Genomic DNA, 57671 nt, shown 5'->3' on the forward strand with positions numbered 1-57671 from the left:
TCAGCCTTTTCAACCATTGGTCGGGTTAAGTGTGGAGAGAAAAATTCAATAAAGTCATACATATAGTTGCGCAAGAAAGTGCTGTGTTTAAAGGCAATTTGCGTCATACTCGCACGGAATAAATGCCCAGCATCAATTGCCACTAAATCCTTATCTGCTGGTGTATGTGCCATAGAGGCCATAATGCCCACCCCCAATCCTAAACGCACATAAGTTTTAATCACGTCAGCATCCGTTGCGGTAAACACAATATTCGGCAGAATCCCCGCGCGATTAAATGCATAATCCAAATCAGATACACCGGTAAAACCAAAGGTATAAGTGACTAACGGATATTTGCCTAACTCCTCAACTGTAAGGTTTTTTACTTTTGCTAAAGGATGGTCAGGTTTAACAATCACCGAACGATTCCACAAATAACAAGGCAGTTGAATCAAATCATCAAAAAGATACGGTGCTTCTGTTGTGATCGCTAAATCCACTTCACCCGAAATCAATGCATCATGGATTTGCGTCGGTGAACCTTGATGAATATGTAAGCTCACATCTGGATATTGTTTAGAGAAACGTTCCACTACAGCCGGCAACATATAACGCGCTTGCGTATTGGTTGTCGCAATGCGTAACACGCCATGATTCGGACAGGTATATTCATTAGCAACCGATTTAATGCTTTGCGCTTTCACTAGAAGCTCACGAGCAATAGCGACGATCTTTTTACCCGCAGGCGTAATGGATTTAATGTGTTTACCATTACGCTCAAAAATCTCTAAACCTAATTCATCTTCTAACAAGCGAACCTGTTTACTGATACCAGGTTGAGAGGTATAAAGCGCATTCGCGGCTTCAGTCACATTTAAATTTTGGTTTACAATCTCAACAATGTAGCGGAGTTGCTGCATTTTCATCGCGAATACCACCTATTTTTTATAGCGTTTACTTAACTCAGTATAACGTTTTACTGCTTTACGAATTTGACCTGATTTTGGTCGGCGACGAGGTTTCGTCACGTCTAATTTGGTTTCGGTTTCTGGTGGCAAGCCCACTAGCTCACGTAGATAATTGACATTTTCCAGATCCATTTCTTCCCAGCCACCACGCGGTAAGCCTTTCATCAGCTTAATATTCCCGTAACGAATACGAATTAAGCGGCTCACTTGAATACCTTGTGATTCCCACAGACGACGTACTTCACGGTTACGACCTTCCATTAAAGTCACATCATACCATTGGTTAATCCCAACACCACCGGCAAATTTGATTTCTTTGAAATTGGCAGGACCATCTTCCAACTGCACGCCTTTACGTAAACGCGCTAGCATGGCATCGTCCACTTGACCAAATACACGCACGGAATATTCACGTTCAACTTCACGGCTTGGGTGCATTAAACGGTTAGCTAATTCACCATCTGTTGTGAAAAGTAATAAGCCCGAAGTATTAATATCTAAACGACCGACTGCAATCCATCTTGCGCCATTTAATCGTGGTAAACGATCGAATACAGTTGGACGACCTTCGGGATCACTACGCGTACAAAGTTCACCTTCTGGTTTGTAATACATTAATACACGGCATACTTCTTTTTGTGCTTGTTGAAGATTAATGATACGACCATCAATACGCACTTTTATACCGGAATGTACATCGATACGATCGCCAAGGGTTGCCATTTTGCCATCGACACTTACACGATTTTCAGCAATCATCGCTTCAATTTCGCGACGAGAACCTTGCCCTGCACGCGCAAGCACTTTCTGTAATTTTTCACCTTCTACAGTAGATTGGCGAGATGGCTTAGCTACCTTAGCTTTAGGGGTTGATTTGATGTCAGAATTGACCGCACTTTTACGATCTTTACGCTCAAAGTGCGGTTGTTTTCCCGCTTGTTTTTCACGTTCTTGTCTGACTGGTTTTTGAATAGGTTTCATCTGTTTTCCTTTGTCGCTTTCCCAAGCGTCTAAAATAAGTTAAATGAAAGGATCGGTACTACCACTTCCTTCACGTAAAATGACTGGCGATTCTTCCGTTAAATCTACCACTGTTGTTGGCTCTTGACCTAAATAGCCACCATGAATAATTAAATCCACTTGACGTTCTAAGCATTCGCGAATCTCTTCGGGATCGGAATAAGTCATATGTTCATTATCTGGCAACATCAGTGAGCAAGATAAAATCGGTTCACCTAATGCCTTCAATAAATCTAAGGCGATTTGATTATCCGGTACACGCAAGCCAATGGTTTTGCGTTTTGACGTCATTAATCGACGAGGAAGCTCTTTCGTCGCCGTCAAAATAAAGGTATAACGCCCCGGTGTATTGTTTTTAATTAAGCGATAAGCTACATTACTAACCGTTGCATAGGTTGAAAGCTCGGATAAATCGCTACATACTAACGTAAAATTATGCCCGTCTGGCAATTTACGAATCGCTACGATACGATCCATCGCATGTTTATCGCCGATCATACAACCCAAGGCATAGCCCGAATCTGTCGGATACACAATGACGCCACCTTGACGCAAAATTTCTACCGCTTGATTAATCAAACGCGCTTGCGGATTTTCAGGGTGGATATAGAAAAATTGGCTCATAATTTTGTCCTTAAAAAACTGATGAGATTATACACCGATTTAGAGGCAGGTTATAAGAATTTGTTATAAAAAACGACCGCACTTTGAAAACGAATCCAAAGTGCGGTCAATTTTTTAAGTTTTTATTTCAACAATTCACGGAGGGCTGAACCGATTTCAGCGAGACTTCTCACTGTCTTCACACCCGCCGCTTCAAGTGCAGCAATTTTATCTGCAGCTGTTCCTTTTCCACCGCTGATAATCGCTCCTGCATGTCCCATACGCTTGCCTTTTGGTGCCGTTACACCTGCGATATAAGCCACCACAGGTTTTGTCACATGAGATTTAATGAACGCTGCTGCCTCTTCTTCTGCAGAGCCACCGATTTCACCAATCATCACGATGGCTTCAGTTTCAGCATCTTCTTGGAATCGTTTAAGAATATCAATGAAGTTAGATCCTGGAATAGGATCGCCGCCGATCCCTACGCAAGTGGATTGACCGAAATCTTCATCTGTTGTTTGTTTTACAGCTTCATAAGTCAAAGTGCCTGAACGAGAAACAATGCCTACTCTGCCTTTTTTATGTATATTGCCCGGCATAATACCAATCTTACATTCATCCGGTGTAATCACGCCTGGACAATTTGGGCCGATCATCACGATACCCGTTTCATTTAATTTTTGTTTTACCAACAACATATCCAATGTTGGAATGCCTTCTGTAATACAGACTACCAACTGAATACCTGCATCAATAGCTTCTAAAATGGCATCTTTGCAAAATGGTGCTGGCACATAGATCATCGTTGCCGTAGCCCCTGTAGCTTGCACCGCTTCACGCACTGTATTAAATACCGGCAAACCTAAGTGAGTTGTTCCGCCTTTATTCGGTGAAACGCCACCCACTAACTTTGTGCCATAAGCCAATGCCTGTTCGCTGTGAAATGTCCCTTGCGCACCAGTGAAACCTTGGCAAATTACTTTTGTCTCTTTATTAATTAAAATCGCCATGATTATTCTCCTTTTGCCGCTTTCACTGCCGCTTGTGCTGCTGCTTGTAAACTATGTGCTGCAATTAAATTCACACCACTTTCGGCTAAAATTTCTCTACCTTGTGGGGCATTGGTTCCTTCTAATCGAACCACAACAGGCACTTTTACACCGACTTCTTGAATCGCCGCCACGACACCTTCAGCAATAAGATCACAGCGTACAATTCCACCAAAAATATTCACTAATACAGATTTCACATTTTTATCTGTAAGAATAATCTTAAAGGCTTCAGCCACACGTTCTTTCGTTGCACCGCCACCAACATCAAGGAAGTTTGCAGGGGTACCGCCATATAATTTCACAATATCCATTGTGCCCATAGCAAGTCCTGCGCCATTGACCATACAGCCAATATCACCTTCCAAAGCAACATAGTTAAGTTGATATTTTTCTGCTTCGGCTTCACGTGCATCACTTTGACTTAAATCGCGTAAGGCTAATAAATCAGGATGTCGATAAAGTGAGTTATCATCAATGCCTACTTTCGCATCTACGCAAATTAAATTGCCTTCTTTTGTCACCACAAGCGGATTCACTTCAACTAGAGAAAAATCTTTTTCGATAAAAAGTTGAGCGAGTTTTACAAAAATCTCGGCAAATTGTTTATTTTGTTCGCCGCTTAAACCAAGTTTAAAGGCTAATTCACGGCCTTGATATGGCATTCCCCCCACGAGAGGATCAATGGTCACTTTATGAATTAATTCAGGCGTTTCTCTTGCTACATCCTCTATGCTCATCCCCCCTGCTGAAGAAGCCATAAAAATCACTTTCTGCGAAGCACGATCAATCACTGCACCAAGGTAAAGTTCTTTCTCAATCTGGCAGGTTTCTTCAATATAAATGCTATTAACGGGTTGGCCTTTTTTATCAGTTTGGAAGGTGACTAAATGCTGGCCAAGCCATTTATCTGCAAAAGCACGCGCTTCCTCTGCATTATGCACGAGCTTCACACCACCAGCTTTTCCACGTCCACCTGCGTGAACTTGACATTTCGCTATCCAAACATCACCATTCAGCTGAAAGAGTGCCATTTCAGCTTCATCTGCCGTTTGGCACACGACACCTTCACTCACAGGCAGAGCATATTGCTTAAAAAGCTGCTTAGCTTGGTACTCATGTAAATTCATATTTCCTTCCTATTTTTGATGTTGTTTAGCGAAACAAACAAAAATTTGACCGCACTTTGTTTTATTTTAAATTCTGGGCTTGCCCTTTCTATATTGAGTTATATACTGGGACAGAATAACCACAATCCATGTTAAGGATAACAACATGCAAACAAAAAAATCAAGCAATCTTGCGATTGCGCTCATTTGGTTTACTGCTGCTATTTCAATGGCAGAAATTCTCACAGGTACTTGGTTTGCTCCACTAGGGTGGCAACAAGGTTTAATTGCCATCGTCGTTGGACACTTTATTGGTGGTTCGATGTTTTTCTGTGCAGGTTACATCGGTGCAAAAACCCAAAAAAGTGCCATGCAAACGGTACAAATATCATTTGGTGAAAAAGGTTCTGCGCTTTTCTCTTTACTCAATGCCATGCAACTGATGGGATGGACTGCTGTCATGATTTATATGGGGGCTGAAGTCATTTCTATCTTAAATCAAACAGCTGATGCTTCCATCTTTCCATTCCTTACACTTGGCTTAGGCATACTCATCATACTTTGGCTACTACTCGGCTTCACTAAATTAGGTATCTTCAAAAGCCTCTCACTTGTCACCATGTTTTTACTGATGCTGTGGCTAAGTATTCAAGTAGCCAATAAGCCATTTATTGCCATGGACGCTGCACAAAATATTAAATTTGGTACTGCTGTAGAAATTGCTGCCGTCATGCCACTTTCTTGGTTACCAGTAGTATCTGACCACACGAAGAACAGCGAAACACCATTTAAAACGACCGCACTTTCAACGCTGACTTATACCGCGACTAGCTGCTGGATGTATGCTCTTGGCTTAGGTGCAGCATTAGTGACCGGTAAATCTGAAATCTCACAAATTCTTTCGCTTGCTGGTGTCAGTGTTATTGGCGTATTAATTGTCATCGCCTCTACCATGATTAACACGGCTCTTCCCGCCTATTCCACCGGCATGAGTTTAAACAATATTTTCCCTCAATTAAAAGTTACGCCAATCTCGGTTCTTACCGTGATTGTGGGCATCATATTAGCCTCAACCTTACCTGTAACAGAATACGAACATTTCTTGTTCTTTATTGGCTCTGTATTCGCGCCAATGATCGCTGTGCTTATCGCTGATTTCTTTGTGCTCAAACAGCATGATGTTAAAAAATCAGTTGATAGTGTTGGACTCGGCGTTTGGTTTGTCGGCTTCGTACTCTATCGTTTCCTTATGGCAAAAGGTTGGGAAACCGATTTAGGTCTGACTTTTCCTGTTATCATCATTACCTTTATCTTAGCAATCTTAGTACGCAAAATAGCTAAATAAAGATTGGATTTTAACTATAGAAAGGCGGGCATTGTTCCCGCCCTTTTATTCACATCAATGTAAAAAAGGCTTTTCCCCTCAAAAGAGAAAAGCCTGTGTGCTTAAATTTCTAATAATAAACGAGTTGGATCTTCTAATAAGTCTTTAATCGCCACTAAGAAACCAACTGATTCACGACCATCAATTAAGCGATGGTCATAAGATAAGGCCAAATACATCATCGGACGAATCACTACTTGGCCATCTACCGCAACCGGGCGCTCTTTGATGGCGTGCATGCCTAAAATCGCACTTTGCGGAGGATTGATAATTGGTGTGGACATTAAAGAACCAAATACACCGCCATTAGTAATGGTGAAGTTACCGCCTGTTAAATCTTCAACGGTTAATTTACCATCACGGCCTTTTTCTGCTAGTGCCTTAATTTGTTTCTCAATATCCGCCATGCTCAGTTTATCGCAGTTGCGTAGTACAGGTGTTACCAAACCACGCGGCGTAGAAACGGCAATGCTAATATCAAAATAGTTGTGATACACAATGTCATCACCGTCAATTGAAGCATTCACCTCAGGATAACGTTTTAACGCTTCAACCACGGCTTTAATGTAGAAAGACATAAAGCCTAAACGTACACCATGTTGTTTTTCAAATTTTTCGCCGTATGTTTTGCGTAATTTCATAATCGGCTGCATATCCACTTCATTGAATGTGGTGAGCATTGCGGTGGTATTTTTCGCTTCCAATAAACGTTCCGCAATACGTTTACGTAAACGGGTCATTGGTACACGTTTTTCTGAACGAGAGCTATATGCCACGGTACTAATGGTATTCTGCTCTGTCGCCACATCTTGTTTCGCTTTTTGTGCATCACGTTTTGCCACTTCACGCGCAATATCTTCACGGGTAATACGGCCTCCCACACCAGAGCCTTGAATTTTTTCTGCATCTAAATCGTGTTCAGCTAATAAACGACGAATAGCTGGACCTTGATCAGCTGAATTATTGTGACTATTTTCAATGGCTGCTCTTTGACGATCAGCCGGTGTTGGCTCATTGTCTTTCACTGTTTCAGATGAAATATCGCCAGCCTGTTGAGTAGAAAGTTTACCTAAAAGCTGTTTACTTACTACGGTTGCACCTTCTTCTTGAAGAATTTCAGTCACTACGCCATCGCTTAAGGCTGGTACTTCAAGTACCACTTTATCTGTTTCAATTTCTACTAATACTTCGTCACGTTTTACCGTCTCACCAACTTTTTTATGCCATGTTGCAACAGTTGCATCCGCAACGGATTCCGGTAAATCTGGAACAAGAATTTCAATTGCCATTTTATTTTCCTTTAAATTATTCTTTCTTTAAAAATTACTGAAATTTCGACCGCACTTTTACAGTGTCAGCGCGTCTTCTACCAATTGTTTTTGCTGTTTGGTGTGTAAAGACATGTAACCTACCGCAGGTGAAGCTGAGGCAGGACGACCTGCATATTTTAACTTCACATGCTCAGGAAGCGAGCTGTCAAAATTATGCTTACTACAATACCAAGCGCCTTGGTTCAATGGCTCTTCTTGACACCATACATAATCCGTCACATGAGCATAAGGCTCTAATGCTTTCTTCACATCTTCATGTGGATATGGGTAAAGCTGCTCAATACGAATAATCGCCACATCGGTTTGGTTATTCGCACGACGTTGTTCCAAAAGATCGTAATACACTTTACCTGAACATAGGACGACTCGTTTAACTTGTTTTGGATCGATGTTATCAATTTCACCAATGACTGTTTGGAATGTGCCATTTACTAATTCATCTAAACTTGACACGGCAAGTGGATGACGTAATAAGGATTTTGGTGAAATACCAATTAATGGACGACGCATTTTACGGATCGATTGACGACGTAGCATGTGGTAAACCTGTGCTGGTGTAGATGGAATACACACTTGCATATTCTGTTCTGCACAAAGTTGTAAATAACGTTCTAAACGAGCTGATGAGTGCTCTGGACCTTGGCCTTCATAACCATGTGGTAATAACATCACCAAGCCACACATTCTGCCCCATTTTTGTTCGCCTGAACTGATAAATTGGTCAATCACGATTTGTGCACCGTTTGCAAAGTCACCAAATTGCGCTTCCCAAATGGTTAATGTTTTTGGATCTGTTGTCGCATAACCATATTCAAAAGCTAATACGGCTTCTTCGGATAATACAGAATCCCACACCTCAAAACGACCTTGGTTGGCATGTAAATGTGTTAATGGCACATAACCTGTCCCGTCATTTTGGTTATGCACAACCGCATGACGATGGAAGAACGTACCACGTCCCGCATCTTCACCCGATAAACGAACATTAGCACCTTCATCTAATAAGGTTGCGTATGCCATAGTTTCCGCCATACCCCAATCGAACAATTTCTCGCCTTTTGCCATTTCACGGCGATCAGCATAAATCTTTTCTACACGAGGATGAGCACGCAAGGTTTCTGGATATTCACTGACACGCTCCGCTAAAGTTTGGAAACGTTCTTGTGGGAATTTACTTTCGTAAGGGGATGTCCAGTCATAGTTGAGATATTGCAACCAGTCCATTTGGGCGATATCCATTTCTCGCCATTCTTTCACTACGCGATCACCGTTATCTAAGGCATCACGATAGAGATTCATCATTTCAATGGCTTCTTCTTCGGTAATCACCCCTTCAGCAATTAAACGATCTGCATAGACTTTACGTGGCGTTGGATGTTTTTTAATGATGCTATACATCATTGGTTGAGTGGCTAATGGTTCATCTGCTTCATTATGACCATGACGACGATAAGAAATGAGATCAATGAAAATATCGCGTTTGAATAAATTACGATATTCCACCGCCATTCTCGCCGCAAAAGCCACTGCTTCAGGATCATCACCATTCACATGAATAATCGGTGCCTGAATCATTTTCGCAATGTCTGTACAATATTCTGTTGAACGGGTGTCATTTGGGTTAGAGGTGGTAAAACCAATTTGGTTATTGATCACAATACGGATTGTTCCACCAACGGTATAACCACGTGCATTAGACATATTCAAGGTTTCTTGTACAACACCTTGTCCCGCTACCGCTGAATCCCCATGAACAGTAACCGCTAATACTTGATTACGCTCTGTATCGTTCTTTTTCGTTTGACGAGAACGTACCGCACCAATAACCACTGGACTAACAATTTCTAAGTGCGACGGGTTAAATGCAAGGGTTAAATGTACGCGACGCTCACCGACTGCGAAGTCAGAAGAGAAACCTTGGTGGTATTTCACATCACCTGTACGCTCGCCTGAATGTTTACCCGCAAACTCGTCAAAAAGATCTTCGGGTTTCTTACCGAGCACGTTTACTAACATATTTAAACGACCACGGTGTGCCATACCAAACATCACATCTTGTACACCTTGTTTGCTCGCATGACGAATAATTTCTTTCATCAATGGAATAAAGGCATCACTTCCCTCTAAAGAGAAACGTTTTGCCCCCGGGAATTTTGCACCGAGATAGCGTTCTAAGCCATCTGCAGCGGTCAATTCACTTAATAAATTAATTTTTTCTTCTTTGGTAAAGAGCGGTTTATTTAATTGGCTTTCTAATTTGCTTTGTAGCCAACTTTTTTGCTCCATATCTTGAACATGCATAAACTCAAGACCAATTGAGCCGCAATAGGTCTCTTTCAGCATTTCAGCTAAATCACCTAACTTGATGTTATCGCGATGATAGACGTAGTGATTAATATTGAAGGTTTCATTGAGATCCTGTTCGGTAAAACCGTGATAACGGTAATCCAATTCAGGTACGGTGGATACTTTCCAGCGATAATAATTGATTGGGTCAAGTTTCGCTTCTAAATGACCGCGGAAGCGATAAGCATTGATAAATTGGAGGACTTTAACTAATTTGGCACTGGCTTCTGGATCGATAACCGTCACAGCTTCTGTTGTATTTTCTCTCGCTAAGCGACGGAAATAATCACGGACTGGTGAATGTGGTTGCTCTACTGCGGTTGTTTTCGGCAATGCATCAAACGTAGCACGCCAGCTTTCATCGACTGAAGATGGATCTTCTAAATAACGTTCGTATAATTCCTCAATATACGATTGATTAGAACCACCCAAAGCGGTTGAAGCCAACCATTCATCAAAGGCACTGTAATGCTGCATATCTACCCCTTGTATTACATGATGTTGTCCACCCATTATACATAGGATAAAAAAAGAAATAATCCTCAAATCACACTTTGTTACAATTTTGTGATCTACTTCAACAAAAAACCGCACATAAAGTGCGGTCTGTTTTATCTGAGTTTTCTTAGAAACTTAAGAATGGCGTAATTTTTTCAATTGTAGCTTCACCGATACCATCAATATTAGAAAGCTCGGCAGCACTTTTGATTTTGCCCACTTTGTTACGGTAATCAATAATCGCTTGTGCTTTTTTCTCACCGATACCAGAAAGTTTTTGTAATGTTTCTGCATCCGCTTTATTGATGTTTACTTTTGTAGAAGAAGCCACTTTCTCTTTTGCTGACTCTTTTGTTGAAGTCGCTTTTTCTTTCACTTCTTTTACTTTATCTGCGGCTTTTGTTTTTGCTTCAGATGCTTTTTCTTTCGCATTATCTTTAACTGAATTGAATTTTTCAGTGGCTTTGTCTTTCATGGACGGTTGATTATTCTCTGTCGCTTTTTCTTTTAAAGCAGATGCTTTCTCTTTTACCGCATCTTTTGCAGAAGTTGCTTTATCTTTCACTGCATCTTTCGTGGAAGTCGCTTTTTCTTTAGCGGCATTAACTTTATCTAATGCGCTTGATTTCGTTGAGCTCGCACTATCAGTCATTGATTTAAGCTTATCATTTGCTACATTTTTTACATCAGCTTTTGTACTTTCAACCATTGATGTTGAATTAGTTACGACTGATTCTTTTGTTGGTAATACAGATGTATTCGTTGCCAATGCAGAACCAGATACGGCTAATGCAAGTGATGTTAATGTTAAAAGTGATTTTAAAGATTTCATAAAAACTCCTATTTAGTTATTAATAGGCACGACAAGCGAACCTGTATGCTAAGACTTATCTTAAGAAAATTAGTTCAAAACAAAAAAACGCCCCTAATCAGGAGCGTCTTTAAATTTAATACTGACTAATCATCACTTGAGAAGATAGAAAGTAATCTTAATAAGCTAATGAATAAGTTGTAAATTGACACATAAATACTCACTGTTGCACGAATATAGTTTGTTTCGCCACCGTGAATAATATTGCTAGTTTCATAGAGGATTGTCATTGTTGAGAACACCACAAACAATGCGCTGATCCCTACCGCTAATGCTGGAATTTGGAAGAAGAAACTTGCCACGATTCCTAACAATAACACGATAAATAATGAGAAAATCGCGGTAGAAAGGAAAGACATATCTTTCTTCGTTGTAAGCACATAAGCTGAACAAGCAAAGAAGACGATTGCTGTACCTGCGAATGCAAGCATAATTAAATCTTCCATTCCTCTCGCCACATACATGTTTAAAATTGGCCCGATGGTATAACCCATAAACCCAGTGAACGCGAATGCAGCCAAGATTCCCCATGCACTATTTGCTAAACGGTTTGTGACAAAAAGTAAACCGTAAAAACCTACAAGTAACACGATAAGATTTGGATAAGGCAAGTTTAAGCTCATAGAAATATAAGCAACAACTGCCGAAAATGCCATCGTTAATCCCAATAAGAAATAGGTATTACGTAGCACTTTATGTGTGCTAAGTAGTGATTCTTCCTGTGAATTAACCACAATGCGAGATTGCATAAAAGCTCCTTATTTTACAAAGAATAAATTTGATGAAACATCACTTCGTAAAGTAAGGGCTACAGGTAAAAAAGTCAATGGTAAATCAAGAATTTGTTTTAATTTTTAAATTTAAGAAGGTAAAAGTGCGGTCAACTTTTAAAGTTATTTTTTATATGCGTTATAGTGAATAAATTAACTTACTCAATAAGTTGAATTACATTATAATAAGCACTCTTTTATTCCACATCATGGACATTATATGAACAGTAAAAAATCTTATCTCGCTATTTTTGGCATTATCCTTGCCGTCGGATTGATGGCTTCAGCGTTTATCCTAGGTAGTCAATTTAAAAATTTACGCCAAACCGGCTCTATTTCAGTAAAAGGATTGGCTGAAAGCCACTATACCTCAACACAAGGTACATGGGTTATCCGCGTAACAGGTTGGGGCGCGACTTATAATGACGCAATGGCAGCGAATCAGAAAAACTTAAATGAAGCCGTTCGTTTCCTTAAAGCACAAGGTTTCACTGATGAAAATCGAGAAATCACCGAATTAGATGTATCTACTCATACTGACTATTATGAGAATGAAAAAGGTGAAACCAAAAGTAGAGAGAATGGCTTTGATGCATCAAGATCAATCCGAATTTCAACTAAAGAATTGACTAAGTTACAAAAAGCCCTCACCAATATTCACCAATTAGTAGCTAACAACCAAGATATTAGTTTTGGTGATCCAAATTACTACTTAGAAAATCTTGAACAAATTAAACGTGAGCTAATTTCAAAAGCCACCCAAGATGCGCATGTTCGTGCTGAAGAGTTTGCGAAAACCAGTAACGTAAAAGTTGGCGTATTAAAATCCGCTTCACAAGGGCCATTCTACATTCAAGCACCAAATCCCGATGCGGATGACTCTAGCGATTACACTGGTAGCTACGACACAAGCACTATTGAGAAAAAAGCGCGCTTAGTCGTCACTATTGAATATGCCATTGAATAATTTTTAATATTTACTCAACATTCATAAGAACAAAGTGCGGTCAATTTTGTCATAAAATTCGACCGCACTTTCTTTTAACAATGAATACGCTATGCAACTCCCTACCCTACAAGCCGCGAAATTAATTCGTCGCTATAAACGCTTTTTGACTGATATTGAATTACCAAATGGCGAAGTGATCACCATTCATTGTGCAAACACCGGTGCAATGACTGGCTGTGGTGAAAAAGGTGATACCGTTTGGTACTCTCATTCTGATAGCCAAACGCGCAAATATCCACATAGTTGGGAATTAACACAATTAGCAAACGACCAACTTGTTTGTATTAACACGCACAGATCCAACCAGTTAGTCTTTGAAGCCTTGCAAAACAAACAAATCAAAGAACTGGCTATGTATGATGAAATTTATCCTGAAGTGAAATATGGTGAAGAAAATAGCCGTATCGACTTCTTACTTAAAGGTGAAGGCTTGCCCGATTGTTATGTTGAAGTGAAATCCATCACCTTTGTAAAAGGTACATTAGGCATGTTTCCCGATGCGGTGACTACTCGTGGACAAAAACATGTTCGTGAGCTTTTAGCCATGAAAAAACAAGGACATCGCGCCGTTGTTCTCTTTGCTGGATTACATGATGGCTTCGATCGTTTTAAAATCGCTGAGTTTGTGGATCCTGAATATGATCGTCTTTTAAAGGACGCAAAATCACAAGGCGTAGAAGCTTATGCTTATGCAGGAAAATTTGACATTTCAGATGGCATTCCGACCGCACTTTCTCTCACAGAAAGTGTACCTTACATCGATTAAAAAAAATAATTGAGAATTATTTGCATTTTGTTGTTGACAAGGTATTTGAGAATGGTTATCATCTAAATATTCCAAAAACAAACAGATAATCACTCCAACTTCACGCCTATTTCCCCACAAATAGGCGTTTTTTTTCATCTCAATCTTTTCATTTCAGCCATATTCTCTATAATGTAGCCTTTAATATTGAAATAACATTAGGAAATAGAATGACTGATATTAATACCGTTCTCGCTGAACTAAAACGCGGTACTGATGAGATTCTTTCTGAAGCAGATTTAATCGAGAAACTGAAAGAAAATCGCCCACTTAAAATTAAACTTGGTGCAGACCCTACTGCTCCAGATATTCACTTAGGGCATACCGTGGTATTAAACAAACTTCGTCAATTCCAACAATTAGGCCACGAAGTCTATTTCTTAATCGGTGATTTCACGGGTATGGTCGGTGACCCATCTGGTAAAAACACCACTCGCCCACCGCTTAGCCGTGAAGACGTGCTTCGCAATGCGGAAACCTATAAAGAACAGATTTACAAAATTCTAGACCCTCAAAAAACAAAAATCGTATTCAACTCTGAATGGTTGGGTAAATTGGGTACTGAAGGGATGATCCGTTTAGCAAGCAACTATACTGTAGCGCGTATGCTAGAACGTGATGACTTCAAAAAACGTTTTGGTAACAACCAACCTATCGCAATTCACGAATTTATTTATCCTTTATTACAAGGTTATGACTCTGTTGCATTAGAAGCAGACGTAGAACTTGGTGGTACTGACCAAAAATTCAACTTACTTGTTGGTCGTGAATTACAAAAATCAGCTGGTCAAAAACCACAAGTAGCGATTACGCTTCCATTACTTGTTGGTTTAGACGGTGAGAAGAAAATGTCTAAATCATTAGGTAATTACATCGGCGTGACAGATGAACCAAGCGATATGTTCGGTAAAATTATGTCAATCTCGGATGAATTAATGTGGGATTGGTACAACTTGCTTTCTTTCCGTCCACTCACTGAAATTGCGGAATTAAAAGCTGAAGTGGCAAATGGTAAAAACCCACGTGACGTGAAAATTTTATTAGCCAAAGAAATCATCGCTCGTTTCCATAATGAAGCGGCGGCAGATGCAGCTGAACAAGAATTTATTAACCGTTTCCAAAAAGGTGCAATGCCGGATGAAATGCCTGAATTCACTTTTGAAGGCGAAATTGGTTTAGCTACCTTATTAAAAGAAGCAGGACTGGTTCCTTCTACTTCTGAAGCAATTCGCTCAGCGAAACAAGGTGGAGTGAAAATTAACGGTGAAAAAGTCGAAGACATGAAAGCCAACGCACCGAAAGGCACGAATGTTTACCAAGTCGGTAAGCGTAAATTCGCACGCGTAACCATCGCATAAAACACATATGGAAATGACCGCTCTTTTTAAGTGCGGTTATTTTTTAACTCATATCCACAATAGAAGGAAAATTAAATGAGCCAAAAAATCTGGGTAACAGGCGATGCAGTGGTCGATCTTATTCCTGACGGTGAAAATCATTATTTACGCTGTGCCGGTGGTGCCCCTGCAAATGTGGCAGTTGGTGTCGCACGTTTAGGCAGTCCGAGTGCCTTTATTGGTCGCGTAGGTAACGATCCCCTTGGCCAATTTATGCAAGATACCTTAAATGCGGAAAATGTGAATACACAACATATGATTTTAGATCCGCAACATCGCACCTCTACGGTTGTGGTTGGCCTAGATAATGGTGAACGCAGCTTTACCTTTATGGTAAACCCAAGTGCGGACCAGTTCTTACAAGCCAGCGATTTACCGCCTTTCCAACAAGGTGAATGGCTACATTGCTGCTCTATTGCGCTGATTAATAATCCATCTCGCGAAGCAACTTTCGAAGCCATTCGTCGTATTAAAGCCGCTGGCGGTTTCTTCTCTTTCGATCCAAATCTACGTGAGTCACTTTGGTCAAGCTTAGAAGAAATGAAAACCGTGGTCATGGAAGCGGTTGCATTAGCTGACGTATTGAAATTCTCTGAAGAAGAATTAACGCTTTTGACTAATACTGACAGCCTTGAAAAAGCCTTTGAAAAAGTGACCGCACTTTATCCTGAAAAATTGATTATCGTTACTTTAGGTAAAGATGGTGCACTCTATCACTTAGAAGGTAAGAAAGATGTGATTTCTGGAAAAGCCTTACAACCTGTTGATACAACGGGTGCTGGCGATGCTTTCGTTGGTGGCCTACTTGCTGGACTTTCACAGCATCCAAACTGGAAAGAAAATGATGTATTAGTGCAAATCATCCGTCAGGCTAATGCCTGCGGCGCTCTTGCAACAACGGCAAAAGGGGCGATGTCTGCATTACCAAACCAAACACAATTAGCGGCATTTTTAGCGAATTAGCATGCAAAGGTGCAAATAGCTGCACCTTTTATTTATGAAAATAATTTAGGAAGTATGTATGAAACTTTGGTATTCGAACTCTAGCCCTTATGCTAGAAAAGCCCGTGCTGTAGTGCAATATCATCAATTGCAAGATCATGTTGAATTACTCCTCGCAAGCAGTGGTTTAGATAAGAACTCGCCACATAACTTAGACAATCCTCTTGGTCGTTTACCGGCATTACAACGAGAAAATGGTGAATGGCTTTATAACAGTTCACTCATTGCAGAATATCTCGATCACATTGGTACGCAACCTTCACTTTATGGGAACAAAGAGACACGTTGGGAAATTCTCCGTTTACATTATTTAGCAGATGGTATTTTAGAGAATGAAATATCCGTAGCACCTGAAAAATGCCTTCGTCCACAAGAGCAATGGTGGCTTGAACGTCATCAGCAAATTTTTGACCGCACTGAGCAAAGCTTAATTGAACTAAAAAAAGCCATTGATAGTTTTGGTGAAGAATTAAATATCGGTACATTGAATGCCGTGTGTGCAATTGATTTTCTATTATTTCGCGATGCTTGGACTCATGCTTCACAACATGCAACCATCAAATCATTAAAAACATGGGCTGACGCAATGAATCAACGCTATGATTGCTTAAAAAACACCTTACCCAAATAAGATTAAATTATGATTATTTTCAATAATGGCAAATACAAAAGTATTCTAGCCGCAGAAAAAGGCGAACTTGCGGAAATTGCTCAAACTGTGCAAAAAGACAAGTATTTCCGACCGCACTTTCATATTGCCCCACCAACTGGCTTAATGAATGATCCGAATGGTTTGATCTTCGATGGAGAGAAATATCATCTGTTCTATCAATGGTTTCCATTCGATGCAATTCACGGGATGAAACATTGGAAGCATTTAATCACGAAAGACTTCCAACATTACCAATCAGCGGATGATCTGATTCCTTGTGAGCTTTTTGAATCTCACGGCTGTTATTCAGGTGGTGCTTTAAAAGTCGGTGATAAATTAGCCATGTTCTACACTGGCAATACTCGTCGTCCAAGTGATAATCAACGCGTGCCTTATCAAAATTTAGCGATTTTCGATCTTAACGGGAAGTTGCTTAGCAAACGTCCGTTAATTGAAAATGCGCCAGAAGGTTATACAGAGCATGTTCGCGATCCTAAACCGTATTTAACTAAAGACGGCAAAATCCGTTTTATCTGTGGTGCACAGCGAGAAAACCTCACGGGAACAGCCATTATTTTTGAAATGGATAATCTTGAAGGTACGCCTCGCTTATTAGGTGAGCTTTCCTTACCTGCTTTTGACAATACAAACGTGTTTATGTGGGAATGCCCTGACCTATTGAAGCTGGGTGATAAAGATGTCTTTATTTGGTCGCCACAAGGTAAAGTTCGGGAAAAACATCAATTCCAAAACAATTATCATGCGACTTATGCTGTGGGTAAATTAACGGATTTAACCTTTGAAGCAGAATATATTAGTGAGTTAGATCAAGGCTTTGATTTCTATGCCCCACAAACATTTGCAGGCTTAGATAACCAAACTCATGCCGTGCTTTTCGGTTGGATTGGTTTGCCAGATTTAACTTATCCAACAGACAAATTTAAATGGCACTCAGCTTTAACCTTACCAAGAGAATTGCGTTTAGAAGGTTCGAAAATTTATCAATGCCCGATTGATAAAATATACAAAAATCTGACCGCACTTTCTGCGCTTCATCTCAATGAAAAAGCTGATATTGCTAATTTAGATCGTGCGTATATTAAATTTGAGGCAAATAACCAAGCCTTTGACTTAACCTTCTTCCAAAATGAAAAAGGACAATCATTACGACTTTCTTATGAAAATGGCTTGGTTTGCTTAGATCGCAGTCAAAGCGAACAAACCGATTTAATGGAAAAATTCGATACCAAACGCTTCTGCGAAGTTGAAAATCTGCAAACTGTTGAAATTTTCTTTGATCGTTCAATTATTGAAATTTTCTTTAATCAGGGTGAAAAAGCGATGACATCAAGATTTTTCATTGAGAACAGAGAAAATACAATAAGCTGTAGCCGTCCATTGGATTTAATGATTGGTTATTTACCAGCAATTCAATATGACAAATAATCAACTCAAGTGCGGTTAAAATTAACCGCACTTTTATTTCCAACCATGTTCTCTTATTAAGTAATGACTATGTTTGTTCAACAACAAAACGCAACACCATCTAATCTTGTGGCGTTCAATTTTCTATTGATTGCCTTTTTAACGGGAATTGCCTCTGCGTTTCAAACACCGACTTTGAGTTTGTATCTCTCTCAAGAGATTCAAGTTTCGCCTTTTTTTGTGGGCTTATTCTATTCAGTTAATGCCATTATTGGCATTATCTTAAGCCAAATTCTGGCGAAATATTCTGATAAGCAAGATGACCGTCGCAAAGTGATGATTGTTTGCTGTTTGATTGCTGTGCTTGGCTGTCTGATTTTTGCTTATAGCCGAAATTATTATGTGTTGATTATTATCGGTACAACCCTATTAGGATTGGGCTCATCCGCTAATCCACAATCTTTTGCTTTAGCACGAGAATATGCAGAAAGCAGTCATCGTGAAGCGGTGATGTTCACCACGATTATGCGAACTCAAATCTCATTGGCTTGGATTGTTGGGCCACCGCTTTCTTTTTTCATTGCGTTAAACTGGGGCTTTGATTACATGTATTTGGTGGCGGGTTCTGCCTTTTTACTTTGTGCAGGCGTCAGCAAATTATTGCCGAAAATTCCTCGCCAAAGTGCGGTTAAAAATCAAGAGATTTTAGACAATACGCCACCAAGAAAAAGTGTGATTTACTTGTTCATCGCTAACCTATTGCTTTGGACCTGTAACAGCATGTATCTCATTAATATGCCATTATTTGTGATTAATGAATTACATTTAAACAAAGAACTGGCAGGGACATTGATGGGGACGGCTGCTGGATTGGAAATTCCTGTGATGATTTTTGCGGGCTATCTCACCAAATATTTCAGTAAAAAGCGCTTGATGATGATTGCTTTAGTTTCAGGCCTTGCTTTTTATTCAAGTTTATTATTTGCGGAGCAAACTTGGCAGCTTATCGGATTACAAATGCTTAATGCGATTTTTATTGGTATTACTGCTACCATTGGCATGGTGTATTTCCAAGATTTAATGCCGACTAAAATGGGCACAGCCACTACGCTATTCAGTAATGCAGCCAAAAGTAGTTGGATTATTGGTGGACCGATTGCGGGTATTATTGCGGAAATTTGGTACTACAACTCTGTTTTTTATGTCGCTGTGGCACTAATTTTTATCAGCGTAGGCTGTATGTGGAAAGTCAAATCAGTTTAATGAAAATAAAAAAGTGCGGTCAATTTTGACCGCACTTTTACTTTATATTATCTTAGCGCCATGCTTTGAATTGGTTAATCAATCCATTGGTTGAGCTATCATGGCTTGAGACTTTCTCTTTATCTGCCAATTCAGGAAGAATTCGATTCGCTAATTGTTTACCTAATTCCACGCCCCATTGGTCAAAACTGAAGATATTAAAAATCACACCTTGTGTAAAAATTTTGTGTTCATACATGGCAATTAATGCACCAAGAACAAATGGTGTAATTTTTTGCACTAAAATAGAGTTGGTCGGTTTGTTACCGGTAAAGATTTTAAATGGCACAATGTCTTTTACCTCAGCTAAAGATTTACCCGCTTTCACAAATTCTGCTTCGACTTCTTCTTTGGTTTTACCAAATGCAAGCGCTTCAGTTTGTGCAAAGAAGTTTGATAACAATTTGCTGTGGTGATCACCTAATGGATTATGGCTTTGTGCCGGCGCGATAAAGTCACAAGGAATTAACATCGTACCTTGGTGAATCAATTGATAGAACGCATGCTGACCATTTGTACCTGGTTCACCCCAAATAATTGGGCCGGTTTGATAATCACGGATAACATCGCCATTACGATCAACATATTTACCGTTTGATTCCATGTTGCCTTGTTGGAAATAAGCCGCAAAACGATGTAAATATTGGTCATAAGGTAAAATTGCCTCAGTTTGTGCACCAAGGAAGTTAGTATTCCATAAACCAACCAATGCTAATGTTGCAGGGATATTTTTTTCTAATGGCGCAGTACGGAAATGTTTATCTATTTCATGTGCACCACTTAAGAGTGCTTCAAAATTATCAAAGCCGATTGAAAGTGCAATTGAAAGACCGATTGCAGACCATAAAGAATAACGGCCACCAACCCAATCCCAGAACTCAAACATATTATTGGTATCAATTCCAAATTCCGCTACGGCTTTACCATTGGTCGAAAGCGCTGCGAAGTGTTTTGCCACCGCACTGTTATCTTTCGCTGCAGCTAATAGCCAATCACGTGCAGAGTTCGCATTGGTCATAGTTTCTTGCGTGGTAAAGGTTTTAGACGCCACTAAGAAAAGTGTGGTTTCAGGATTTACTTTTTTCAACGTTTCAGCAATATGTGTGCCATCCACGTTTGAAACAAAGTGCATATTCAAGTGATTTTTATAAGGACGAAGTGCTTCAGTGACCATGTAAGGACCTAAGTCTGAGCCACCAATACCAATATTCACTACATCAGTAATTGCTTTTCCTGTATAACCTTTCCACTCACCTGAAATTACACGATCACAGAATGCGCTCATTTTCGCTAATACCGCATTCACTTCTGGCATCACATCTTTGCCATCTACATATACAGGTGTATTTGAACGGTTACGAAGTGCGGTATGTAATACAGCACGATTTTCTGTGCGATTAATCTTTTCGCCCGTAAACATGGCATTAATCGCTTCATCTAATGCGGATTCTTTGGCTAATTGATGAAGTAATTTGAGGGTTTCTTGATTAATTTTATTTTTTGAAAAATCCACTAAGATTTGATTTTCAAAAGTTAAAGAATAATCATTAAAACGATTTTGTTCCTGTTTGAACAAATCAGCAATGGTTGTATTAGCCAGTTGAGATTGGTGAGCTTCAAGTGCTTTCCAAGCTTGTGTATTGGTTGGGTTGATGTTTTTCATGAATATTTCCTTTTAAAAATTGAATTCTTTACATTTTTGCTTTCTTACAAAAACAATTAATCGACATATTCTGTTATAACACGAGGGGTTAATTTTGTAATCAATTCATAGCTTAAAATACCACTGTATTTAGCTACCGTTTCAATTGGTAATTCCTTACCCCATAAAATCACTTCATCACCAACTTTATCTTGGCTATCTGGACCTAAATCCACCGTCAGCATATCCATTGAGACACGACCAACAATAGGAACAATACGACCATTTAGATAAACTGGTGTACCTTCTGGCACATCACGCGGATATCCATCACCATAACCAATGGCAACCACGCCAATTTTAGTATCTTTCGGACTCGTCCAAATACCGCCATAGCCAACAGGCTCCCCTTTTTTATGATCACGTACAGAAAGCAAAGATGACGTTAAATTCATCACGGGAGTTAAACCAAATTCAGCACCTACAGTATCTGTTGGTGAAATGCCGTACATAATAATCCCTGGGCGAATACAATCTAAATGCGCTTCTGGCCAGAATAGAATCCCACCTGATGCGGCAATGGTTCGTTCTCCTGCTTTATCTTTTGTCGCTTGAAGGAAACGATCGAGCTGAACTTGAGTGTAATCGGAATCTAACTCATCAGCACGGCTAAAATGGCTCACAAAACCTAAGTGCGGTTGAATTTGAGGAAGTTTTTTCAGCTCTTGATAAAAATAATCCACTTCATCAAGTGACACACCTAAACGGTGCATACCAGTATCAATTTTTAACCAGACTTTAATTGGACTTGGTACTACAGCTCGTTGTAATGCTTCAAGCTGTTCACGGTTATGAACCACGGTTTCAATGTTATTTACCGCAATAATCGGTAAGTCTTTTTCATCAAAAAAGCCTTCCAGCAATAAGATCGGTTTGATAATGCCGTTAGAGCGTAAAGATAATGCTTCTTCTAAACGAGCCACGGCAAAGCAGTCCACCATACTTTCTAAAGCGGATGAAACGAATACTACACCGTGACCATATGCATTTGCTTTTACCACGGCAATAATTTTACTGTGGGGCGCTTTTTCTTTAATAACTTGTAAATTATGTTTTAAGGCAAGCGAACTGATTTTCGCTGTTGCCGGTTTTACGTTCATTTTTCTAATCCGTTATCTCTTGCCTAATAATCATCTCTGTATTCACGCTGCTCGGCAAGATTATCAAAGCGTGAGAACTGACCGTTAAATGCTAAACGTACACGACCAATCGGACCGTTACGTTGTTTACCAATAATGATTTCAGCAACCCCTTTATCTTCAGAATTATCGTTATACACTTCGTCACGATAAATGAACATAATCAAGTCTGCATCCTGCTCAATAGAGCCTGATTCACGTAAATCTGAGTTTACCGGACGTTTATCTGCACGTTGTTCCAATGTACGGTTAAGCTGGGAAAGTGCAATGACTGGAACTTCTAATTCTTTTGCTAATGCTTTTAATGAACGGGAAATCTCAGCGATCTCTAAGGTACGGTTATCTGAAAATCCGGGCACGCGCATTAATTGAAGGTAATCCACCATAATCATACTCAAGCCCCCATTTTCGCGATACACACGACGCGCACGAGAACGTAATTCTGTTGGGGTTAAACCAGATGAATCATCGATATAAAGATTATTTTTTTGCTTAAACATCCCAAACACGCTAGCAATTTTGCTCCATTCCGTTTCATCCAAGTTTTGGCCTGTACGAATTTTGGTTTGATCCACGCGAGCAAGAGAGGCAATCATACGCATCATGATTTGTTCAGCTGGCATCTCTAAACTAAATACCAACACTGGCTTATCACTTGCCATGGCGGCATTTTCACAAAGGTTCATCGCAAAGGTGGTTTTACCCATGGAAGGACGTGCTGCAACAATGATGAGATCGGAAGGTTGTAAACCTGCGGTTTTCTTATCTAAGTCAACGAAACCTGTTGTGACCCCTGTCACACCGCTATGATTTTCAAGCTTACTTAAGGTATCAATACGAGCAATAGTGCTTTCCAACACACTGATCACATTTTGTGGCCCTTCAGTTGAAGAACTGCGTTTTTCAGCAATAGCAAACACCTCTCTTTCAGCTTCATCCAACACCATTTTGATGTCTTTGCCTTTAGGCGAATAACTGTTTTCTGCAATACGATTCCCCACGGCAATAAGCTCACGCAAAATCGCTTTTTCACGTACAATTTCAGCATAAGCTAAAATATTAATGGCATTTGGGGTGTTATTGGAAAGATCAGCGAGATAAGCAAAACCGCCTACGGAATCACTAATGCCTTTGGCTTTAAGGGCTTGATCAAGGGTGATTAAATCAATCGGCGTTTGATTGCGCATTAGCTCTTCCATCGTTTGGAAGATCGCTTTATGCGCAAAAGTATAAAAATCCTCAGCAATGACTCTTTCAGCAATACCATCCCAATGTTGATTACTCAACATAATGCCGCCAAGTACGGCTTGTTCAGCTTCAGTGGAATGAGGCGGGATGCTAACTTGTTCAGTTTTCTGATCAGGTGATTGGATTTGTCTTTGTGAGGCCATAAGGATTTCAATTTAAACTAAAAAACTGTGCCTATGATACCGCAAATACGAGGTGGTTTTAAGAAAAAAGTTCGGTCAATATTTTCAATATTTTAGATATAAAAAAACGGTGGAAAAATCCACCGCTCTTTTTTATTCATGAATGTTGATTATTCAACAGTTAAAGTACGACAAACGTTAGTTGTACCTTCTGACTCATCACCTTGTGTTAATAAAACAACATCACCTGAAACTAAATAACCTTTTTCTTTTAATAGGTTAATCGCTGCTTTTGCACCTGCAGAGCTACGAGATTCACCATCAAAATGAACTGGTGTGACACCGCGGTATAATGCACAACGGTTTAATGTTTCTTGAACACGAGAAAGTGCAAAGATTGGTAAGCCAGAGCTAATACGTGACATTAATAATGGTGTACGGCCAGAGTGGCTTAATGTAATGATTGCAGCGATACCGCTTAAGTGGTTTGCTGCGTACATTGCAGACATTGCTACTGATTCTTCAATATCTCTGAACTCACGATCTAAACGGTGATGAGAAATATTGATGCTAGGCATTTTTTCTGCACCTAAACATACGCGTGCCATTGTTGCAACTGTTTCTGCTGGATATTGACCTGCTGCAGTTTCAGCTGAAAGCATTACTGCATCAGTACCATCTAATACCGCATTTGCCACGTCCATTACTTCTGCACGAGTTGGCATTGGGTTGCTGATCATTGACTCCATCATTTGAGTTGCAGTGATTACCGCACGGTTTAATTGACGTGAACGACGAATTAATTTTTTCTGTACGCCAACTAATTCAGGATCACCGATTTCAACACCTAAGTCACCACGTGCAACCATGATTACATCTGAAGCAAGGATAATATCATCCATCGCTGCTTCATCCACTACGGTTTCAGCACGTTCAACTTTAGCAACGATTTTCGCTTCTAAACCAGCTTGTTTTGCTAATTCACGTGCATAGTTTAAATCTGCACTTGAACGTGGGAAAGATACCGCTAAGTAATCTACACCGATACGTGCAGCAGTGATGATGTCAGCTTTATCTTTTTCAGTTAATGCATCTGCAGATAAGCCACCGCCTAATTTGTTGATCCCTTTATTGTTCGATAATGGACCGCCAACTGTCACTTCAGTAAATACTTTTGCACCATCAGTAGAAAGCACTTTTAATTGAACACGGCCGTCATCTAATAAAAGAATATCGCCTGGCACAACATCTTGTGGAAGTGTTTTATAGTCTAAACCAACGGCTTCTTGATTACCTTCACCTTTTGGTAATTCCGCATCAAGAATAAATTTATCGCCAACATTTAAGAAAATTTTGCCATCTTTAAAAGTAGAAACACGAATTTTAGGGCCTTGTAAATCACCTAAAATTGCCACGGTTTTACCTAATTTTTTGGCGATTGAACGAACACGCTCAGCACGGCCGATATGATCGTCTGGTGTGCCGTGAGAAAAGTTCATACGCACAACATTAGCGCCTGCTGCGATAATTTTTTCAAGATTGTTATCGCGGTCTGTTGCAGGACCCATTGTACATACAATCTTCGTTCTTCTTAATTTTTTAGACATTATCTAAACTCCACAAATAGTTACAATTTAAAAAAGCTTTTTTAATTTCGGCTCATCCGAGATAAAAACCGTCGCGCATTATACGCTTAAACCACTGCAAAATCAAAACAAGCACTGAGAGTTTTTGCAACAAATTTTGGTTATTTTTTTAGCAGCTAAATTTAACTTAAAACAAATCCCCTTGTTTTCATCATTAAAACTGTTTATCATCTGCCACATCTTTTACGCGACTATAGCTCAGTTGGTTAGAGCACCACCTTGACATGGTGGGGGTCACTGGTTCGAGTCCAGCTAGTCGCACCATTTACCCTAAACACAGCCCCGCGAAACTACTCGCGGGGTTTTGTTTTTCCTAGTGTTTTCAAGGCTTTTCAGCCCTTTTACTTATCGCCACTAATCAGACTTAATTGTCTTTAACCGCATTTTTTAGTAACAAGTTTAGTAACAAGGTGATAAACTTCGAAAAATCTTGTTACTAAAACTAAGGAAAAATGATGCCTCGTGTTACTAAACCGCTCACAAATACCGAAGTAGATAAAGCGAAAACAAAGGATAAAGAATACAATCTAAGTGATGGTAACGGTCTTTTTTTACGCATTAAGCCTACCGGTGCTAAGGCTTGGATTTTCAATTATTATCACCCAGTAACAAATAAACGCACTTCTTTTACTATTGGAACTTATCCAGCTATAACACTTGCGCAAGCTCGCCAAAAACGCGAAGAATATCGCGCCCTACTCGCTCAAAGTATCGATCCGCAAGAATACACAAAAGAACAAGAACTAATTAAAAACGGACAGAACGAAAATACTTTCTATAAAGTCGCTTTACTTTGGAAAGAAAAAAGAAGTAAAGAAATTGAGCCTATGACAATGGAAAAGAATTGGGCAAGATTAGAAAACTATCTATTCCCTACTCTTGGAAATTACCCTATCGATCAGATTACTTCCCCTTTATTGATTAAAACTGTTCGACCATTAAATGAAAAAGGTTTCAATGATACGCTGCACCGTTTATTAAACCTCGCTAATCAGATTTTAAATTATGCGGTAACAATAGGATTGATTTCGTTTAATTCTTGCTTGAAAGCATCTGATGCTTACCATAAAGAGCCTCAAAAACATCACCCAGCAATCAAACCGGAAGAACTACCGAAACTATTACAAGACTTCAAAAATTCAAACAGGGATTATCTAACAAAGGTTTTGTTCCGCTGGCAATTACTTTCTATGGTTCGTCCGGCTGAGGCGGTTTCTGTTGAATGGTCTGAAATTGATTTCGATAAGAAACTATGGACTATTCCAGCAATCAAAATGAAAAAAACAAGACAAGGGCAATTTCCTCACATTGTTCCGCTTTCATCTTTAATGATGGATATTCTGAAAGAATTGAAACCTATAACAGGTGATGACAAATTCGTATTTTCTCACTATCACAAGCCTAACCAATCAGCTAGTAAAGAACTAATAGCTAACGCATTGAGAAAAATAGGTTACAAAGGGATTCAAGATGCTCACGGATTGAGATCGATAGCTAGAACGTTTTTAGAAGATCAGCAAATTGATTTCCGTATTGCTGAAAGTTGTCTTGCTCATAGCATTGGGAATAAAACAAGTCAGGCGTATAACCGTTACGATTATGTAGAACTCCGCCGCCCTGTGATGCAATTATGGAGTAATTTTGTGGAGCAATGCGAAAAAGATTAAAAATTTTTTTATTTTTTGATTTTTTGCCTTCACTATCCACTTTTTCACATTTTATCTTTTAAAATCATATAGTTAAATAAGTGAACACTTAAAAATCAGGTGTCATCACCTCTCCACCTCTCCACTATATTCTTATGTAATAATCAAAAAAAGAGGGCTTTCGCCCTATATTTTGTTATTTTTGTAAATATTCATTAAAAAACTCATCATAATTTTTGAAGTGAATATTTGTTTTGAATACTCCACCTGTTGTCCTTTTACTCTTAAACCCAATAGGGTTTCTATTTTGAATCAGCCCTTGTCTGATTGCGCTCGTAAAGTTGTTATAACTTATCGGGTATTCATGGTTTATAGCATCTACAAATTCTAAATAAGCAGGATAAAGGTGAGTTCTAAAACGACTGCGCATCTTTGCGTTACCAATTCCAAGCCCATTTTCTTCTTCTGTGGTGTAAAAATAACTACAAAATAAAGCAATATGATCTGAATTGATTTTAATCTTTAACGCCTCATCACTTTTTTGTTGCTGCTCTAGAAGTTGTTTTGCCTCTAATGGATATTTAAAAGAATGGATTATCTTGTAAATGATAGCACTAATTTCACCTTCTATTTTATCCATAAAATCGGGGTCTCTATCTTTTTCTGGGATGATTTTATCAAAAGAAAAAATAACCCTCCGTCTTTCTATTGCTCCACTTCTATCAGTAAATTTTGTTGGCTCATTATTAACTACCAAGATAACCGCTGGAATAACTGTGGTAAATCTAGAAATATATTTTTTATCAATTCTAACATCATCGCCACCTGTTACGCGTTTTAATCCAGAGCCTTTCCCACCGTATGCTTGTTGTTCTGAACAAATCAATAGTAGTTTATCCTCAAATCCATCCATTTCTTTGGGGTCTTCAAAATCTTCTAAAGATGCTGCACTAATATTTTGTTCACCAACTAACATTTTGGCTAATTTAGCAAATACTGATTTTCCACTTCCGCCATGCCCTGTAACTTCCAGATACATTTGCCAGTTATAACGATTGGTAAGAATCATATAGAACGCGGCTAAAATCGCATTTCTCTTATCTTGTTTACCATCGCTTACCCAGTCAAGCCAGTTGTCAAAATTTGGCGTTGGTTGTTTCTCATCAATATAATCATGAGGAATATGCGATAAAAGCCAGTTTTCTTTAGAGTGTTCTGAAAACTCCAAAGTTTTTCTATCTAGAACTCCATTTCTAAAGGCTAATAAACCTCGTTTTGGTGAGCCTACTATCGTAGATTGGATCTTCAATGTTTTCACAGTCAATTCAATTGAATTCGCGTTATATCTAAGATTGTTTTCTTCAAAAAAACGCACTGCACCGCTTATTAAATTTCCATCATCATATCGATCCCAACTTACGCCATTATAAGTTAGCGTTTCTTTTGTGAGAGGTATATATCCAAAATCAAATCCTAGATATTTAGAAAGTGCGCGTGCTTTTTTATCTGCCCAATCGCTATCTTTCACCTTCTCTTGCGGCATCAATTGGTCTGCTAAATCAGCTGTCTTTTTATCAGTTCGCAAGCGTTGAATGTAAGAGCTTAAATCCTCTTTCACTTGTGCGGCCGCATCAATGAGTTTCACTTCTCTGGCCGAAGTGTTTTTTGCTAAATTCTGACAAATTGCGGTGATTTCCTCCTGTTTTAATTCGCCATATTGAGCAATCTTTACTAACTGCTGATCTTCTTTAGCTATACGCGTTGAAGAAATATTGCTTAATTGATTCTCGCCTAGAATGACTGGTTTTTGCTTGCTTTCTAAACCTTCTACTAATCGGCATAATATTTGCCATTCTTCACCTTTTCCGTTATCCCATGCTTGCCATGCTTTAGAGCCAGCCAGCACAAATAAATCGGAATAAGGTTCATGCGGTTGATCCGCAAGATGCGGAGCATTAATTAATCGAGCCATCTTTTCCCCCTACATCTACATACTTATAACCATTCGGCATTGATTCAGCTAATCTGGCGTCTGCCGCATTTTGTAAAGTTGAGAGAATTTCAAACAGTCCATCCATAGCCGCCAAAGATAATCCTTTAATTACAGCATCTTCATCACTCATAGCACTTACTGGCGGCTGACATACTGATGCTTTAGATATCATTTCATCAAGATAAATACGAAGGAAGAAGAGTTCATTTCTTACCCGCATCAATGCCGCACACTGTTCTGGAGTGAAAGTTCTGAAAATATTAGCTAATTCAGCAACGCAAGCCATAGTGTAAGGAATAGTGCTTACTTCTTCCCCTTGTCGTTGTCTTACTCTCGAGGTGATTGCGGTGAATTCTGTTTCGTTTAAGCGATTAATATCGATTTTCATGTTATTTACTCCCTTTTTGTAATTCAATTCTTTCAATCTGTAACTGCTCAATCTGTTCTACCACTTCAACAAGCTTATTGATTAAGTAGTTATTTGCTTGATTAAAGCCTTTTAACGCTCCGTACTTATCATTAAGTTCCGCACCTTGCGACTTAGCCATTTCATTAAGTAACTTTGAGCCAGCTTTTAATCTAATTACTAAATCAGCTAGTTCATTACGGAATTTCACTTTGTGATGAAACTCGTCCGGATAAACTTCAAGGCATCGTTTGTTACTATCTAGGATTAGTTGAAATTGGCGCGAAAGTTGAGAATATTTCGTCATTAACGGATTGAATGGCTCTTTACCTTTAACTTTTCTTTTTAATGTTTGTTTACGCATTTACTTTCCCCCTTCTGATTGTCGCTGCTTTCTTAATTTGCTCGATTGATGCCTCTAGTCCTTTGTAGTGTCCTGTGTGTAGATAATCCTCTGCGAAGGCTAAGAATTGTTTAATACGTTTACAGGCTTTCTCTAACTGCTCTGGTGTCGGTACGTATGGCTCTTTGAATGATTTGATTTTTTTAGATTTCATCATTTCGCCCCCTTATCTCCACCATTGAGATGATAAGTTGCTTGGATAGAGGCTTCTCGTAAGGTATTAAGAAAATAAGCGTTAGCCTGAATTAATGCTCCGATATGTTTTACGTTATCATTGCTCATAGCTCGATTATCAAAATCCTGCTTAGAATCAGCAAAGAAACCTAAACGACTTATCATATCGCCCAATTCCATTAAGCCATATTCGATAGATTCACAAAGACATTCGCTTTCTGTGCGAATTTTCTCTAAGGTCTGTTCACTTACATCATTACTATTAACAACATCTTGAAGAGCTATTTGAATAGCATCATAACTAAGCATGGTCCACCTCCGCGAAAGAGATTGAAGGGAAAGTATTTGCTGATAAAGCACTAGCGTTTTGAAGATTGATTCTTCCAGCAAGCACTAAGACGAACTCACGGGCAAGCTTAGCGCGTGCGTTGCGTTCGCTATCAGCGGTAATACGGATTTTTTGAAGGTGATTTGATAAATCAGTACGGCGAATAGCCGCGAAGATGAATTGATACATTTGCGTAGATTCCAGTAAAATTTTTTCAGAATCTACCGCTAGACTTCTCACGGTCGGGCGGTAGAACGTAACAGGGTGAGAAACTGCCTTTACTGGAAAACAGCCAACCGCTAAGGGTTGCCCATTACGCTCTACCATTGAGAGAATGATCGGATTTATATGTAAAGCAAAATCCGCATATTCTTTAGGTGTGCGAATGTTACGAACAAAAAAAGCACGGTTTTGTGGCGTGCTATCGTTCGCCAGTAAATAATTCAGCTTCTCACGGCTGGCAATCACTTTTTCTGATTGCGTGTTCATGATGCCAAATTTAACTGTGGTTTGTAAAGCGATTTCAATCAAAAACAACTTGAAAAATATTTCATATTGTTTACAATATATATGATTTAAATTCATGGTAATTTTCTTCATGTTTTAAGTCCTCGTATTGATTTGAGATTTACCTTTTGAGAGATTCTTAAGGTTGAATACGCCGCTTGGGAGAGCCTTGCGGCGTTTGTCTTTTCTATTGCTTAAAATGCGCATCAATAACTTGATTTATTTGCGCGGGTGAAATGGGATATTCATCAAGAAGTTTCCCTTTAGCTTGTTTTGCTGCTAGTTTTTGGTTGTATAAACTGGCAACTCTTTCCACCTGTTCCGCATTAGCAAGCATATAGCGGGTAAACAGTTTCCCAGTCTGACTAACCTCACGTTCTCGGTTCAATTCAATCCCTAAAATTCTTTCAATCTCATTAACCTCATTACGAGCATTGAGGAAATGAACGTTGAAATAACTTTCTTTCTCACTAATACCTGTTTTCGGTTTTAAAATAAGTTCTTTAGCGATTGTCATTAGTCTTGTAGTCATTATTTCCTCCATTAATTAAGCGCGTGCCGCTTTTTGTTCTTCAATCCATTGATTTACTTCTTCTACATCCCATAGGACAAAGGTTTGTGAAAGTCGAATAGGTTGTGGGAATTTTTTTTCTTTAACTAAACAATTTAGTTTTGTGCGCTGAAAGCCAACGATGCGGCAAACAGTTTTACCAGGAATTAATTTTTGTGATTGGATTTGCGTTTGATTCATGAAGAACACCTCTCTTTATGTTTAACTTGTGCGGGTTTAAGTAACCGCGTTGAGTTGTAACGTTACGAGAGTAATTAAAACGCGTTAAGGTGGGGTTATAGCAATAGGGTGATAGTGAACTTTTACTGTCACCCTTTACTATGATAGTTATAAAATCAATTAGTTACGATTGATAGGACAGGCGACGATTTCTATCGCGGTTGCTTGTTTTTGAGAAAGGTTATATTTTTCTTGAATTTCTTTTGCCGTTGCTTCCGCTTTAGGGGCGTTATTTAAGTTTGGATAGTAGTTCGCCCAATATTCTTTTCTGGCTTGAATAGCTAATGCTAAGCGGTCGTTCTCCATGAACTCATTTAATTGTATTGGATAATCCATATTATCAAGTGCAGCCTGTAATTCAGCTATTTTTTTATCCTTTTCTGATAATTCATCTTTCAGTTTTTCTAAAGCTGGTAACAGTTCTTCTGTTTGCTTACCCTTTAATTCGAGTTTATTTTTTAGCCGCTGAATTTCGTCTTGTTTATCTTCACTATCAATAATAGAAAAAAATTCTAAGAACGAAACAATATCTTTATGTAGAATGTGTAGATCTTCTAGTCTTATCCCGGTTCTATTCTCATAGATCGGAATATGAATATAAAAATCATCGTCAATACTCATCTTTATATCTGGGAACTCATTAATCCCGCCAGCTTCTATCAATTCATCTGTATTATATTCATTTAATATCAGATTACTAACCGGAAAGTACCCATTAAATATAATATTCTGAAACTTATCTAATTCACCACTATAAAGATTTATTTGATTGTTGTTTTCAAAATAATCATCTAGATAAAATCTATCATTTAAAATAATTATTAAATTAAAATATATATTATTTATATCTATTCTAAATATTTCAAAATCTCTAATGTGATTAATTTTTGCGTTAATCTCACTTTTATTAAACTGTAAGAATATTTCTTCATTTCTAACCTCTAAAGCCATATCTTTTGACAGTTCTTTCCTGTTTATTGATTCTACCTTGCTTAGCCTGCCATCAAGATAAATTGAGGCTTTTAACTCTCCTGTTTGAATGTAACCTATTAAATCACGCTCTGAAATATTAATATCGTAGTTTAATGAAATATATTTTACCGCATCTGTGATGGAGTATGCCTGTTTAGGCAAAAACTTTAATATCTTCATAAAACGCCCCTTTCGCATTTAGTCCTTATTTGAGAGAGCGCACCAGCAAAGTAAGGTTCTTTGTTTTCGGGGATCAGCCTAGATGCGCTATATTTGGTTGGTTTTTAGGAAATGTTAGCCGTTCGCTATATTCTTTGGCTCAAAGGGCTTGAAGTTTATTTAGTAAAGGCGGATAATTGAATTGCCTTTAGAAACTCCCCTTTGAGTGATAAAGGTTATTACATACGACTTTAATTTAAACCATCGTTCGCGCGGTGGCTTTTCTGTTCCTAAAACTCTAATTATTAATCAATAAAGCCGATTAATTTTTGTTCATTATAACAAATTTAATTATAAAGTTTAACTACGTTTAGTTACGGCTCTTTCATATCTAATCTATTGATATTATAATAATTATGTTACATTTTAATTTGAAGTGTAACAGGGATTCCCAGTGAATTGGGAATACTTGTAAAAATGGTCTTTCGATACGTCATTATGTCATCATCCCCTCGTTGTGAAACGCGGGGATTTTTTTGCCTAACGTTTGCTATTTCCGTTTAACTTTCTTCATTTCTTTGAGTTGCTTAGCGGCTATAAAGTAAATCGTTTCCAACGCGTCCATATTGGGGCTGTTCGGTCTGTTGTTTATTTCTCGTTTTGCTGCATCGCATTTACATTGAAGAATGTAGATAACTTCGTCCAGTGGATAAGGTTCATTGTCATCATACAAGCTAATAAAAGTGAAAAGTGCGGTAGATTTCTTATAGTGTTTCACTGCCGCTATTAGTAAGTTCTGTTTTGCCTCTTTACATCTAATCATATATCCAATCCGTTAAATTCCTCTAGTGCCTGTTTGTGTTCATCTGATAGTTCGAAAATTAAATCACCGTATTCAAGTTGATAAGTGCCGAAAGACATTAGGAAGGCGACTGCTGGGTCTATTTTGTTTGCTGCTTTCTTCTTGTTCGGTTTTATGTTGGCGTTCGCATCAGTTTCCATAACTACATTTGATAAAGCCCACGCAAGCACCGGATCGCCATTGTGTTCTATCATCTGTCTGTTTATTAAAACTTCCGCACTTTTTGCCACTGGGCTAAATCGTTGGTATGTTTGCGGGAATGGCTCTACTTCAAGCCCCGCCGCTTGTAATTGTGTTCGTAAATGGGTTGCGTTCCATACATCAAAGCCAATCATTTGTATATCAAACCGTTCAGCATCTTTCAGAATATCGTCTCTGATTTTGTCGTAGTCGATGCAATCCCCTTCTGTTGTGATTAACCAGCCATTCCGCACCCACTTCCGATACATTGCGCGGTTTTTATTTGCCACGTTGTTAAGCTGAAATTCTGGAATGTAGTGCCGTGTAAGCAATCTAACTTTGTTTCCGTGCGGGAATGTATAACAAAGGCTTGTTAAGTCGCTGGTACTTGATAAATCAAGCCCTAAATAGCAAGTTTGATGAAGTAAATCGCTGTCTGTGTACTTCCGTTCACATTGCTCCCAGTTTCCATCACCTAGCCACGGAGTAGTTCCTTGACACCATACATTAAAACGCTTGGTTAGCATTTCTACCCATTCGGACGGAATCCCCTTAGCCTTTTTGATAGTGTTCTCAAAGTCTAGGTAAGGAATGGATTTACCTATATTCGGATTTGCTTTTATCCAGTTTTCTTGATTGTCGATTTCGTTTTCTTCATCTAACTCAAAAATCAAAACAAATAAGCTATCGTTCTGCTCATTCCCTTCAAGGATTTGAGCGCAATAATCATAATGCTGCTTACAGGCGGAAATAACGTTACTTCCGGCTGTTGTAATGGCAAAGAGTAAACCTTCAGGGCGTGCGCCTTGCCCTAGCTCTAACGCGCTATATACGCTGTTGTCCGTGTGTAGGTGATATTCATCAACAATCGCTAAACTAGGGTTAGTTCCTTCAATGGTTGAAGATTTAGCGGCAAGCGGCCGCATAATGCTGTTGTTCTTTGGATTGATTAGCTTGTGTTGTTGAATGTTAAGGCGTTTTTTCAATGGAGCTGAAAGTAAACACATTTGACGAGCATCATCAAAAACTATCCTTGCTTGATCTCGGCTAACGGCTGCGGTGTATATATCCTGCTGTCCGCCTTCCATCACTAAAAACCAATTAGCTAAAACGGCTGCTATCGTTGATTTAGCGTTCTTTCTTGCTACTTGAACGTAAGCGGAACGATACTTTCTTAATCCTGTGTCTTTACGCTTAAAGCCTAGAATGTTGGCAAAGAGAAAGACTTGCCAATCTGAAAGAATAATTGGCTGTCCGCGTAAGTGTCCTTTAACGTGCGGGCATAGTTTCGAGAAAGCTAAAAACTTATTAACTGCTCCATCATCAAAGAAATAATCGGGATTGTTTAAATCGTTAAAATAACGCTCTACGGCTTGTTTTATCTTCTTACAAGCCACTAACTCACCCGATTTGATTTTCTCTGCGTATGCGTGCCATATTTCCATATTTCGCCTACATAGTTAGGATTTCATCTAAGATATCGTTTTCATCTACTTCAATAGGATTTTTTCTGCGGCTTACAGGGTCGAAACCTAGCAATGATGACATCTTAATCATCACCTTTTCGGCATCTGCTTTCGCTGACAAAGCTGGATTTCTTGATTGAGTGCCTTGACTATTCACAATAATGAAGCCATTTTTGGCTAAATCTGCTACGGAATGACGCCAAATTGCGTAGTTTTCGCAATAAATTTCAAGGTTCGTTAAATCTTCTGCTTTAATATCGCCACGCTCCGAAAGTTGTTTAATTCGGCTTTTCCATTGGGTTTTAGCGATACCATCTAAAAAATCAGGGGTTTTATAGTTTCTTCTCTTACTCATACATTTCCTTATTTTCAAAAAAATTGCCTTGCGTAAAAATTGAGTTGGGAGGGCGGTTCTGACGGCTTGAGCCTTTCTTTTTTAAACTCCCCCCACCCGTCTAATCATTCTTTTTTCGCTCCATATCCGCGTTGGTCTATTACTCGTGTTTTGTAACTGTGACAATTTCGGCATAAAGCTTGATGATTAGATTCAACCCAGAATAGAGGGTCTGCCTGTCCGTTCTCTACTGGCTTAATGTGGTCTATTACCGTTGCTGGTGTGTAGATTCCTTTCTCTAAACACATTACACAAAGCGGGTGAAAGCGTAAGTATTGCGCGCGGTACTTGCTCCACTTATGGTCATATCCTCGCGCGCTACTGCTGGCTCTTGTGTCTTTTGGCTTATGTTCTTCGCATCTACCGGACTTTACTTTGTTTTTACAGTTAGGATAGCTGCATCGTCTTAGTGGTTGATAAGGCATATCGATTACTAAATTCTTAGTAAGCGCAAGGCTCACGGTAAACATCCCATAGAGATTTAACAGTCATAGGGATAAGCGTTTGAGGGGCATCCGTTGTTATTTCTCGGTTACTGTATAAATGCCCGATATACATTAAACAGCCCACTTTTATAGCTGGGGTAAAAGGAACGGTGTTTTCTGTTTCTTCATCACCAAAGGTTTTGCCTATATGCTTTTGGCATACTTCAAGGGCTGCTACCTTATAGCTTTCGATTAAGTCATCATCTAAATCATGATCTACATTTAAATGCTGCTTAATTTCTTCAAGCGTTAAATCAGTTTTTTCCATTGCTTACCTCTTTACAAATAAGTTGTAATTCCCTGTGTGATTCCTTGCTATCAATGATGCTGGTTATTTCTAAGTTACGATTACCGTATTTCACGCGCATTGTGTTATCCACATTCGTTCCGTATCTAATACGGATTCGCACAATGTTTTCATTCGTTACGCTTGCGCTAGCAAAGAACTCTCTACCCTGTAACGGTTCAACCGCTGCGCGTATATTCGCAACGGTTTTCCACTTACTTACAAATCCGCCATAATCATTAGTTTCATTTACTTGTTTTTGTAAACTTATCGCCTTGTTATATTTACCGGCTCTAATCATTCTAGGCATCGTTCACCTCGTTTTCGTTTACGCTATCATTGCGTTTAACTTCTACGGTTTGTTTCCATGCTTGGCTGAATTCATCACCGCCAGCATAAGGCGGCAAGCCTTCACGTCTGCGAACTTCATTAGGTGACATTACGCCCGCTTTAATCGCCACATCGTAACTATTGAAACGTTCGTTTTGACTGGTGCGGAGTAAGTCGCTTGTGTCAAATTCGATTAAGTGCCGTTTCTTGCTACTGCTCGTTAAGTCAATCATTAAGGCATCTTTAAGCTGTTGTTCAAAGTTAGTTAGCCATGGGCGCAAGGTTTGTGATAAGAACGCTCTACTGGCCTCACTGAAATTCGCATAACTACTATTGGAATAATCTTGTAGGAAAATCGGGCTTATGTTGTAGATTCGGGCTATATCAGAAATTGTGAAGGTTCGACTTTGTAACCATTCGGCATCTTGGTTTGTCATGCCTAATTGTTTGTATTCCATTGAGCCTTCAAGGATTGGTGTTTTCCCCGCGTTCTTCGCGCCTTTGTAACGCTCTAAGGCTTTCACTGCTTTCTGTGCTTTCGCATCGTCTAACCATTCGGCCGTTGAGATTAATCCGCTGGCCATCAATCCGTTTTTCATGATTGCTGCGCCATGTCGTTGTTGTGCTAAACCTAGCCCGATAGTTTCGCGGCAAACAGTCACAGGTGAACGCCCCATAAATCCATCAAGGGAACTATGGCGTAAGTGTAAGATTTCATCTTGAAGGTAGTTTCTAGTAACTCCGTTTAAGTCCGTTACTTGGTAAATGTGTTCGCCTGTTACTTTACGGAAGATATTTACTGCACTCGGCTGGTAAGGTGTAAGGCTTACAGGTTCACCCTTGTTATTCCACTCAATCACAGCATAAGCATTACCAGTTAGCAAACAATGGCGCATCATCGTATATTTGAACTGGTAAGGCGTTTGATTTCGGTTAGGCATTTCATTTAAAAGATATTCAACCGGATGACGGTAGATTCTTTCTCGCCCATCTTCTTTCAGTGCGTACAGATAACAAGGCATAGATGCTACCGATTCGGCAATCACTGTTACTGCGTTCATAACCGCTGGTAGAGCCTCTGCCGTTTGTGGGCTGACATATTCGCCCGCACCTGTATTGTTTACGCCCATGTAAGATAGGAATTCATCAATAGTGATTGGCTCGCTGCGTTGCTCTTTTCGTCTAAAAGGATTCCACATATTATGCCCCCATTACATCAACCCACTTGCTTAAAAGTGCGGTAGATTTATCTTGCGTTTTTTCTTTAGCGGCCACCATCGAACGCTTAGCGATTTCAACACTACTTTCCGGATAAGCTGGAATACTTGTTACGGTAACTTCAAATAGCTCCGCTTTAATCACTGTTCTTTGATAAGGTTCAACATCAAATTTCCATTCTTCTTCCATCGCTCGGAATCCGAAAGACATCCCTGTAATATCACCACGTGAAACACTAACTAATAAATCTTTTCCTGTCGTTGTATCAGGTGGGCTTAGTTCAAAGCGTAAACCTATAGAATCCTCTTCTAGCTTTAATGTTCCCGAACTTGTTCGACCTAGTAACTTACTGCAGTCATGTTCAAAGAGTGCTCGCACATCTTCCCCACTAGCCAGGCTGTCACTAAAAGCTTTTGGCGCAAAGGATTCCACAAAATCACAATAAAGCACTTGTGAAGGGCTATTCCATTTCACTACATAACCAACTAGCTTTTGGTTTTCTTCATCGGTAGAAAGTGTTGCGGAGCGGATTTCAAATTCTTTATTCATATTTCACCTATTAAGCAAAAAAAGGGGCTTTCGCCCCTCTATGATTTATGCTGTTGTCTCAATCACTTTGATAGCATTTGAATCTACTACGCCACCACCTAAATATTTATCGGTGTGTACTTTATAGAATCCCGGTTCGGTTAAGTTGTCCGGACGGGTTCGCACGCCTGTTTCGTGATCTACAATGAAATATCCGCGTTTGAAGTCACCGAAGGCAATTACTGCTTTATTTGCTCCACCTGTCGGCATTGTTTCTAAGAAGTGGACTGGGCGGCCTAATAATGTTGCTGGGGCATCGGCTGTTAAACCATCGCGCCAGATATAATCACCGTTTTTGTTTTTAAGTTTTTGTAATGCTGCTGCAATCGTTGATGACATCACCCAAACCGCATTTTTACGGTATTTGCTATGAAGTGTATAGAACGCATCGATTAAAGTATCTGCATCAATCTTCGCTACGCCTGCTACTTCAATTTTTTGAAGTTTGCCAAATTGGCGTACTTTGTCATCTTCGGTTGTGCGTTGGTAGGTTAAGAAGCCTTTTGATTTTTTGTTACCATCACCGGAAGTTAAATCAGTTTCTTCTGTTTCTGTGAAGGTTTCAGAAATTTCATCAGTTAGCCAACCTAAAACATCAATGCTTGAGAAGTCTAAGATTTCTTGTGTAGTCTTAGGATAAGCATAGATTGAATTTAAAGCGATTGTTACTTCATGAAGTTTCGGGCTTGCTGTGCCGTTGCGTGCTGTGCCTTCTGTGCCGTGTTCTACTGCTGCACCGCCAGCTGATACTAATTTTTTGTATTCTTTCGCCCCAACCGGTAAGCGTACTACGTTACAAAGTTGGCGCATTACGCTATCGTCTGTTAAGCGTTTCATTACATCTTTGTCTAACTGTGGGATAACTGAATAGCCGCCATCTTCACCGTTATCCGTAGTTAAATTGCGAAGTTCACCAGTTTTCACATAATGGCGTAACTCATCATTTGAAAGTTGTTTCATGTTGCGTTGTTCTACCTGTTGAGATTGTTCGTTAAGGTTTCGTTCTTCATCAGCTACTGCCTCATATTTGCTGATTTCATCGCTCATTTGTTTTACTAAATCTTTCAGCTTTTCAAAATCTACTGATTCAGATTCATTCAATGAACGGTTTTCTTTTTCTGCTTTTTCAAGCATTGAGCGCATTTCTGCGACTTTTTCCGCCTTTTGTTGGCGTAACTCAATTAGTTTTTTAAACATATTCATCTATTCCTTATGAGATTTCTTTGTCTAAATTTAGACGACTTTTATTAAGTCAAAATATAATATATAGTGTTTTGTTTATTAAATAAACACCTTATTTTTCAATAATTTAGTTACGTTTAGATACGATAAGTTAAGGCTGTTTGATTGCTTAATTTTTGAACAGTTAGGGATTGGATATTCTGTATTGAGATGTTTTTTTTGATTAGTGAAGACTGGTGAAGACTTAGTGAAGACTAAAATAAACAGCCTTCACTATTATAAATACATAATAAATAAAGATTTTTTTCTTGTTTACTTTAAAAAGTGGAGAGGTGAAGACTATTTTATAAAAACTATATTATTTTAAGTTAGGCAATGTTATTGTAGTGTAGAATGAATAGTAAATTCGCAATGAAAAATAGTTTTAGTAACAAGCTTAGTAACAAGATTTTAGACTTTGAAAAATAAACATTAAAAATCAATATGCTACAAGTGAATTCGGGTTCAGCTAGTCGCACCATATTGCAATCCCAAGCTTTTTAGCTTGGGATTTTTTCTTTTTATCCCCTGCTTAATTTGAATGAATCTTTTCTGGATAATCACATATATAAATGAAAATAATTTGCATTGATTGACGTAAACGTTTTCGCTATACTTGCGGCTCTTTTATTATCTATCGGGTTATATATCGGAAAACAATTATGAAATTTAAATTAAGTCTTATTTCAACCGCACTTTTGGCGAGTTTCTCCGCGTCTACTTTTGCGGAGACTGAGCAAGCCGCAAATACAAATACCGAAGTGCTTGAGCAAATCAATGTTCAAGATACGGGTATCAAACAAAATGGTTATCAAACGACAGGGACATCCGTCGTATCAAAAGCTGAAGTGCCTGTATTCGATACGCCAAATACTGTCAATATCCTTTCGACTAAATTATTAGAAGATCGTAAACCTGAATCACTCATTGATGCACTTTATAACGTCAGCGGTGTGAGTCAAGCGAATACGTTAGGTGGTATGTTTGACTCTATTCAAAAACGTGGTTTTGGTGGAAACCGTGACAACTCGATTATGCGTAATGGTTTACAAGCTGGCCCAGCTAAAAACTTTAGCGCGACAACTGAAACCGTTGAAGTTTTAAAAGGGCCTGCATCTGTGCTTTATGGTATTCAAGATCCAGGTGGCGTGGTCAATATCATTACTAAAAAACCACAACAAACACCTCGCTATGTCATTGGTGGAACTTTAGGTAATCATAGACTATGGGGAACACAATTAGATTTCACTGGTGGCTTAGGAAATGGTTTTGCTTACCGCTTTATCTATGACAAACAAGAAAAAGACTACTGGCGTAATTTTGGCAAAGTGAAAAATACCACTTACGCACCATCACTTTCTTGGGAAAATGATAAAACTAAAGTACTTATTTCTTATGAACACAAAGATATTCTTGAGCCATTTGATCGTGGTACAAATCTTTTAACGGCAACTAATGCATTACCAGATATCCCTGTATCTCGTCGTTTAGATGAGCCTAATAATGAAACAACCGCAAAAACCGATAACATTGATTTCAAAATTGAACACAAATTAAGTGACGGTTGGAAATTAAATGCGGGTTATAGCTACGCTCGTTACAAATATTTCTACGATCAAGCTCGCATCACAAATATTAACGTTAAAACTCGTACAGCCCGTCGTGCAATTGAGCAGCAACAAGGCGATCAACGTGTTCATAGTGGTACATTAAATATCGTTGGTGAATTTGGTATTGGTGATATTGCTAACCGTTTTGTAGCCGGTGTAGATGTCATGCGTAATATCCGTGATATTGGACCTATTTATAACCAAGGCATTACAAAGTCAGATATCAATATTGATAATCCAGTCTATACTAATCCTGTTGCAGAACATAAAAACGGTAACGGCAACGCTTACCAATATAACCATCTCAAAACCGTTGGTGTTTATATTCAAGATACCGCTTACTTTACAGATAACTTTATCATGACAGGTGGTTTACGTTATGAGTACTTTGATCAATTTGCGGGACGTCATTGTTTAAATGCTGCAAACTGTAAAAAAGGCCAAAATCTAACAAGAACAGGAAATACTGATCAGCACGATGGTAAATTATTGTATCAATTAGGTGCCGTATATAAATTTACGCCACATATTGCGACATTTGCTAACTACGCTGAGTCTTTCCGTCCACAAATGAGTGTTGCAACACCTGTTAGCGGCGATTTAAAACCAGAACAAGGTAAATCTTTTGAAATTGGTGCAAAATACGAAAACTCTGGCTTCAACGCGACACTTGCATTATTCAATATCACCAAACGTAATGTGGCAGAAGCCGTTGGTTCGGGTTCAAATGCACAATTAAATATCGTCGGCAAACAACGTTCTCGCGGTGTGGAATTCGATCTTAATGGTCAAATTACTGATAACCTAAGCGTAGCGGCTAACTATACCTACACCAAGGTAAAATCACTTGAAAATGAGCTTTATCCTGATGCGGTAAATCAACAACTTTCAGGTGTACCAAAACATCAAGCTTCTCTATTCTTAGCTTATAACGTTGGTGAATTTGATTTTGGTAACATCCGTGTTGGTGGTGGTGCTCGTTATTTAGGTTCTTGGCATGCTTATAACAGTGATTACACCAAAGCATACAAATTACCTCATTCCGTGGTATATGATGCCTTTATTGCTTACGATACAAAAATCTCTGGCAAGAAAGTATCCTTCCAACTTAACGGTAAAAACTTAACAGATAAAACTTACTATCCATCTACCTCTGGTAACGCAACAAACACGTTAATCCCTGTTGCATTAGGTTATGGACGTGAATTTATCTTCAACACGAAAGTTGAGTTTTAATTGAGCGCACAATATTAGGGCGAATATTTCGCCCTTTTTTCGTTTTTTACTTTATGGATAATCAATGAATTGGCAAACTGAACTTAACTCAAGTTTAAGCTGGATTTTGACCGCACTTTTCTGGGTGGTTTTATGCTTTAGTGTAGTGATGGCAGCACTAAAACAAACCACATTTGGTCAAAAGTTTTGGCATATTGCATCCCCTTCGATTAATCGCCGTAACAGCATCAAAATCATCGTTATGCTATTGGTGTTGTTTACCATGATTTTGTTAGAAGTACGCTTCAGTGTTCTCAATTCTTTTTTCTACAATGGACTTTATAGCTCCATGCAGGAATTAGATGCGGATAAGTTTTGGTTCTTTGCAAAACTGAATGCTCTCTTAGTATTGGTACAAGTTATCCACTCCATCGCCGATTATTTCTTGCAACAAGTATTTGAAATCCGTTGGTTGGAAAGCTTGAATAAAGTCCTGGTTAAACGATGGTTAGAAAATAAAAAATACTATCGTCTTAAATACGAAAAAGAGCTACCCGATAATATTGACCAACGTATTGAACAAGATGCTCGCGAATTCATCAGCAGCACTGTCACTATTGTAAGAGGCATGATTAATTCTGTTCTGACCACCATTGAATTTACTATCATCCTTTGGTCTCTCTCAGGTGTATTAAGTCTTTTTGGATTAAATATCGAAAAAGGTGTTGTCTTCTTTATTTACGCCTTTATTATCCTGGCAACATTAATGTCTGTTTGGATTGGTCACCCTTTGATCAAGTTAAACTTTAACAAAGAAAAACTTAATGGTGACTATCGTTATTCTTTGATTCGAGTGCGAGATAATGCGGAAAGTATCGCTTTCTATCAAGGTGAACTGCAAGAACAACATTTATTGAAAAACAAATTTGCTCAAATCATTCATAACCGTTGGGCAATTGTATTAAGAATGTTAGGATTAGACGGCTTTAATGGAAGTGTCACACGCGTTGCAAAACTCTTACCGTTAATGCTACAAGCACCTCGTTTTTTCACTGGACAAATCAAACTGGGCGATATGCACCAAACTGTGCAAGCATTTAACCGATTAATGACCGCACTTTCTTTCTTCCGTTTGTTCTATGAAGAATTTACGCTCTACCAAGCGCGCTTAAATCGTCTTTATGGTTTTATGACTAAATTGGATGAATTAGATCATTTAGAGGTTCATCAGCCCATGAAATGTTCTAACCGTGTTGCATTATCAAACTTTGGTATTAAAGATGAGCAAGGTAGATTGTTACTCAATAATTTAAATATTGAGTTAAAAAATGGTGATGCTTTATTAATTCAAGGTCCATCTGGCACAGGGAAAACCTCTATATTAAAAGCGATGGCGGGAATTTATCCTTTTGAGACAGTGGGTCTGGTGGAACATCCTTGTGTGACTAGTTTATTCTTACCGCAGCGCCCTTATATGCCACAAGGCACGTTACGTGAAGCGATTTGCTATCCAGATATTGATCCTTATCATCCTGAATTGGAAAAAACACTGACTGATTGCTGTTTAGATAAATATCTTCATAGCCTTGATGTAGAGAACGATTGGCAAGCAATTTTGTCGCCAGGTGAATTACAGCGCGTGGCATTTATTCGGATTTTACTGACGAAACCTGAAGTAGTCTTTTTAGATGAAACCACATCAGCACTTGATGAGCCAACCGAGTACCTCCTTTATAAAACAATTAAAGAGCGGTTACCCAATATGATCATTCTGAGCGTGGGTCATCGTGGCACATTGCATCAGTTCCATAATAAGCAACTAGATTTGGCAGTCTGCATCGTCTAAATAATAAAAGGCTAAATTTATATTTAGCCTTTTCTTTTTTTTTACTAAATACGATTGAACTTATAAGAAGTCTCTCAAGGCTTGCTACACATCCCAATCCCCCCTATAATTCCCCCAATTTTTCCAATTTCATTCTCACAATGTCAAATAAAACCATTGCCAAAAATACGCTATTTCTTTACATCCGAATGCTCTTCAACATGGGGGCGATGCTGTATATCTCTCGTGTGGTATTGCAGGTATTGGGTGTGGAAGATTTTGGTATCTACAACATTGTGATGGGTGTGGTGGTCTTATTTTCCTTTTTTAATGGCACAATGACCGCCACTACTCAGCGTTTCATCAACGTAGAAAAAGCCTCCAATGACATTCAACGTGTCAATAAAGTCTTTAATATTAGCATCTTAAATCATCTACTCATTATTTTTATCGTATTCGTGTTAGCCGAAACCATCGGTTTATGGTTTTTAAATCACAAATTGGTGATCCCCGCTGAACGCTTGCAAGCCGCCAATATCGTTTACCAATTAGCATTAATTATTGCCCTTGTTGAAATCATCAAGGTGCCATTCAATGCCATGATTGTTGCGCACGAAAAAATGGGATTCTATGCTTGGTTGGGATTAGGTGAAACCATCTTAAAACTAACTTCTGTCTTTATCTTAAGTCATATCACACATTACGATAGGTTGATTACTTATGGCTGCTTATTGCTTTCAGTCAGTTTAATCGTGCTCTCTCTTTATGTATTATTCACTAAATATTATTTCAAAGAGGCTGCTCGTTTCCGCTTATATAAAGATTTAAGCAAAACCAAAGAAATGGTGAGTTTTTCCGGTTGGATGCTCATGGGGCAAGTTGCCTATGTGGGTTCGACCCAAGGCTTGAATATGGTATCTAACTTATTCTTTGGTGTGGCAGTCAATGCAGCCGTTGCCATTGCAACACAAGTAGAAGGTGCCGTTTATAGCTTTGTGAATAATTTCCAAATGGCAGCTAATCCGCAGTTGGTTCAGTCTTATGCGGCAAAAGATTATGATCGCAATCGCCAATTAATTCTTGGTATTTCAAAATATTCACTTTATTTAATGGCGATTCTCTCGGCACCTGTATTGTATTTCACCCATACCTTATTGACATTTTGGCTAGGTGATCATCTTCCGCAATATACTGAACAACTTGTACAAGCTATTATTGCTTGCTTATTGATCAGTGCAATGGCTGGCGCATTTTGGATGAGTGCATTAGCCATTGGCACATCTACCGTAAAACAATACAATATCATCGTAGCGTTAATCGATCTTTGCACAGTGCCATTGGCTTATTATTTGTTCACACTAGGCTATAATCCAGTATTTGCCTTTGTGGGTAAATTTAGTACGATGGTCATCTCACAACTCTATCGATTATATTTTATTAATAAAAAAATTAAATTTAACCAAAAAGAATTTGTCTCATATTTAATGAATGTCGGCGTGGTATTTGGCCTGCTATTAGGTATCATCTATATATCAGATACCACCCGCAGCTATTCTTTATTGGAATTTATTGGACAATCCATCATTTTAGAAATGGTATTAATCTGTGTTATTTTAATCTTCGGATTAAACACAGCAGAAAAAAATTTCTTGTTTAGCTATTTAAAGAAAAGAGTAAAAAAATGAATCAAATCCTTATTGATTTAAAAAACAAACTGAATCCTATTGTCGAACTGATCAAAGATAAAAATGACGTATTTTATTTCGACTACCCGCTTCATTTGAACGTGGGCGATTTGCTGATTTATCACGGAACCGAGCAATTTTTTAAAGATCACCACATTAACGTAACCTTAAAACGCTGTGAATACGATTTAGATCTTGAAGAAGTCAAAGCAAAAATCACACCGAACACCACCATTCTTTTACATGGTGGTGGCAACTTTGGTGATCTTTATCCGCAACATCAAAAGATCCGTGAAGAAATGGTGACCCATTTCCCGAATAATCGCATTATTGTGTTACCACAAACCGCTTATTTTAAGCATGAAAAAAATCTACAAAAATCAGCCACACTTTTCCGTAGCCACAGTGATTGCCATCTACTGGCTCGCGATGAAAGAACGGAGAACTTATTTGCACAATTTTCTGATCATGTTTATTTATCACCGGATATGGCGCATCAGCTTTATGGCACGATGGAAACCAAGCAAGGCACAACGGGTGAACAACTTTATTTCTTACGTAAAGACATTGAAGCAAGTGATGTAGAGAAAAATATCCTCGCGCAACTGCCTGCCAACAGCAATGTAAAAGACTGGGAAGACATTCTTTCAACCGAAGATGATGTGGTTTTAGCATTAAGTTGGCGAATGAGTAAAATGGCTAATAAATTTGGTTTAAGTTGGCTAAAAGATCTCTGCCATCAATTCTGGTATGCCTATACTCAACGCATTGTAAAGCGTGTTGCGCAAGTATTCTTAGCGAATGATAAAGTCACCACAACTCGCTTACATGGTCATATTTTCTCTTGCTTGTTAGAAATTCCAAATCGTGTTTGTGATAACTCTTATGGTAAAAATAGCAGCTACGCAAAATTGTGGACCAAAGAGTTGGATTTTGTTGAATTGGATAAATAATGTTTGAATTGAAAAAACTGATTACAGCCATGATTCTTCCCCCATTTAATATTTTAATTTTATGGGGACTTTCACTTATTCTAGCTAAATTCAATTTCAGAAAACTAAGCCGAATTTCGACCGCACTTGGTTTCTCACTACTCTATCTTTTAAGCATTCCTTACACTGCACAAGTACTTAAAGACAGTCTCATTACTGAAGATCATTTAACACTGCAAGATTATCAACAAGCTCAAGCGATCGTTTTACTTGGCGGTGGTTTACGTGATAGCAAAGAGCTTTATGCACCATTAGCTTCAACCGCTATTCAACTTGAACGCTTACGCTATGCCGCATTCTTGCAAAAAGAAACGCACTTGCCATTATTAATTACAGGGGCGAGTCCAACTGGTGCCATTGAAGCAAAAATCGCTGCGGAAGAACTCCAAAACTTCTTTAATGTGCCCACTAAATGGATTGAACCTAAAGCACTTACTACCAAAGAAAATGCCCTTTTCACCAAAAAAATATTAGAAAAAGAAGGTATTCACAAAATTATTTTAGTCACCAATGAATGGCATATGCAACGTGCAAAATTATTGTTCCAACAACAAGGTTTTGATGTGTTACCTGCAAGTGTAGGTGAAGGCATTACGCCTGACAGTTATGGACTCAATATGATGCATTTTATTCCACAAGGTGGCGCGATTACGAAAAATATGCAATTACTCAAAGAGTGGATTGGATATTGGAAAGAGCGCTAAAGTGCGGTCGAAAGATCACAAATTAGATAATGTTAAGAGGAAGAAAACATGAGTCAAATTACACGCGAACAAATGCTTCAGGTATTCGAAAATCGCTGCTCCACACGTTATTACGATCCGAATAAAAAAATTAGCCAAGAAGATTTCGCGGCAATTTTAGAATTTGCTCGTTTATCACCAAGCTCTGCCGGCTCTGAGCCATGGAAGTTCTTAGTGATTCAAAATAAAGCATTACGCGATAAACTCAAACCTTTTAGCTGGGGCATGCAATATCAATTAGATGATTGTAGTCATTTAGTGATCATTCTTGCGAAGAAAAATGCTCGATATGACACACCTTTCTTCCGTGATGTTGCGGTGCGTAGAGGTTTACAAGGCGAGCAATTAGAAAAAGCCTTGGAAAAATATAAAGGCTTACAAGAAGTTGAAATGAAAACCGCAGAAAGCGAACGAGCATTATTTGACTGGACAAGCAAACAAACCTACATTGCATTAGCGAATATGCTAACTGGTGCTGCCGCTATCGGTGTAGATTCTTGCCCTATTGAAGGCTTTAACTACGATAAAATGAATGAAGTTTTAGCCGCTGAAGGACTCTTTGATCCAAGTGAATGGGGTGTATCCGTGGCAGCAACATTTGGTTATCGTGCGAAAGACATTACCAAAAAATCTCGTCGACCAATTGAAGAAATCGTCACTTGGGTTGAATAATCTATTTTCAAATAAATGGGCAGCAAACGCTGCCCTTTTCTTTATCCACCAAATAAGGCTGCGCCACCTGTTACAGCCCCCATCGTGCCATATAACAAGCTTAGTGCAAAAAAGATCATCATTGCACCCGCAATACATTTGATCATGGCTTCGCCTTTTTGATTAGAACCCGCTAAACCATACCAATGCCCTAAGCGAGTCGCGACATTTCTCGCATAGCGTACTAACGCTGCAAAAAGCGAAAGCATTAATCCTGTCCCCAAAGACATGGCAAAAGTAGCTAAAATTCCCCACCAATACAGATCCAGCATATAAGCAAGAAAAAGCACAAAAATGGCGCCACTACACGGTCGCATACCAATGGTTAAAATCACTAAGAGTTGAGATTTTAAATCACCCGATTGCTTAAGCTGTTGATCATTGGGTAGATGTTGATGTCCACAACTACATTGTGTTTGACTTATTTTTCCTTGCTCATATCGAAATGGTGAAGCTGCTCCAATCTGTTTCGGTAATGATTGAATAGATGTGATACGAAAAGATTGTTTTTTCTTCAAGCCTTTTAAACCTTGAGCAATCCAATAAAGTCCCAATAACAATAATAAAATGAGTGCGCTACGTTCCAGCCACAACTGACTAAGTTTAAAATATTTTGAGGAAAGATTAAGTATCACCACCACAATGGAGGTTGCTGCAACTGCGACAAAACCTTGCATGAGAGAGGAAAGTAAACTTAAGCGTACGCTGGTTTTAAGTTGGCTTTCATGAGTAGAAAGATAGCTAGCGATAATAAATTTCCCATGCCCAGGCCCTAACGCATGTAATACACCATAAGAAAAGGCAGCAAAAATCAACCACAATCCTGCCGTTGATGAATGTGCTTGAATCTGATGTAGATTTTCAGAAATCAACTGATTAAAGGCTTTTTGCCAATCAGCAACTTGCACAAACAGCCAAGGTAATAATGCGAAGATAATCGCTAATAAACCAATAAAAAGTGCGGTCAGTTTTAACTTCATTTTATTCACACTTAATTTTTACTTTCTGCGCAAACAATACACCAAGGGAATCATCTTCATTTTTTTGCGATTTATCCAATGATGATGCGTAAGATTGAATTTTTTCATCGACATTAGGTTCAAGCACCTCTCCTTTGCAGTTTGCAGGAAGTGATGAAAAATCAACCGCTCTTTTGCCAGTTTCTGCATACCGCATAGCCACATAATAAGTGCGGTCATAAGTCATCAGCGTAAATTCATTATTTTGTAAGGCCTGTGGCTGTGCCAAAAGAAAATCAAAATAATATTCCACCTCGTTCCCTTTCACACGCATACCGTAATTTTCAGGGTGTTTTGTGTATTTAATTTTATGATTTTCTTTGTCAAAAATATAACTAAAGTAATGTTCATTCACAACGTTTGCCATTACTTCATCAATTAACTTCTGTTGAGCGGCCTTATCCCCTTTCGCCTGTTTCACATCATACAGGACGGCTGAGGAACTGGCCTCATCAAGTAACCACTGCGTCGAGAAACCAATTAATTGATTATCTTTCACTAAGGGTTTCGTTTGCATATCGATGAATGCGTGGGGATGCGCTAGTGCTGAAAAAGGTGAAATCAGCAATAATCCAAGAAGTAATTTTTTAAACATAAATAAGAAAAAAGAGTGGCTAAATGATTGAATAGACAGATTTTATCACAAGCAGTTCCCAATCAAAATCGAATAAAAATCAGTCTAAATGTAAAAAATCCTATGATTTTATTGATTTTTATCAAAAAATGATTCATTCGCATTTCCCTTATAACTGAAATTTATGTACTATTTGTTTCGTCAAGTGATTGCTTGATATTCATAAAGTTCCTAAATAAAATAATCATAAATATAGCTAAACTACTTTCCTACCACCCTGTATGGGTGGTTTTTTTTGCCTTTCAAATAGCTTATTCCCTAAACATCAAGTAAAATAACCGCACTTTTATTCATAACATCGAGAGAATTATGTCAACGCAATTTGTATATACGATGCACCGTGTCGGCAAAGTGGTGCCACCGAAGCGTCATATTTTGAAAGATATTTCTTTAAGCTTCTTCCCTGGTGCCAAAATCGGGGTGCTCGGTTTAAATGGTGCGGGTAAATCAACCCTTTTACGCATTATGGCGGGCGTGGATAAAGAGTTCGAAGGTGAAGCGCGTCCACAACCGGGTATTAAGATCGGTTATCTTCCACAGGAACCAAAACTTGATCCGCAACAAACTGTGCGTGAAGCGGTAGAAGAAGCCGTTTCTGAAGTAAAGAATGCACTAACTCGTTTAGATGAAGTTTATGCACTTTATGCCGATCCTGATGCGGATTTCGATAAACTAGCCGCAGAACAAGCAAACCTTGAAGCGATTATTCAAGCACACGATGGACATAATTTAGATAACCAATTAGAACGTGCTGCAGATGCATTACGTTTACCGGATTGGGATGCCAAAATCGAACATTTATCTGGTGGTGAACGTCGTCGTGTGGCGCTTTGTCGTTTATTGCTCGAAAAACCAGACATGCTCTTATTAGACGAACCAACCAACCACTTAGACGCGGAATCTGTGGCATGGTTAGAACGCTTCTTACATGACTACGAAGGTACTGTTGTGGCAATTACCCACGACCGTTACTTCTTAGATAACGTTGCAGGTTGGATCTTAGAGCTTGACCGTGGTGAAGGTATTCCTTGGGAAGGTAACTACTCTTCTTGGTTAGAGCAAAAAGAGAAACGCTTAGAGCAAGAACAAGCCGCTGAAAATGCGCGTCAAAAATCGATTGCGAAAGAGTTAGAATGGGTACGCCAAAATCCGAAAGGCCGTCAAGCGAAAAGCAAAGCACGTATGGCGCGCTTTGATGAGTTGAACTCTGGCGAATACCAAAAACGTAACGAGACTAACGAACTCTTTATTCCACCTGGTCCACGTTTAGGTGATAAAGTGATTGAGGTAGAACATCTCACTAAATCTTACGGTGACCGTACTCTAATTGATGATTTATCATTTAGCATTCCAAAAGGGGCTATCGTGGGCATTATCGGAGCGAACGGTGCAGGTAAATCAACCCTATTCCGTATGCTTTCAGGTCAAGAACAACCCGATAGCGGATCAATTACGATGGGTGAAACCGTTGTGCTTGCTTCTGTGGATCAATTCCGTGATTCAATGGATGACAAGAAAACCGTTTGGGAAGAAGTGTCTAACGGACAAGATGTTCTCACTATTGGTAACTTTGAAATTCCAAGCCGTGCGTATGTTGGACGATTTAACTTCAAAGGCGTAGATCAACAAAAACGAGTGGGCGAATTATCAGGTGGTGAGCGTGGTCGTTTACATTTAGCGAAACTTCTACAACGTGGTGGTAACGTGCTGTTATTGGACGAACCGACCAATGATTTAGACGTTGAAACCTTACGTGCGTTAGAAAATGCGATCTTAGAATTCCCTGGTTGTGCAATGGTGATTTCCCATGACCGTTGGTTCTTAGACCGTATTGCGACTCATATCTTAGATTACGGTGATGAAGGTAAAGTCACTTTCTATGAAGGTAACTTCTCTGACTACGAAGAGTGGAAAAAGAAAACCTTAGGTGAAGCCGCAACACAACCACATCGTATTAAATATAAGCGTATTGCAAAATAAGAAATTAAAGTGCGGTCACTTTTGACCGCACTTTCCTTTTACATCTGGAGTGATTATGTTAGTTTATTTGCACATTGTTTGTGCATTTTTAAGTTTAGGATTATTAATTATCCGTGGGGGAATGCAATTAAGTGGGAAAAATTGGCGCGCGATTAAACTGCTAAAAATTTTACCGCACTTAGTTGATACACTTTTAATTGCTAGCGGCTTAACGATTTTCTTCTTGGTCGGTTATCAGTTACAAAGCTGGCTGGTCATGAAAATCATCATGCTTGTGCTTTATATCTTCTTCTCAGCTAAATATTTTAGTCGTAAAGCAGTCAATCCAAACAATGCATTTCTGGCATTTGCTGTATTAAGTTTCTTGGGGGCAATTTTCTTTGCTTACCAACCAGACTTTATGGAAGGCTAATTATGAAAAAATCCATCTTCAATTGAAGATGGATTTTTTGTCTTATCTTAACCACCGGCTAATTTTACTTTAAACCCTTTTTGTTCTAAAAGTTGTTTAAGTAAATCGCGTTTTTCACCTTGAATCTCAATATTGCCATCTTTAACCGAACCACCACAACCACAACGTTTTTTAAGTTCAGTGGCCAATTTTTTTAATTCATCATCGGATAAATCTAGTCCCGTAACCACTGAAACACCCGCACCTTTTCGACCACTGGTTTGTTTTTGGATGCGAACCACACCATCACTCTTAGGGCGTTGTACCGGCTGCTTTTTCTCTTTAATTCGCCCCACTTCGGTAGAATAAACTAAAGTACTCTCAGTCATATTACTCAATTGATGCATTAATTGAACGAAGCACTTCAGCTGGATTTTCAGCTTGAGTAATTGGACGACCGATTACTAAATAATCAGAACCAGATCGAATAGCAGCAGCTGGTGTCATGACACGACGCTGATCACCAAAATCACTACCAATTGGACGAATCCCTGGCGTGACTAATTTAAAATCAGGGCCACAAGTATTACGTAAAATCTCTACTTCCTGTGGTGAACAAACGACTCCATCTAATCCCGCACGCTGTGTTAAATGCGCAAGACGTAAAACATGTTCAAGTGGTGAAGAGTTAATACCGATTTGTAATAAATCCAAATCTTCCATACTGGTCAATACCGTTACTGCAATTAATAGAGGCGCATCTTTTCCATAAGGTTCAAGAATTTTCTTTGCCTCTTCCATCATTTTCAGACCACCGCTAGCATGGACATCAACCATCCATACCCCTAAATCAGCCGCCGAACGCACCGCTCTTGCCACAGTATTAGGAATATCATGAAATTTAAGATCGAGGAAAACATCAAATTGACGCTCGTGTAATTGTTTAACGAAACTGGTTCCCAGTGTGGTAAACATTTCTTTACCCACTTTTAAACGGCATAAGCTTGGATCAATTTGATCCACGAGGGATAGCGCTTGTGCTTCTGTTTCGTAATCCAATGCAACGATTACTTTGCTATTCATAATTTTACCTCACTGTGTCAATTAATTATGTTCAGGTTTGATGGATTCCCACTGTTTGCAAGAAGGACAATTCCACATCAATTTATGGGTTTGATAACCACAATTTGAGCAACGATAACCAAAGCCCTGCTTAATTCTCTCTCCGACCATTTTATGTAGCAAAATTAAGCTTTCTTTACCTCGCCCTTCCTCTGCATCATCAATTTGGAATTGAATAAAGCGGTGGAAAATAGATGTACTTGGATTTTTGGTTAGTTGTTGATAAAGCTTTGATTGAGCTGCGCTCTTGCCATCTTTCTCTTCAATCACGCTTGCTAACATTAAATCTACTTTCGTATTGTTAATCTGCTGGCTGGCTCGAATCAAGAATAACTCAAAGTTATCTCTCTCTCCTAATTCATCATAACAATATTTGAGTGTTTTCAACACTTCTCCAATGTAAATTGGATTTTGATTAAGAATATTCTCCAAAAAATGAATGGCTTGACGGTAGTTTTTATCTGCCATTTCTAAATCAGCAAGAAGCATTGATGCTCTCACACTGGTTGGAGATACATTCAGCGCTTTTTGTAAAATACTGCGTTTTTCAACCGCACTTTCAATCTCTCCGCTTAAAGCATATTCACAATAACACTGTGCTAATTCCACATCATTTTCTTTAGGGGAAATTTTGGCTAGTTTCTCTGCAATATTTACCGCTTTTTTCCATTCTTTTGTTTTTTGGTAAATCACCAAAAGCTGTTGCAGTGCATTTTCAGCGAACTCAGGTTCATCCACCATAATGATGTAAAGGGCTTCCGCACGGTCATAAAAACCCACCGCCATGAAATCCTTAGCAAGTTGCTGTTTAGCTAATAATTTTTGTTCAAAAGAATAATTGGGACTACGATCGAGGGCTTGATGGATTCTTAAAGCACGATCCACTTCGCCTCGAGAACGGAAAAGGTTACCGAGCGTTAGCTCAGCTTCAAATTGAGAGTTGCTTTCAATTTCATTTTCTGTTTCTTGTTTTTGCAACATATCAAGAAACAGATCAACGGCCTTATCCGTTTGATTAGAAAGCAAAAAATTGACCCCCGTGACATAATCACGGGAGAGTTTATTACTCATATCTTCCTGATCTTTCTTGGCACTCCGATGGCCCATATACCAACCGTAAGCGGCGGCTATTGGCAGAAGCAGAAAGAGTAATTCAAGCATTATACTGCCTTATCGCGAGTAGTCGTTAATTCGTTAATTTGTAATGTTTGACGTTTAACTTGACGCGCTAACGACATATTTTTGAATTTTAATTTTAAGTAGAAAAATCCTGTAATTAACCAACCTAAAATTAATCCAAAACCAAATAAAATTGCAACTAATGTTGAAAGTTGGAATTGGCTTTCAGCAACAATGTAGTTAAAGGTGATTACTTGATCATTATTTGCCCCTATAGTTACCGCAACAAGTACGATAGCCAATACAATAATGAGTCCGAGAATATATTTAATCATCACAATCTCCTTTGTTAAGAATGGGTTCATTATGCCAAAATTTGTAATAAAAAACGACACCTAAGTGTCGTTTTATTGATATCGATTGAATGTTTAAGCAAAAACATTTACGCGATCTTTTAATTCTTTACCCGCTTTAAAGTGCGGTACAGATTTAGCATCTAATTTTACAGAATCACCGGTTTTAGGATTACGGCCAACTCGTGGTTGACGATGGTGTAAAGAGAAGCTACCAAAACCACGAACTTCAATACGATTACCCTCTTCTAAAGATTGTGCAATGAGTTCAAGAATATCCTTTACAATACCTTCTACTTCTTTTGCGGATAAAGTTGGGTGCTTTGTTGATAGATTTTCAATTAGTTCAGATTTAGTCATCGTCAACTCTCCTTTAAATTTATACTTAAACTTGTTATTAAGACTTACAGGTAATGCATTAGTTCATAATAAATTACCGCTAAACCCTTGTTAATTATAGCTGGTAGTAATAAGGCTGAGTCAATGACCCAGCCTTATTGATGTGAATTAATTATTCACCTTTAGCCGCTTTGAAAGCTTCAGCCATTGCGTTTGGAATAGCAACATCTTCTTGTTTGTTATTCACGTTTGCAACTGCAGCTGCTTCTTCAGCTTGATCTTTCGCTTTTACAGATAAGTGAACGATACGTGCTTTACGATCAACACCAGTGTATTTCGCTTCAACTACATCACCTGCTGCAACTTCGTTTGTTAAGTCTGCTGCACGAATATAACCTTCAACGCCACCTGCTAATTCAACTTTAGCACCTTTAGCGTCAGCTTCAATAACAGTTGCAGAAATTACTGCGCCTTTTTTGTTGATTGCTACGAAATTGTTGAATGGATCATCTTCAAGTTGTTTGATACCTAAAGAAATACGTTCTTTCACTGCGTCTACTGCTAATACTACTGCAGAAACTTCGTCACCTTTTTTGTAGTTACGAACAGCTTCTTCACCTGCAACATTCCAAGAAATGTCAGATAAGTGAACTAAACCGTCGATACCACCTTCAAGACCGATGAAGATACCGAAATCAGTGATTGATTTGATTTTACCAGTAACTTTGTCGCCTTTGTTGTGAGTTTCAGCAAATTGAGTCCATGGGTTAGGTTTGCATTGTTTTAAACCTAAAGAAATACGACGACGTTCTTCGTCAACTTCTAACACCATTACTTCAACTGTATCGCCAAGGCTTACAACTTTAGATGGGTGGATGTTTTTGTTAGTCCAATCCATTTCAGAAACGTGAACTAAACCTTCAACACCATCTAAGATTTCAACGAAACAACCATAGTCAGTTAAGTTAGTTACTTTACCAGTTAATTTGCTGTTTACTGGGTGGTTTTCAGCGATAGCAACCCAAGGATCTTGACCTAATTGTTTTAAGCCTAAAGATACGCGAGTACGATCTTTGTCAAATTTTAATACTTTAACAGTTACTTCGTCGCCTACATTCACGATTTCGCTTGGGTGTTTAACACGTTTCCAAGCCATATCAGTGATGTGTAATAAACCGTCAACGCCACCTAAATCTACGAACGCACCGTAGTCAGTTAAGTTTTTAACGATACCTTTAACTTCTGAACCTTCAGCTAGGTTCTCAAGGATTTGTTCACGTTCTTGGCTGTTTTCAGATTCGATCACTGCACGACGAGAAACAACAACGTTGTTACGTTTTTGATCTAATTTGATTACTTTGAATTCTAATTCTTTACCTAGTAGGTGATCAGCTTCACGTGCTGGACGTGTATCAACTAATGAACCTGGTAAGAATGCACGAACACCGTTTAACTCAACTGTGAAACCGCCTTTCACTTTACCGTTGATTAAACCGATAACGGTCGCTTTTTCTTCGTAAGCTTTTTCTAATTCAATCCAAGATTCGTGACGAACAGCTTTCTCACGAGAAAGCTTAGTTTCGCCGTAACCATCTTCAACTGCATCTAAAGCTACGTTTACTGTGTCGCCAACTTTAACTTCAAGTTCACCTTGAGCGTTTTGGAATTCAGCAACAGGAATTGCAGATTCAGATTTTAAGCCTGCATCAACAAGTACAAAGCCTTTTTGAATAGCAACAACAGTACCGCTAACGATTGAACCTTGACGGGTTTCAAGGCCTTTTAATGATTCTTCAAAGAGTTGAGCAAAAGATTCTGACATATAAATAATCTTCTTAATTTAAGTTAATAACATCCACATTAAGATCCATAAAATGCGGGGTTGAGGATAAATGTCTATTCTTCCTTGAATAAACAGTTAAATCGAAATTGACGCTTTTTGTTGAATATAAGCTAACGCTTGAGCAATGACTTCATCAATACTCAATGTTGTACTATCTAACAATAAAGCATCATCAGCCGGTTTCAATGGCGCAACCTCACGATTTCTATCGCGAAAATCGCGTTCTTGTATCTCGGCTAAAATCTGTGCAAAGTTACCATTAATTCCCTTATTTTGCAACTGTTTATAGCGTCTTTTTG

The 57671-nt window shown here is 38.8% G+C and carries 56 protein-coding genes and 1 tRNA gene (1 of these 57 cut by a window edge); 18 read left to right on the top strand and 39 right to left on the bottom strand.

Translation table 11 applies throughout. The features are described from left to right. The 5 genes from cysB to sucC all read right to left on the bottom strand — a co-directional run. Nucleotides 1-908 (bottom strand): HTH-type transcriptional regulator CysB (gene cysB, locus HMPREF2732_RS06735; RefSeq protein WP_070592196.1); only part of this gene is annotated, 908 nt, incomplete at its 3' end. A gap of 12 nt (nucleotides 909-920) precedes the next feature. Further along, on the bottom strand, nucleotides 921-1931 hold the full coding sequence (gene rluB, locus HMPREF2732_RS06740; protein ID WP_083304359.1) for a 23S rRNA pseudouridine(2605) synthase RluB: 1011 nt from the start codon (nucleotides 1929-1931) through the stop codon (nucleotides 921-923). Nucleotides 1932-1970: 39 nt separating this feature from the next. Continuing rightward, nucleotides 1971-2594, bottom strand: a complete 624-nt coding sequence (locus tag HMPREF2732_RS06745) for an L-threonylcarbamoyladenylate synthase (RefSeq protein ID WP_070592197.1) — start codon at nucleotides 2592-2594, stop codon at nucleotides 1971-1973. Between the two features lie 122 nt (nucleotides 2595-2716). Next, on the bottom strand, nucleotides 2717-3586 hold the full coding sequence (gene sucD, locus HMPREF2732_RS06750) for a succinate--CoA ligase subunit alpha (protein ID WP_049369056.1): 870 nt from the start codon (nucleotides 3584-3586) through the stop codon (nucleotides 2717-2719). Between the two features lie 2 nt (nucleotides 3587-3588). Further along, entirely contained in the window at nucleotides 3589-4755 is a 1167-nt protein-coding gene (gene sucC, locus HMPREF2732_RS06755; RefSeq protein ID WP_070592198.1) for an ADP-forming succinate--CoA ligase subunit beta, read from the bottom strand. 145 nt (nucleotides 4756-4900) lie between these two features. On the opposite strand from sucC, the gene cytX reads away from it, so the two are divergent. Continuing rightward, complete coding sequence (cytX, locus tag HMPREF2732_RS06760) at nucleotides 4901-6079, top strand: putative hydroxymethylpyrimidine transporter CytX (RefSeq protein ID WP_070592199.1); 1179 nt, start codon at nucleotides 4901-4903, stop codon at nucleotides 6077-6079. A 101-nt stretch (nucleotides 6080-6180) separates the two neighbouring features. Here the strand turns inward: cytX and odhB are convergent, their stop codons facing one another. The 4 genes from odhB to HMPREF2732_RS06780 all read right to left on the bottom strand — a co-directional run bounded on the left by odhB (nucleotide 6181) and on the right by HMPREF2732_RS06780 (nucleotide 11913). Beyond that, the gene (odhB, locus tag HMPREF2732_RS06765) at nucleotides 6181-7407 is read right to left on the bottom strand and encodes a 2-oxoglutarate dehydrogenase complex dihydrolipoyllysine-residue succinyltransferase (protein ID WP_070592200.1); all 1227 of its coding nucleotides are present in this window, start codon (nucleotides 7405-7407) and stop codon (nucleotides 6181-6183) included. Between the two features lie 57 nt (nucleotides 7408-7464). Beyond that, entirely contained in the window at nucleotides 7465-10272 is a 2808-nt protein-coding gene (gene sucA, locus HMPREF2732_RS06770) for a 2-oxoglutarate dehydrogenase E1 component (protein WP_070592201.1), read from the bottom strand. Nucleotides 10273-10420: 148 nt separating this feature from the next. Further along, a complete protein-coding gene (locus HMPREF2732_RS06775) occupies nucleotides 10421-11125 on the bottom strand; it encodes a ComEA family DNA-binding protein (protein WP_070592202.1) in 705 nt (234 codons plus the stop codon). 125 nt (nucleotides 11126-11250) lie between these two features. Continuing rightward, nucleotides 11251-11913, bottom strand: coding sequence for a Bax inhibitor-1/YccA family protein (locus HMPREF2732_RS06780; protein ID WP_005699490.1), 663 nt, complete (start codon nucleotides 11911-11913; stop codon nucleotides 11251-11253). 241 nt (nucleotides 11914-12154) lie between these two features. On the opposite strand from HMPREF2732_RS06780, the gene HMPREF2732_RS06785 reads away from it, so the two are divergent. From HMPREF2732_RS06785 to HMPREF2732_RS06815, 7 genes are all read left to right on the top strand, one after another. Continuing rightward, nucleotides 12155-12901 (top strand): SIMPL domain-containing protein, encoded by a 747-nt coding sequence (locus tag HMPREF2732_RS06785; protein WP_070592203.1) that lies wholly within the window; start codon nucleotides 12155-12157, stop codon nucleotides 12899-12901. Nucleotides 12902-12992: 91 nt separating this feature from the next. Then, nucleotides 12993-13709 carry a DNA/RNA nuclease SfsA gene (sfsA, locus tag HMPREF2732_RS06790; protein WP_070592204.1) on the top strand — a complete coding sequence of 239 codons (717 nt, stop codon included), beginning with the start codon at nucleotides 12993-12995 and terminating at the stop codon, nucleotides 13707-13709. A 209-nt stretch (nucleotides 13710-13918) separates the two neighbouring features. Continuing rightward, entirely contained in the window at nucleotides 13919-15106 is a 1188-nt protein-coding gene (gene tyrS / locus HMPREF2732_RS06795) for a tyrosine--tRNA ligase (RefSeq protein ID WP_070592205.1), read from the top strand. Nucleotides 15107-15181: 75 nt separating this feature from the next. Next, complete coding sequence (locus HMPREF2732_RS06800) at nucleotides 15182-16108, top strand: aminoimidazole riboside kinase (protein ID WP_070592206.1); 927 nt, start codon at nucleotides 15182-15184, stop codon at nucleotides 16106-16108. A gap of 58 nt (nucleotides 16109-16166) precedes the next feature. After that, nucleotides 16167-16778, top strand: coding sequence for a glutathione S-transferase N-terminal domain-containing protein (locus HMPREF2732_RS06805; RefSeq protein ID WP_070592207.1), 612 nt, complete (start codon nucleotides 16167-16169; stop codon nucleotides 16776-16778). Nucleotides 16779-16787: 9 nt separating this feature from the next. Continuing rightward, a complete protein-coding gene (locus tag HMPREF2732_RS06810) occupies nucleotides 16788-18245 on the top strand; it encodes a glycoside hydrolase family 32 protein (protein ID WP_070592208.1) in 1458 nt (485 codons plus the stop codon). Nucleotides 18246-18308: 63 nt separating this feature from the next. Then, complete coding sequence (locus tag HMPREF2732_RS06815; protein WP_315940652.1) at nucleotides 18309-19487, top strand: MFS transporter; 1179 nt, start codon at nucleotides 18309-18311, stop codon at nucleotides 19485-19487. Between the two features lie 52 nt (nucleotides 19488-19539). Here the strand turns inward: HMPREF2732_RS06815 and pgi are convergent, their stop codons facing one another. The 4 genes from pgi to pyk form a co-directional block, all read right to left on the bottom strand. After that, on the bottom strand, nucleotides 19540-21189 hold the full coding sequence (pgi, locus tag HMPREF2732_RS06820; RefSeq protein WP_070592210.1) for a glucose-6-phosphate isomerase: 1650 nt from the start codon (nucleotides 21187-21189) through the stop codon (nucleotides 19540-19542). A gap of 56 nt (nucleotides 21190-21245) precedes the next feature. Then, complete coding sequence (gene alr / locus HMPREF2732_RS06825; RefSeq protein WP_070592211.1) at nucleotides 21246-22328, bottom strand: alanine racemase; 1083 nt, start codon at nucleotides 22326-22328, stop codon at nucleotides 21246-21248. A 23-nt stretch (nucleotides 22329-22351) separates the two neighbouring features. Further along, a complete protein-coding gene (locus HMPREF2732_RS06830; protein ID WP_014065263.1) occupies nucleotides 22352-23758 on the bottom strand; it encodes a replicative DNA helicase in 1407 nt (468 codons plus the stop codon). Nucleotides 23759-23907: 149 nt separating this feature from the next. Continuing rightward, nucleotides 23908-25344, bottom strand: a complete 1437-nt coding sequence (gene pyk, locus HMPREF2732_RS06835; RefSeq protein WP_070592212.1) for a pyruvate kinase — start codon at nucleotides 25342-25344, stop codon at nucleotides 23908-23910. Between the two features lie 226 nt (nucleotides 25345-25570). Here pyk and HMPREF2732_RS06840 point away from each other — a divergent pair. Continuing rightward, nucleotides 25571-25647, top strand: a tRNA-Val gene (locus HMPREF2732_RS06840). A gap of 191 nt (nucleotides 25648-25838) precedes the next feature. After that, nucleotides 25839-27050 (top strand): tyrosine-type recombinase/integrase, encoded by a 1212-nt coding sequence (locus tag HMPREF2732_RS06845; protein ID WP_070592213.1) that lies wholly within the window; start codon nucleotides 25839-25841, stop codon nucleotides 27048-27050. Between the two features lie 175 nt (nucleotides 27051-27225). Here the strand turns inward: HMPREF2732_RS06845 and HMPREF2732_RS06850 are convergent, their stop codons facing one another. The 17 genes from HMPREF2732_RS06850 to HMPREF2732_RS06930 all read right to left on the bottom strand — a co-directional run bounded on the left by HMPREF2732_RS06850 (nucleotide 27226) and on the right by HMPREF2732_RS06930 (nucleotide 39767). Then, entirely contained in the window at nucleotides 27226-29001 is a 1776-nt protein-coding gene (locus tag HMPREF2732_RS06850; protein WP_070592214.1) for a DNA primase family protein, read from the bottom strand. Next, nucleotides 28985-29410 (bottom strand): hypothetical protein, encoded by a 426-nt coding sequence (locus HMPREF2732_RS06855; protein WP_070592215.1) that lies wholly within the window; start codon nucleotides 29408-29410, stop codon nucleotides 28985-28987. Before HMPREF2732_RS06855 ends, HMPREF2732_RS06850 begins: the two co-directional genes overlap by 17 nt. 1 nt (nucleotide 29411) lies before the next feature. Beyond that, nucleotides 29412-29792, bottom strand: coding sequence for a hypothetical protein (locus HMPREF2732_RS06860; protein ID WP_070592216.1), 381 nt, complete (start codon nucleotides 29790-29792; stop codon nucleotides 29412-29414). Continuing rightward, the gene (locus HMPREF2732_RS06865; RefSeq protein ID WP_261673767.1) at nucleotides 29785-29988 is read right to left on the bottom strand and encodes a hypothetical protein; all 204 of its coding nucleotides are present in this window, start codon (nucleotides 29986-29988) and stop codon (nucleotides 29785-29787) included. The genes HMPREF2732_RS06860 and HMPREF2732_RS06865 overlap by 8 nt, the downstream gene beginning before the upstream one ends. Beyond that, a complete protein-coding gene (locus HMPREF2732_RS06870) occupies nucleotides 29985-30314 on the bottom strand; it encodes a hypothetical protein (protein ID WP_070592217.1) in 330 nt (109 codons plus the stop codon). Before HMPREF2732_RS06870 ends, HMPREF2732_RS06865 begins: the two co-directional genes overlap by 4 nt. Beyond that, nucleotides 30307-30933, bottom strand: a complete 627-nt coding sequence (locus HMPREF2732_RS06875; protein ID WP_261673768.1) for a host cell division inhibitor Icd-like protein — start codon at nucleotides 30931-30933, stop codon at nucleotides 30307-30309. The genes HMPREF2732_RS06870 and HMPREF2732_RS06875 overlap by 8 nt, the downstream gene beginning before the upstream one ends. 94 nt (nucleotides 30934-31027) lie before the next feature. After that, complete coding sequence (locus HMPREF2732_RS06880) at nucleotides 31028-31372, bottom strand: hypothetical protein (protein ID WP_232609970.1); 345 nt, start codon at nucleotides 31370-31372, stop codon at nucleotides 31028-31030. A gap of 15 nt (nucleotides 31373-31387) precedes the next feature. Beyond that, nucleotides 31388-31591 carry a helix-turn-helix transcriptional regulator gene (locus tag HMPREF2732_RS06885; RefSeq protein ID WP_070592218.1) on the bottom strand — a complete coding sequence of 68 codons (204 nt, stop codon included), beginning with the start codon at nucleotides 31589-31591 and terminating at the stop codon, nucleotides 31388-31390. A 159-nt stretch (nucleotides 31592-31750) separates the two neighbouring features. After that, the gene (locus HMPREF2732_RS06890) at nucleotides 31751-32782 is read right to left on the bottom strand and encodes a coiled-coil domain-containing protein (protein WP_070592219.1); all 1032 of its coding nucleotides are present in this window, start codon (nucleotides 32780-32782) and stop codon (nucleotides 31751-31753) included. Between the two features lie 798 nt (nucleotides 32783-33580). Further along, entirely contained in the window at nucleotides 33581-35248 is a 1668-nt protein-coding gene (locus HMPREF2732_RS06900; protein WP_070592220.1) for a terminase large subunit, read from the bottom strand. Between the two features lie 7 nt (nucleotides 35249-35255). Further along, nucleotides 35256-35624, bottom strand: a complete 369-nt coding sequence (locus HMPREF2732_RS06905; protein ID WP_005698535.1) for a phage terminase small subunit P27 family — start codon at nucleotides 35622-35624, stop codon at nucleotides 35256-35258. 104 nt (nucleotides 35625-35728) lie between these two features. Then, the gene (locus tag HMPREF2732_RS09690; protein ID WP_083304373.1) at nucleotides 35729-36088 is read right to left on the bottom strand and encodes an HNH endonuclease signature motif containing protein; all 360 of its coding nucleotides are present in this window, start codon (nucleotides 36086-36088) and stop codon (nucleotides 35729-35731) included. Nucleotides 36089-36104: 16 nt separating this feature from the next. Beyond that, nucleotides 36105-36416 carry a head-tail connector protein gene (locus tag HMPREF2732_RS06910; protein ID WP_070592221.1) on the bottom strand — a complete coding sequence of 104 codons (312 nt, stop codon included), beginning with the start codon at nucleotides 36414-36416 and terminating at the stop codon, nucleotides 36105-36107. After that, the gene (locus HMPREF2732_RS06915) at nucleotides 36403-36744 is read right to left on the bottom strand and encodes a phage head closure protein (protein WP_065285339.1); all 342 of its coding nucleotides are present in this window, start codon (nucleotides 36742-36744) and stop codon (nucleotides 36403-36405) included. Before HMPREF2732_RS06915 ends, HMPREF2732_RS06910 begins: the two co-directional genes overlap by 14 nt. Further along, on the bottom strand, nucleotides 36737-37963 hold the full coding sequence (locus HMPREF2732_RS06920; RefSeq protein ID WP_070592222.1) for a phage portal protein: 1227 nt from the start codon (nucleotides 37961-37963) through the stop codon (nucleotides 36737-36739). Before HMPREF2732_RS06920 ends, HMPREF2732_RS06915 begins: the two co-directional genes overlap by 8 nt. A gap of 1 nt (nucleotide 37964) precedes the next feature. Further along, nucleotides 37965-38531 (bottom strand): HK97 family phage prohead protease, encoded by a 567-nt coding sequence (locus HMPREF2732_RS06925; protein WP_070592223.1) that lies wholly within the window; start codon nucleotides 38529-38531, stop codon nucleotides 37965-37967. 45 nt (nucleotides 38532-38576) lie between these two features. Continuing rightward, nucleotides 38577-39767, bottom strand: coding sequence for a phage major capsid protein (locus HMPREF2732_RS06930; RefSeq protein ID WP_070592224.1), 1191 nt, complete (start codon nucleotides 39765-39767; stop codon nucleotides 38577-38579). A 686-nt stretch (nucleotides 39768-40453) separates the two neighbouring features. Between HMPREF2732_RS06930 and HMPREF2732_RS06935 the strand changes: the two genes are divergently transcribed. The 6 genes from HMPREF2732_RS06935 to HMPREF2732_RS06960 all read left to right on the top strand — a co-directional run bounded on the left by HMPREF2732_RS06935 (nucleotide 40454) and on the right by HMPREF2732_RS06960 (nucleotide 48533). Then, nucleotides 40454-42637, top strand: coding sequence for a TonB-dependent siderophore receptor (locus HMPREF2732_RS06935; protein WP_070592225.1), 2184 nt, complete (start codon nucleotides 40454-40456; stop codon nucleotides 42635-42637). 64 nt (nucleotides 42638-42701) lie between these two features. Continuing rightward, nucleotides 42702-44462 carry an ABC transporter ATP-binding protein/permease gene (locus tag HMPREF2732_RS06940; protein ID WP_070592226.1) on the top strand — a complete coding sequence of 587 codons (1761 nt, stop codon included), beginning with the start codon at nucleotides 42702-42704 and terminating at the stop codon, nucleotides 44460-44462. Nucleotides 44463-44602: 140 nt separating this feature from the next. After that, nucleotides 44603-46126, top strand: a complete 1524-nt coding sequence (locus HMPREF2732_RS06945; protein WP_070592227.1) for a lipopolysaccharide biosynthesis protein — start codon at nucleotides 44603-44605, stop codon at nucleotides 46124-46126. Continuing rightward, nucleotides 46123-47079: a polysaccharide pyruvyl transferase family protein gene (locus tag HMPREF2732_RS06950; RefSeq protein ID WP_070592228.1), complete on the top strand. Its 957-nt coding sequence runs from the start codon at nucleotides 46123-46125 to the stop codon at nucleotides 47077-47079. Before HMPREF2732_RS06945 ends, HMPREF2732_RS06950 begins: the two co-directional genes overlap by 4 nt. Further along, nucleotides 47079-47822, top strand: a complete 744-nt coding sequence (locus HMPREF2732_RS06955; RefSeq protein ID WP_070592229.1) for a YdcF family protein — start codon at nucleotides 47079-47081, stop codon at nucleotides 47820-47822. Before HMPREF2732_RS06950 ends, HMPREF2732_RS06955 begins: the two co-directional genes overlap by 1 nt. Nucleotides 47823-47870: 48 nt before the next feature. Further along, nucleotides 47871-48533 carry an NAD(P)H-dependent oxidoreductase gene (locus tag HMPREF2732_RS06960; protein ID WP_070592230.1) on the top strand — a complete coding sequence of 221 codons (663 nt, stop codon included), beginning with the start codon at nucleotides 47871-47873 and terminating at the stop codon, nucleotides 48531-48533. A 41-nt stretch (nucleotides 48534-48574) separates the two neighbouring features. Here HMPREF2732_RS06960 and zevB read toward each other — a convergent pair whose 3' ends face one another. Both zevB and zevA read right to left on the bottom strand, forming a co-directional pair. Continuing rightward, on the bottom strand, nucleotides 48575-49552 hold the full coding sequence (zevB, locus tag HMPREF2732_RS06965) for a zinc transporter permease subunit ZevB (protein ID WP_070592231.1): 978 nt from the start codon (nucleotides 49550-49552) through the stop codon (nucleotides 48575-48577). A gap of 1 nt (nucleotide 49553) precedes the next feature. After that, a complete protein-coding gene (gene zevA, locus HMPREF2732_RS06970; RefSeq protein ID WP_070592232.1) occupies nucleotides 49554-50186 on the bottom strand; it encodes a zinc transporter binding subunit ZevA in 633 nt (210 codons plus the stop codon). A 348-nt stretch (nucleotides 50187-50534) separates the two neighbouring features. Between zevA and ettA the strand changes: the two genes are divergently transcribed. Both ettA and HMPREF2732_RS06980 read left to right on the top strand, forming a co-directional pair. Then, nucleotides 50535-52205, top strand: a complete 1671-nt coding sequence (gene ettA, locus HMPREF2732_RS06975) for an energy-dependent translational throttle protein EttA (protein WP_007242265.1) — start codon at nucleotides 50535-50537, stop codon at nucleotides 52203-52205. Between the two features lie 55 nt (nucleotides 52206-52260). Then, nucleotides 52261-52617 carry a SirB2 family protein gene (locus HMPREF2732_RS06980; RefSeq protein ID WP_070592233.1) on the top strand — a complete coding sequence of 119 codons (357 nt, stop codon included), beginning with the start codon at nucleotides 52261-52263 and terminating at the stop codon, nucleotides 52615-52617. A gap of 47 nt (nucleotides 52618-52664) precedes the next feature. Here HMPREF2732_RS06980 and yciH read toward each other — a convergent pair whose 3' ends face one another. The 7 genes from yciH to cmk all read right to left on the bottom strand — a co-directional run. Further along, entirely contained in the window at nucleotides 52665-52985 is a 321-nt protein-coding gene (gene yciH / locus HMPREF2732_RS06985; protein ID WP_070592234.1) for a stress response translation initiation inhibitor YciH, read from the bottom strand. Nucleotide 52986: 1 nt separating this feature from the next. Next, nucleotides 52987-53679 carry an orotidine-5'-phosphate decarboxylase gene (gene pyrF, locus HMPREF2732_RS06990; protein WP_049365886.1) on the bottom strand — a complete coding sequence of 231 codons (693 nt, stop codon included), beginning with the start codon at nucleotides 53677-53679 and terminating at the stop codon, nucleotides 52987-52989. Nucleotides 53680-53700: 21 nt separating this feature from the next. Next, nucleotides 53701-54879: a lipopolysaccharide assembly protein LapB gene (gene lapB, locus HMPREF2732_RS06995; RefSeq protein ID WP_070592235.1), complete on the bottom strand. Its 1179-nt coding sequence runs from the start codon at nucleotides 54877-54879 to the stop codon at nucleotides 53701-53703. Beyond that, nucleotides 54879-55172, bottom strand: a complete 294-nt coding sequence (locus HMPREF2732_RS07000; RefSeq protein WP_005699471.1) for a LapA family protein — start codon at nucleotides 55170-55172, stop codon at nucleotides 54879-54881. The genes lapB and HMPREF2732_RS07000 overlap by 1 nt, the downstream gene beginning before the upstream one ends. 93 nt (nucleotides 55173-55265) lie before the next feature. Further along, complete coding sequence (locus HMPREF2732_RS07005; protein ID WP_005695916.1) at nucleotides 55266-55550, bottom strand: integration host factor subunit beta; 285 nt, start codon at nucleotides 55548-55550, stop codon at nucleotides 55266-55268. A gap of 151 nt (nucleotides 55551-55701) precedes the next feature. Then, the gene (gene rpsA, locus HMPREF2732_RS07010) at nucleotides 55702-57351 is read right to left on the bottom strand and encodes a 30S ribosomal protein S1 (RefSeq protein WP_070592236.1); all 1650 of its coding nucleotides are present in this window, start codon (nucleotides 57349-57351) and stop codon (nucleotides 55702-55704) included. A 96-nt stretch (nucleotides 57352-57447) separates the two neighbouring features. Continuing rightward, a protein-coding gene (cmk, locus tag HMPREF2732_RS07015) for a (d)CMP kinase (RefSeq protein ID WP_070592237.1) crosses the window boundary here: on the bottom strand, nucleotides 57448-57671 show its final stretch. 454 nt of this gene lie beyond the right edge of the window; only the last 224 of its 678 coding nucleotides appear in the window; its start codon lies off the right edge, out of view — the gene reads right to left on this strand; the stop codon is at nucleotides 57448-57450.

The organism is Haemophilus sp. HMSC061E01 (genome assembly GCF_001810345.1).
GTDB lineage: Bacteria > Pseudomonadota > Gammaproteobacteria > Enterobacterales > Pasteurellaceae > Haemophilus_D.

Excerpts from the sequence above, each read along its gene's own strand:
- HMPREF2732_RS06940 (WP_070592226.1), top strand. The coding sequence starts at position 42,702 with ATGAATTGGCAAACTGAACTTAACTCAAGTTTAAGCTGGATTTTGACC.
- sucC (WP_070592198.1), bottom strand. The coding sequence starts at position 4,755 with ATGAATTTACATGAGTACCAAGCTAAGCAGCTTTTTAAGCAATATGCT.
- HMPREF2732_RS06905 (WP_005698535.1), bottom strand. The coding sequence starts at position 35,624 with ATGAGTAAGAGAAGAAACTATAAAACCCCTGATTTTTTAGATGGTATC.
- HMPREF2732_RS06850 (WP_070592214.1), bottom strand. The coding sequence starts at position 29,001 with ATGGCTCGATTAATTAATGCTCCGCATCTTGCGGATCAACCGCATGAA.
- zevA (WP_070592232.1), bottom strand. The coding sequence starts at position 50,186 with ATGTTTAAAAAATTACTTCTTGGATTATTGCTGATTTCACCTTTTTCA.
- rpsA (WP_070592236.1), bottom strand. The coding sequence starts at position 57,351 with ATGTCAGAATCTTTTGCTCAACTCTTTGAAGAATCATTAAAAGGCCTT.
- HMPREF2732_RS06865 (WP_261673767.1), bottom strand. The coding sequence starts at position 29,988 with ATGATGAAATCTAAAAAAATCAAATCATTCAAAGAGCCATACGTACCG.
- pyk (WP_070592212.1), bottom strand. The coding sequence starts at position 25,344 with ATGTCTAAAAAATTAAGAAGAACGAAGATTGTATGTACAATGGGTCCT.
- HMPREF2732_RS06845 (WP_070592213.1), top strand. The coding sequence starts at position 25,839 with ATGCCTCGTGTTACTAAACCGCTCACAAATACCGAAGTAGATAAAGCG.
- alr (WP_070592211.1), bottom strand. The coding sequence starts at position 22,328 with ATGAACGTAAAACCGGCAACAGCGAAAATCAGTTCGCTTGCCTTAAAA.
- cytX (WP_070592199.1), top strand. The coding sequence starts at position 4,901 with ATGCAAACAAAAAAATCAAGCAATCTTGCGATTGCGCTCATTTGGTTT.
- HMPREF2732_RS06870 (WP_070592217.1), bottom strand. The coding sequence starts at position 30,314 with ATGCTTAGTTATGATGCTATTCAAATAGCTCTTCAAGATGTTGTTAAT.
- HMPREF2732_RS06960 (WP_070592230.1), top strand. The coding sequence starts at position 47,871 with ATGAGTCAAATTACACGCGAACAAATGCTTCAGGTATTCGAAAATCGC.
- sfsA (WP_070592204.1), top strand. The coding sequence starts at position 12,993 with ATGCAACTCCCTACCCTACAAGCCGCGAAATTAATTCGTCGCTATAAA.
- HMPREF2732_RS06930 (WP_070592224.1), bottom strand. The coding sequence starts at position 39,767 with ATGTTTAAAAAACTAATTGAGTTACGCCAACAAAAGGCGGAAAAAGTC.
- HMPREF2732_RS06910 (WP_070592221.1), bottom strand. The coding sequence starts at position 36,416 with ATGGAAAAAACTGATTTAACGCTTGAAGAAATTAAGCAGCATTTAAAT.
- sucA (WP_070592201.1), bottom strand. The coding sequence starts at position 10,272 with ATGCAGCATTACAGTGCCTTTGATGAATGGTTGGCTTCAACCGCTTTG.
- yciH (WP_070592234.1), bottom strand. The coding sequence starts at position 52,985 with ATGACTGAGAGTACTTTAGTTTATTCTACCGAAGTGGGGCGAATTAAA.
- HMPREF2732_RS06935 (WP_070592225.1), top strand. The coding sequence starts at position 40,454 with ATGAAATTTAAATTAAGTCTTATTTCAACCGCACTTTTGGCGAGTTTC.
- zevB (WP_070592231.1), bottom strand. The coding sequence starts at position 49,552 with ATGAAGTTAAAACTGACCGCACTTTTTATTGGTTTATTAGCGATTATC.
- HMPREF2732_RS07000 (WP_005699471.1), bottom strand. The coding sequence starts at position 55,172 with ATGATTAAATATATTCTCGGACTCATTATTGTATTGGCTATCGTACTT.
- HMPREF2732_RS06875 (WP_261673768.1), bottom strand. The coding sequence starts at position 30,933 with ATGAAGAAAATTACCATGAATTTAAATCATATATATTGTAAACAATAT.
- rluB (WP_083304359.1), bottom strand. The coding sequence starts at position 1,931 with ATGAAACCTATTCAAAAACCAGTCAGACAAGAACGTGAAAAACAAGCG.
- HMPREF2732_RS09690 (WP_083304373.1), bottom strand. The coding sequence starts at position 36,088 with ATGCCTTATCAACCACTAAGACGATGCAGCTATCCTAACTGTAAAAAC.
- HMPREF2732_RS06830 (WP_014065263.1), bottom strand. The coding sequence starts at position 23,758 with ATGGCCTCACAAAGACAAATCCAATCACCTGATCAGAAAACTGAACAA.
- HMPREF2732_RS06880 (WP_232609970.1), bottom strand. The coding sequence starts at position 31,372 with ATGACTACAAGACTAATGACAATCGCTAAAGAACTTATTTTAAAACCG.
- sucD (WP_049369056.1), bottom strand. The coding sequence starts at position 3,586 with ATGGCGATTTTAATTAATAAAGAGACAAAAGTAATTTGCCAAGGTTTC.
- HMPREF2732_RS06780 (WP_005699490.1), bottom strand. The coding sequence starts at position 11,913 with ATGCAATCTCGCATTGTGGTTAATTCACAGGAAGAATCACTACTTAGC.
- HMPREF2732_RS06810 (WP_070592208.1), top strand. The coding sequence starts at position 16,788 with ATGATTATTTTCAATAATGGCAAATACAAAAGTATTCTAGCCGCAGAA.
- HMPREF2732_RS07005 (WP_005695916.1), bottom strand. The coding sequence starts at position 55,550 with ATGACTAAATCTGAACTAATTGAAAATCTATCAACAAAGCACCCAACT.
- HMPREF2732_RS06785 (WP_070592203.1), top strand. The coding sequence starts at position 12,155 with ATGAACAGTAAAAAATCTTATCTCGCTATTTTTGGCATTATCCTTGCC.
- odhB (WP_070592200.1), bottom strand. The coding sequence starts at position 7,407 with ATGGCAATTGAAATTCTTGTTCCAGATTTACCGGAATCCGTTGCGGAT.
- pyrF (WP_049365886.1), bottom strand. The coding sequence starts at position 53,679 with ATGAATAGCAAAGTAATCGTTGCATTGGATTACGAAACAGAAGCACAA.
- HMPREF2732_RS06860 (WP_070592216.1), bottom strand. The coding sequence starts at position 29,792 with ATGCGTAAACAAACATTAAAAAGAAAAGTTAAAGGTAAAGAGCCATTC.
- HMPREF2732_RS06855 (WP_070592215.1), bottom strand. The coding sequence starts at position 29,410 with ATGAAAATCGATATTAATCGCTTAAACGAAACAGAATTCACCGCAATC.
- HMPREF2732_RS06800 (WP_070592206.1), top strand. The coding sequence starts at position 15,182 with ATGAGCCAAAAAATCTGGGTAACAGGCGATGCAGTGGTCGATCTTATT.
- HMPREF2732_RS06805 (WP_070592207.1), top strand. The coding sequence starts at position 16,167 with ATGAAACTTTGGTATTCGAACTCTAGCCCTTATGCTAGAAAAGCCCGT.
- HMPREF2732_RS06900 (WP_070592220.1), bottom strand. The coding sequence starts at position 35,248 with ATGGAAATATGGCACGCATACGCAGAGAAAATCAAATCGGGTGAGTTA.
- HMPREF2732_RS06950 (WP_070592228.1), top strand. The coding sequence starts at position 46,123 with ATGAATCAAATCCTTATTGATTTAAAAAACAAACTGAATCCTATTGTC.
- HMPREF2732_RS06885 (WP_070592218.1), bottom strand. The coding sequence starts at position 31,591 with ATGAATCAAACGCAAATCCAATCACAAAAATTAATTCCTGGTAAAACT.
- HMPREF2732_RS06890 (WP_070592219.1), bottom strand. The coding sequence starts at position 32,782 with ATGAAGATATTAAAGTTTTTGCCTAAACAGGCATACTCCATCACAGAT.
- ettA (WP_007242265.1), top strand. The coding sequence starts at position 50,535 with ATGTCAACGCAATTTGTATATACGATGCACCGTGTCGGCAAAGTGGTG.
- HMPREF2732_RS06955 (WP_070592229.1), top strand. The coding sequence starts at position 47,079 with ATGTTTGAATTGAAAAAACTGATTACAGCCATGATTCTTCCCCCATTT.
- pgi (WP_070592210.1), bottom strand. The coding sequence starts at position 21,189 with ATGAAAAACATCAACCCAACCAATACACAAGCTTGGAAAGCACTTGAA.
- lapB (WP_070592235.1), bottom strand. The coding sequence starts at position 54,879 with ATGCTTGAATTACTCTTTCTGCTTCTGCCAATAGCCGCCGCTTACGGT.
- HMPREF2732_RS06920 (WP_070592222.1), bottom strand. The coding sequence starts at position 37,963 with ATGTGGAATCCTTTTAGACGAAAAGAGCAACGCAGCGAGCCAATCACT.
- HMPREF2732_RS06925 (WP_070592223.1), bottom strand. The coding sequence starts at position 38,531 with ATGAATAAAGAATTTGAAATCCGCTCCGCAACACTTTCTACCGATGAA.
- HMPREF2732_RS06745 (WP_070592197.1), bottom strand. The coding sequence starts at position 2,594 with ATGAGCCAATTTTTCTATATCCACCCTGAAAATCCGCAAGCGCGTTTG.
- HMPREF2732_RS06980 (WP_070592233.1), top strand. The coding sequence starts at position 52,261 with ATGTTAGTTTATTTGCACATTGTTTGTGCATTTTTAAGTTTAGGATTA.
- HMPREF2732_RS06815 (WP_315940652.1), top strand. The coding sequence starts at position 18,309 with ATGACTATGTTTGTTCAACAACAAAACGCAACACCATCTAATCTTGTG.
- HMPREF2732_RS06775 (WP_070592202.1), bottom strand. The coding sequence starts at position 11,125 with ATGAAATCTTTAAAATCACTTTTAACATTAACATCACTTGCATTAGCC.
- HMPREF2732_RS06915 (WP_065285339.1), bottom strand. The coding sequence starts at position 36,744 with ATGCCTAGAATGATTAGAGCCGGTAAATATAACAAGGCGATAAGTTTA.
- tyrS (WP_070592205.1), top strand. The coding sequence starts at position 13,919 with ATGACTGATATTAATACCGTTCTCGCTGAACTAAAACGCGGTACTGAT.
- HMPREF2732_RS06945 (WP_070592227.1), top strand. The coding sequence starts at position 44,603 with ATGTCAAATAAAACCATTGCCAAAAATACGCTATTTCTTTACATCCGA.